This is a genomic window from Sorangium sp. So ce590 (genome assembly GCF_051521365.1).
GTDB lineage: Bacteria > Myxococcota_A > Polyangia > Polyangiales > Polyangiaceae > Sorangium.
Window position 1 is genome coordinate 1,153,433 of sequence record NZ_CP150346.1, and the last position, 57,671, is coordinate 1,211,103.

A 57,671-nucleotide genomic window follows, 5' to 3' on the forward strand; every position below is an offset into this window, starting at 1 on the left:
TGCGACGGCCCGGAGGCGGCGCGCAGCTATTACACCGATTACGCCGCGCAGACGCCGGCGGACTCGTTCATTCTCACGCTCGGCTGCGGCAAGTACCGCATTCGCAACCAGGACCACGGCACGCACCTCGGCTTGCCGCGGCTGCTCGACATGGGGCAGTGCAACGACGCTTACGGCGCCATCCGCGTGGCCGGCGCGCTCGCCCAGGCGTTCGGCTGCGGGGTGAACGATCTGCCCCTCACGCTGGTGATCTCGTGGCTCGAGCAGAAGGCCGTGGCGGTGCTCCTCACGCTGCTCAGCCTGGGCGTGAAGGGCATCGTGCTCGGGCCGCGCCTGCCGGCCTTCATCTCGCCGAACGTGCTGCGGCTGCTGCAGCAGCGCTACGACCTCCGGCTCACCAGCCGGCACTCGATGGCCCCGCTGCAGCTGCACCGGGCTCCTGCGAGCGCCTGAGCGCAAGCGCCTGAGCGCCCGCGCGCAAGCGCCGCGGTCGCCGTCTCGACGCGGCGCCGCCCGTGGCCTAGCCTCCTCGATGCCGTGAACAGCACACCCCATCGAACCACCGCCGCCCTGGCCCGCATCACCGCCCGCGCGGCCCTCCTCGGGGGCGCCGTGGCGCTCCTCGGCTGCGAGGCGCTCCTCGGCATCGAGGACGTGTCGCTCGACCCGGGCGCGGGCGCGGGGGGCAGCGGCGGCGCAGGCGCGTCGTCGTCATCCGCCTCGTCCACCGACTCGACCTCGACGCACGGCGGGGGGGCCGCCGACGGGGGCGGAGGGCAAGGGGGCCAGACCCAGGGCGACTTCACGTTCGCCATCCAGTCGACCGGGGTCAACGTCCCGTACAACGGCATCAACCACGTCGACGTCGCGATCACCCGGATCGCCGGCTTCGACGGGCCCGTCGAGGTCGACGTGCAGGCGCCGCCTCCGGGCCTCGTCGCGGCGGCGATCACCATCCCGCCGGGCAGCAGCGCGGGCAGGCTGGAGGTCGGCGCCTCCGGCGCGCTCACGCTGGGCACCGCGTTCGACCTCGATCTCATCGCGACCTCCGGCGGGACCGTGCGCACCGACTCCGTGCGCGCCGTGGTCACGGGCAAGCCCGGCACGCTCGATGAGAGCTTCGGTCAGGCGGGCATCGCCGCCTGGAACCTCGGATCCGACGGCGGGGGGCTCTACGACATCCGGCAGACGGCGCAGGGGAAGATCCTGACCGCCGGCAACGGCATCGACGGCCTCGGCGGGGCCAGGCTCAAGGGCTTCCGCCTGCTCGGCGACGGCGCGGCCGACGCGTCCTTCGCGGGCGGCAGCGTGGCCGACGCCTTCTGTGGGTGCACGAAACCCCAGTATATTCGCGGGATTACGCGCCTCCTGAACGGCGCCGTCTTCCTCGTCGGCCACGCCAGCGGGAAGACCGCAAACGACATCGCCTTCCTCCGCTACCGCGACGACGGGACCCGGGACGGCGTCGACTCGGGCAACACGGGCAAGGACCAGATCGATCTCGGCGGCGACGAGTCTGTGGCGGCCATGGATCTGTCGCCCTCGGAGCGGCTCCTCGTGACCGGCGAGCGCGACGGCGAGCTCTTCGTCGCGGCCATCAACCCCACGTACGGCTACCTCGATCGCGACTTCGGCACGACCGGATGGACCGCGCCGTTCACGGGCAGCGCGAGCGCGGGCACGGCGCTCGTTGCGCGCGCGGGCGGCTCGACGCTTGTGGCCGGCTGGGTGGAGGCGGACGGCGATCGCGACATCGTGCTGCTGGAGCTCACGTCGGACGGCGCGATCGGCGGCCTGGGGCAACAACGGATCACGAGGGCCGGCGATCAGGAGCCGGTCGCCATGGCCGTCCAGTCCGACGGTCGCATCCTCGTGGGCGCCCGGAGCGCCGAGGCGGGATCGACCGACTTCCTCGTTGTGCGCTTCGAGCCGGACGGCACGTTCGACACGACCTTCGGGGAGGACGGGTACGCGCTCGCCGGGCTCCCGGGCGGCGTCGCGGTCGACATGGCGCTCCAGGTCGACGGCCGCATCGTGGTCGCCGGCAACGTGGGTGAGCGTGCGACCCGCCAGCCCACGCTCGTGCGCTTCTTGCCCGACGGCGCGCTCGATCCGACGTTCGGCGACAAGGGGGTGCAGGCGCTCTTCCTCGGCGAGGAGAACGCCGTTCAGTCGATGACGGTCGCTGGAGACGGCAAGCTGCTCGTGGCCGGCACGCGGCAGACATACCCCACGTACGGTCTTGTGGCGCGGCTCTGGAACTGAGCGCAGGCGCGTCGTCGCGGCGGCTGCCTGTCGGGCGCGACGGACGCGGCGCCGACAGGCAGCTTCGGATCAGAACGGCGACCCGTCCACGCGCGTGCCGGGCGAGCAGTCGCTCGCGGAGAGCGCGGTGTGCAGCGCGAAGAGCTCCTCGCTGCCCGGCTCGTTCGCGAGGATCTCGTTGAGGATCACGGCGGCTGCGTCCGGCGTCGGATCGACGGGAGTCGTCGTGTCCACGGGGATCAGGAAGTCGCGCACGACCCCCATGTGCTGCATCTGGCTGGCGCCGCTGTCGTCCGCGAGGGCGGGGCTGAGCTCCTCGATCGGCGCGTAGACGCGGGTGTCCGCCACGAGGCCGCTGGCGAAGCTGCTCTCGCCGATCACGACGGCGGTCTCGTGCGCATCGAGGTCGCCGTCGACGAGCACCCAGTCGTACGGCCTGCTCCTGCCGGCGTTTGTGTCCGTGTCGCCGTTCCTGTCGGCGGGGTAGGGGCCGGACGTGACGACGACCTCCGACAGGGTCGAGAGGCACGGCTCGCTCCGGTTGTCGGTGTTGAAGTCGCCGCCGATGACCAGGTAATCGCCCTCGGGCAGGCTCTCGCGGATGATCGTGACGAGCTGCCGCGCCTCGGCCTGGCGCTCGCTCGAGCCGGCGGTCAGGAAGTGGACGCTGACGGCCCAGAGGTCGATCGGGCCGGGGATGTCGATGCGGGCCCAGGCGAAGTCCCGGTTGGGCGCCGAGCCGTCCTCCCACTCGCCGGCCTCGAGGATCGGATAGCGGCTCACGATCCCGTTCGGGATCTGCGCGCCTTCTTCGCGGTAGTAGCTGAAGGTGCTGTCGAACGTGGCGTCCACGAAGGCGCGGAGCGCGTCCGCGCTGTCGTCGCCGTAGTTGAGCTCCTGGAGCAGGACGATATCCGGTCCGACGCCCTGGATGATGCGCTGTCCGTGGCCGGGGTCGTAGCTCTGACGCGTGCCGCTCGTGAGGTTCGCGGCCATGAGCCGGACGCGCACGGGGGGCGTCTCCTCGCCGCCGCCGGAGCCGCCGCCGCCGCCGCCGCCGCCGGAGCCGCCGCCGCCGCCGCCGCCGGTGCCGCCGTCGCCGCCGGAGCCGCCGTCGCCGCCGGAGCCGCCGGAGCCGCCAGTACCGCCGTCGCCGCCACTGCCAGTCTCGCCGCCTGAGCCGCCTCGGCCACCGGAGCCGCCCTGGCCATCGGAGCCGCCCTGGCCACCGGAGCCACCCCCACCGCCGGCGCCGCCTGTGCCACCCCCATCGCCCTCACCACCGGCGCCTCCCCCGCCGCTGGCATCCCCGCCGCCGCCACCCAGCCCGCCGGCGCCCGCGGTGCCGCCATCCCCGCCGGACGAGGTCGACGACGTGAGATCTTCTTCTTCCACTGGCGGCGAATCGGCTCCGCAGGCGGCTCCGGCGAGCGCGGACAGGAGCAGGAGCAGGTGCCCCACGGTCAAGGATGACGACACACGCATCTCGTAGCACCGGACCTTTCTTGGTTTCCTTTTTATGAGAGCACGAACGCGGGCGCGGCAGGTACCCTGATCGCCGGCGAGGCCCCGAGCTACGGGACGTGTAGCCCTCTTGTCGAAGACGAGCACCGAACACGCGCACGCGCCTTGGGGACGGAACGCGGGCGCCGCACAATGGCTGGCCCACCCTGACGCCCCGCCTGAGCAGCCTCGCCACCCTCCTGAGCAGCCTCGCCATCCTCCTGAGCAGCCTCGCCACCCTCCTGAGCAGCCTCGCCACCCTCCTGAGCAGCCTCGCCACCCTCTCTACCCGCGTCGCGTCGCAAACCGGGATTTCCTGGCCGGATCTCTGAAACGCGGAGCCAGCCGCGATCGCAGGGCCCGCGCCGGTTACGACGCAGGCCCTGCGACCCCGGCGCTGGCTCAGTGCGATCCCGTGTACTTGAACTCGAGGATCGCTCCCGGGTTCTCCAGGGCCGTCGTGGCGCCGCCGTTCGGTGAGCTCGCGTTCCCGGCGGTGTCCGTGATGATGTAGAGTGTCTTGCGGTCCGGGCTCATCGCGAGATCGCGGTAGCGGTTGGTGCTCTGGAAGTGGACGACGGGCTCGCCGACCACGGATTTCCCGTTCGCGCTCAGCTTCACCTGGTACAGCGCGCCCTTCTTGAGGGCGGTCATCAGGAGAGTGTTCCCCCACCCGGGGATGCCGTGCCCGGAGGGGTAGTAGTGGAGCGAGGAGGGCGCGATCGTCGGCCAGCAGATGTACTGGAGGAACCCGCACGCCGGGTCGAAGAAGTCGTAATCGTTGTCGACGGTGAAGAAGGTGAGGAGCGGCTCCTTGAAATACGGGTGGCTGAAGGCGCTCTCCAGCTGCCGCGGGACGGAGGGAGGGGGCACGTAGTCGTTCCACGCGAGCGACTCGCAGGACGCCGGGCTCGAGGCCGACCAGTTGTCGTACGTGTAGGCCTGGTCGTCCCGATAGCCCGCGACGTGGGGCCAGCCGTAGTTCTTGCCGGGCTTGATGAGGTTCAGCTCGTCGTCGCTCTTCGGCCCATGCTCGTTCGCATACAGCTTGCCATCGCGGCCGAACGTGAGGCCCTGCGGGTTGCGGTGGCCGTACGAATAGACATGGCTGCGGACCCCGCCGATCCACGGGTTGTCGTGCGGGATCGAGCCGTCGACGTTCAATCGCAGGACCTTGCCGACGTACGTCGACCAGTCCTGCGCCGCGACCTCGGCCGCCGTGGGCAGCGCCTGCGCGCGGATCGGGAGGCACTTCCTGGCGAACTGGTTGTTCCCCTGATCCCCCACCGTGTAATAGAGCTTCCGATCGGGGCCGAACAGGAGCCGCGCGGAGTTGTGATCGTCGCTCCCCGGCAGGCCCGTGATGACGTCGAAGGGGCTCCCGAGGGTCTCGGTCGCCGGGTCGTACGTGTAGCGGCGGATCTTCGTCCTGCGGTCCACCGCTGGACCTGGATCGACGTCATAGGTGAAGGAGACATACACGTAATCCTTCCCCTTGCCCTTCAGCAGATCCGGGTGCAGGGCCAGGGCCAGCAGCCCGTCCTGGCCACCCGACTGGAACACCTCCGAGAGGGTGATCGCGGTCGTCCGCGCGCCGTCCTCCGGCCTCACGCGCACGACGCGCTTTCCGACGCGCTCGGTCAACCAGAGATAGCCATCCGGTCCCCAGACGATCCGCATCGGAAACGAGAGATCCCGTGTGATCTCGCGCGAAACGAACGACGCTTCCTCATCCGCGCAGTCCTCCTCGTCATCGCCAGGATCCCCGGAGACGATGGCCTGGCCGTGCGATTCGAGCGGATCGTCCGGGAGATCCGCGTGGCCGCATCCGGCGAGCGTCCACGAAGCCGTGGTGAGCAAACCAACTTGAATCAGGAAAACAGCTGGGCCGCGTGCGATAAATAGCGACATACAACTACCTCACTGTTTCTTTTCAAGTGACGGTGCTGATCGAATCCAGCCGCGTCAGGGCGCGGCGGACGTGCTGGGCAAGCCTCGGCGTGAAACCGGGGACCGCATCGCGTCCGGTAAGTCGTCCCCCGGTCAGAGTAAGGTCTTTACTATAGCAAGCGCAGAGCTCGCCTGCACCATCAAGGTTGACTTACGGCGTCATGAGCTGCCGAGTTGCCAAGGAGCCCGAGAAGAGAACCCTTCTGGGGCCTGCTGGCGTGCTTGGCGCCCTGGCGGTCTTCCTGTCCGGATCGCTGTCTCAGGACGGGTGAACGTCGCGACGTGGCGTGTCGCGCAGCCCCGCGGGGATGCCGGAGCGCGGCGTGCTTACTTGGCGGGCGCCGGCGCCGAGGAGACGCCGAGCTTTTCGATCGAGCGCGGGGTCCCGAACCCGGGGCCGCCGAGCGCCGTCTCGATCTGCTGATACACACCCTCGCGCCCCGCGGAGCGCGCGGCGTCGAGGAGGACGTCATTGCGGTAGAGCGTCACCGTCAGCCCCGCCACGACCGACAGCGCGAGCATCAGGCGCTGCGCCCGGCCCGTGTCGCGCGCGCGAGGCGCCGCGGCGGTCACCTCGGTCACGTCGCGCTGCAGCAACATCGGCGCCCGTAGATCCGGCGCCCGCAGCTCCGGCACCCCCGGCGGCGCGGTGGGCCGAGACGCCGCGAGCATCGCCGCCGGCGGCGCCTGCACCTCGGTCCGCGTCACGAGGTGCTGCGGCGAGCTGTCCAGCGCCTCGAGCGTCATCGTGCCCGCGAGCGGCATCGTGGACGGCAGGCTCGACACCACCGGCGTCGGATGATCCGACTCCATGTTCCGCGACGCAGGAACGGCCGGGGGCGGCGGGCGCGGCGGGTCCCGACGCGACGTGCTCGGCGGACCCTGGACCCGCGCCGACTCGGCCGGGGTCGGGTCGATGCCCGCCACGACGCCGAGCGGCTGCCAGGCGGCCATCCCGGGCCGCCATATCTTCGTCGTCTCGTCGATGAGGTCGAGCCGAAACAGATCGTCGAGCTTCTCCAACGTGAGCACCTTGATGTCGTCCGGCGTGACCGCGACGTGCCAGAGCGTCTCGCGATCATCGGTCACAGGAACGGGCGGCGCTGGGCGCCTGGCGGGAACGGGCGGCGCTGGGCGCCTGGCCGGAAGGGGCGGCGGTTTCATACAAAATCCTCCCTTGCGCGCACGAGGATGCCACGGCACGAGCGCACCTGTACACACCGACATGAGGCAGGGCGCGCTTTCGAGACGGTGCGGATTTTTGCAATGAATGAGGTGCGATCCGTGGCGCTGGCAGGATCCTCGCCATGTCGGTATTCTCGCCGCCGATGGGGGCGGAGCATGGAGACATTCATGAGCACAGCGAATGAGGCAGTCGCGGCCAGCAACAGCGCTGGAGCCTCCGGCTTCCGGCGCTGGGTCCGGCTGGTGCCGGCGCTCCTCCTCGTCGCGAGCGCGACGTTCGTGGCGGCATATTACGTTCCGCTTCGCCGCGCTCACGTGCTCCTGCTCGAGGAGCAGCGAAAGTCGAACGAGAAGGGCAAAGACCTCGAACAGACGCTGAGCCAGGTGCGCGGAGAGCTCCAGGCAAAGACGGCGCAGGTCGAGAAGCTCGAAGCGGAGCGGCAGCAGACCGAGGACGCGAAGAAATCGGGCCTGGAGCGGGTCGAGCAGCTCAAGACCGAGCTCGCAGCGAAGCTCGACAAGCAGATCAAGAAGGGGGTCGCGGCGCTCGCCGTCGCGGACGGACAGGCGTTCGTCGTGCTCCCGGAGACCGCGGTGTTCCTTCCGTACAAAGTCGACGTGAGTCCGCAGGGCCGAGCCCTCTTGTGCCAAGTCGCGAGCTCCGTCGCGGCGGTCGGCCCGGCGCCGATCCGCGTCGGCGCGGTCAGCGGTTCTCCGGACCTCGTGCCGCCCGTCCTGCAGCGCGACTATCCGACGCCGTGGGCGCTCTCCGCGGCCCGGGCGGCGAGCGTCGCGCAGGCGCTCCAGGAGGCGTGCGCGGTGCCAGGAGCCCGGCTGTCCGCGGTCGGTCACGCCGAGCACGACCCCGCCGGCGCCGCGCTCGGAGAGACGAAGCTGCCCGCGGAGCGGGTCGAGATCTCCATCGCGCTGCCGGGCGGGCCGCGCGACGTGAAGTGACGGCCGCGGGGGGGCCCGGCGCGCAACGTCTCCCGCGTCGTCAGCGATTCAGCGAGGGTCGCGCAGCGCCTCCGCCCGGCGCACCGCCGCGCGCCGCAGCGCGTCCGGGTCGACGTTGCGGGCGCCGGCGGCCGAGCAGCGGAGCACCCGCTGGAACGCCGCCCGCGCCTGCGCCCGCTCGCCCCGCGCCAGCAGCGCCTCCCCGAGCAAGAACCACCCCTCCAGGTGCTCCGGATCCGCGTTGAGCAGCGCCGACAGCACCTGCTCGGCCTCCGCGGCGCGCCCGGCGCTCAGCAGCCTGGCCGCCGCCTCCGCGCGTCGATCCTGCGCGACCGCGGCGCCGGGCGGCTGCGCGACCGCGGCGCCGGGCGGCTGCGCGACCGCGGCGCCGGGCGGCTGCGCGAGCGCCGGGACGCCGCCGACCGCCGTGCCCCCTCGCGCCGAGACAGGCCCGCTCTCCTCCTCGACCTGCGCGACGGGCGCCCTCGGGCTCGCCGGCTCCGGCCCGACATCGCCCTCCGGCAGCCGCAGCCAGCCCGGCGCAGGACCCCGCCGGAGCTCCGGGGGCAGCGGCAAGATGCCCTCCGCCGGCGAGAGGATGACGTGGCCGTCAGGAACGAGCTCCGCGGCGAGCCGACCGAGCAGGCGCGGCACCTGCTCGCGATCGAAATAGATGAGGACGTTGCGGCAGAAGATGACGTCGAACGGCCCCGCCCCGAGCGCCGGCTGCGCGTCGGTCAGCGACGCCACCTCGAAGCGCACGCGCCGCCGCAGCGCCTCGGGCACCCGCTCGGCCCACGCCGCCGGCAAGGGCGCGCCCACCGACCGCCGCTGCGGCAAGAGGCCGCTCCGCGCCACGGCGATCGCGACCGGGTTGACGTCGGTGCCCAGCACCGCCGCGTCCACCCCCGCCGCCTGCGCGCTCTGGGCGGCGCTGTACGCCTCCTCGCCCGTCGAGCAGCCGGCGCACCAGATGCGCAGCGGGCCCGGCCGCCTCGCCGCGAGGCCGACCAGCGCGCGCTGCAGGCGGCCGAACTGCTCCGGGTGCCGGTAAGCCGCCGTGTGCCCGATCGTCGCGGCGTCGAGCAGCATCGCGAGCAGGGCCGCCTCCCCGGCCTGGCCCACGCGCTCGACGTACTCCGCCTCGCCCTGCCCGGCCCGCTGAGCGCGCTCCCGGACGTGCAGGTAGAGCGTCTCGGGCCACCGCGAGGGCACGTGGCCAAGCCGCGGCGACAGGACGCGCGCGAGGGCGCGCTCCAGCGAGCGATCATCCTTCACCGAGCACCCACCTCCGCGCGAGCGCGACGAAATCCACGACGCGGATCGGCCGCACGCGCGGCGACGAGAGCAGCGCCGCCCGCGGCATGCCCGGCGCGCTGCACTCCGAGGGCTCCTGCGCGAAGCAGAGGCCCCCGCCGTCCGAGAGCCCCGGCAGCGCGCGGACGCCGTCGTCGCCGAGGCCCGACAGCACGAGCGCGGCGACCCGCCGGGCGAGCGGCACCGCCGACGCGAACAGGACCTCCGCCGAGGGCCTGTGGCCGCTCACGGGCAGGTCGCCCGTCAGCTGGATCCGCTCGCGCGCGTCGATGGCCATGTGAAACCCCGACGGCGCGAGCAGGAACCCCGGCGAGAGCGCGTCCCCGGCCCGCGCCGGCCGCGCCCGCGCGCCCAGCCCGCGGAGCGCCCGCGAGAGGTCCCGCTCCCGCCGATCCGGCAGGTGCTGCACGATCAGCACCGGCACATCGAGGGGCCCGAGCCCCCGCGCCAGCGCCTCCAGCGCGGGGATCGCCCCGGTCGAGCCCGCGACAAGGATCACCCGCCCGCCCCGCGCCGCCGCCGGCCGCCGGGCCGCGCGCAGCACCGCGGCGCGCAGCCGCGCCCGGGCCGGGGCGCCGGCGAGCTCGCGCTTCTCGACGGTGGCGCCTGCGCCCTGCGCCAGCGCCTCGCGGACCGCCGCCGAGCCGCGCGGGAGCGAGCTGACCACGATCACGCCGGCGCGGGCGGCGAGGGGCCGGATCACGGACAGGCCGTCGAGCTCGGGCATGAGCAGATCCACGAGCACCACGTCGGCGATCGCGACCGCCGGCAAGGACAGGAGCTCGGCCCCGGTCCGCGCCCGGCCCACAACGCGGATCCCCGCGTCCTCCTCCAGGATCGCCTCGAGCAGGGCCGCGGCGATGTCCGAGTCGTCGGCGATCACGACCCGCGTGGTCACGCGCCTCCGAGGCTCTCCGCGATGATCCGGCGCAGCTCCTCCTCGACGAACCGCTGCTTCGACAGCACCGCCCGCACGCCGAGCCCGCGCAGCGCGGCGACGTTCTGCGCGTGCGTCGCGGTCGTCTGCGTGGTCAGCACCACGACCGGCACCCGGGCGAGCGCGGGCGTGCGCCGGAGCTCCGCCACCATCTCGAGGCCGTTCATGTACGGCATCTCGATGTCGGTCAGCACCACGTCCGGCGGCGTCGCCCGCGCCCGCGCGAGCCCCTCCCGCCCGTCGCTCGCCTCCTCCACGCGCAGGCCGAGCGCCCGCAGGATGCCGCAGAGCAGCTCCCGCGCGACAGGGGCGTCCTCCACGACGAGCGCGAGCGGCTCGCGCTTCGGCTCGGGGGCCGCGGCGAAGGGCGCCTCCCGGGGCGCCTGCCGCGCGCACGCGAACACCCGCTCGACGTCGAGGAGCAGCATCGCCTCGCCGTCCGCCGTCGGCGCCACGCCGCGCACGAGCGGCGAGCTCCACGGCAGCTCCTCCGACCGCACGAGGGCGCAGAGCCGCGGGTTCTCGTAGCCGTCCACGCTCACCGCGAACAGGCCCGCGGCGTGGTGCAGCACGAGCGCCGCGTCCCCCGGCTCGGGCGGGCCCCCGTCGCCGAGCACCGCCCCGAGCGCGTAGACCGGCACGAGCTCCGCGCTCGGGCCGCTGGTCAGGCGCACGCGCGGCCCGTCCGAGGTGTGCAGCAGCTCGTCGAGCAGCATCACCGAGTGCACGGCGTGCGTCGGCACCGCGCACCGGAACCGCCCGCAGGAGACGGGGACCACCTCCTCGCCATGGAGGTTCTTCGGCACCACGAGCAAGATCGTCGTCCCGAGCCCGGGCCTCGAGTCGACCCGGACCTGCCCGCCCAGCGCGCCGATCTCCCGGGCCACGACGTCGAGCCCGACGCCCCGGCCCGAGATCGCGCCGACGCTGCGGCTCGTCGTGAGCCCGTGCGCGAACAGGTACGGGATCAGCGCGGCGTCGTCGAGGGACGCGGCGGCGGGGTCGGCGACGCCCGCCTCCGCGAGCACCTCGCGCAGGCGCGCGAAGTCGACCCCGCCGCCGTCGTCCTTCACCTCGACCCGCACGGCGGCGTCGGTCTGGACCACGGTCACCGCCACCGTCCCGCGCGCGGGCTTGCCGCGGCGGGCGCGGACGTCCGCCGGCTCGATGCCGTGATCGACGGCGTTGCGCACGAGGTGCAGGAGCGCCGGCTCCAGGCGGCGCTCCACCGCCGCGTCGAGGAGCCCCGTCCCCTCGACCCGCGCCTCGACGTCCTTGCCCAGCATGCGCGCCGCGCTCCGGGCGGCGAGCGACACCTGGTTCAGGAGGCGCTCGGTGCGCACCACCGACGCCGCGCGGACCACCTCGTCGAGCTCGCCGAGCGCGCGCCCAGAGGCGAACTCGTTGCTCGACCAGTCCGCCCGCACGGCGCCGAGCAGGCGCTCGATCTCCGCGCCGTAGCCGAGCGTCTTCGTGATGCGCTCGGCGACCCGGTCCGCCGCCGCCCCCCGGGGGTCGATCTCCACGAGCAGCGCGCGGAGCATGCGCTGGGCCTCGCGGAGCCTCCGCTGGAGGACCTCCCGCTCGCCGTGGAGCCGCTGCAGCTCGTGCAAGCGCGCCCCGACCGCCTCCGCGTCGAGGACCGCGGGCGGGGCGGCCTGGTCCGGCGGCGCGGCCGGGTCCAGCCGCGGCGGCAGGGCGCTCTCGGTCATGGGGGCCGCGGGTACCCCGGTGGGCGAGCGCCCGCTCGTGAGCTCCGCGTGCGCCGCGCGGAGGGTCTCCTTCACGACGTCGAGGTCCGGCGCGGCCTCCTCGCCGGCGCTCGCCGACAGGAGCCCGAGCGCCTCCAGCGCGCCGAGGACGCTGTCGCCGGTGAGCTGCGTGGGGCGCCCGCCGCCCCGCACCGCGTCGATGACGGTCTCGGCCAGCTCGGCGAGGTCGCCGCACGCGGCGAGCTCCAGCATGTGCGCCTCGCCCTTCAGCGTGTGCAGGAGCCGGCGCAGGACCGGCAGGTTGCCGCTCTGGCCCTGCTCGTAGCCGAGCCAGAGGTCCGTCGCCTGGGCCACGCGGTCCGGCATGGCCCGGTGGAACGTGGCGACGAGGTCAGCCCGGCTCCTCATCCGCGTCCGCCTCTGCGATGGCCGGCTTCTCGCGCTTCGCACCGGCCGCCTTGACCCGGAAGGCCCTCGCCGTCGCCTTGAGCGCGTGCGACAGCTGGAGCAGCGACTCGGCCGAGCGCGTCGCGTCCGCGCTGCTCGTCAGGGTGTCGTTCACCGCCCCGACGATATCGACGATCGCGGTCTTCACCTGCGCCGTCCCCTCGCGCTGGTGGCCCACGGCGTCCGAGATCTTCGCGGCGGCCGCGGCCGTGTCACGGGCCAGCTTGATGCCGTCCTCGGTCGCGAGCACGGACGCGTGGGAGGCCGCGTGCATGTCCGCCACGAGCTTGCGGATGTCGCGCACCGAGTCCATCACGTGCTCGGACAGCCGGCGCATCTCGGCGGCCACGAGCGAGAACCCGCGCCCCACCTCGCCGGCCTTCGTGCCCTCGAGCGCCGCGTTCAGCGCGAGCAGGTCCGACTTGTCGGCGATGCTCTGGATCAGCGACAGGATCTCGCCGATGCGGTCCGAGTGGGAGCTGACGAGGCGCGTCTGCTCCGCGGTGTGCTGGACGCTGACGAGGCTCCGCTGCGCCATCTCGTGCACGGTCGTCGCGTCCTTCGCGATGTGATCCGCGCTGCCGGTCAGGGCCTCCACGGTCCTCCGGATCTCCTCGAGCGCCGCGTTCTGCTGGTTGGCGGTCGTCTCCTGCTCGCGCACCGACGAGAACATCCCGGCGGCGGCCGAGGCGACCTCCGACGAGGTGTTGCCGATGCGCGTGGCGAGCTCCTGGAGGCTCGTCACCATGGCCCGGAACGCGGCGAACAGCTCCCCGTCGCCGGTGATCTTGCAGGTGAAATCGCCGCCCGCGACCCGCGCCGCCGTCTCCTGGAGCTCGCGCAGCTGGGCGTTCATCCGCTCGAACGCGCTGGCCATGTCGCCGAGCTCGTCGTCGGAGATCCTGAGCGACAGCCGCGCCGAGACGTCGCCGCGGGCGATGCGGTCCGCCGCCTCCTTGATGTGCGCCATCGAGCGCGTCATGCGCGCCGAGATGACCCACGCCAGGCCCAGGCCGAGCAGCATGATCCCCGCCGACTGGAGGGCGATGGTCCGGCGCGAGTCGGCGCGGCGCTGGGCGATCCGGTCGCTGCGCAGCCCCACGGCGAGCGTCCCGAGCTGGCGATCGCCGTTCCGCGCGCGGATCGGGGCCTCGCTGACGACGACGCTGGCGTCGCCCTCGCCCTGCGCGCTCTCGGGCGCCTGCACCGCGCCGATCGCGGCGATGCGCTCTCCCTTGGCGTCGTAGACGGACACCCAGCTCACCAGGGGATCCGTCATCGCGGCCCGCAGGGTGTCCGGGAAGGTCTCCGGCGGCTGCTCGAGGTCCATGGCCACGCCGATGGGCTCCTTCAGCATCGTGGCGAGGATCCCGGCGCGCTCGCGCAGCTCGGCCTCGCTCGCCCGCGCCGTGCGGTCGGGGATCAGCCACAGATCGAGCGCCGACAGCACGATGGCCACCGACGCGACGAGGGCGGCGATCTTCCAGCGGATGGAGCGAAAGTTGAACATGGCGGCTGAGGGAGGATCGGTGAGGGACGCTGGAGGAGAGATCGTGCGTGGTGAACCGTGAGTCGTGAACCGTGAATCCTGAGAGAGACGACGCGCCGGGTCGGGCGGCCGACGTCGCGAGGGCGTCAGTCGACGATGCGGGCGAGCCGGAGGAACTGCGGGTCGAAGCGGAGGCCGATGGCGTTGGCGTGCTTCACGTTCAGCAGGAGCTCGGGCTTGGCGCCGGCCAGCCCCACGGCCACGGCGCAGCCGCGCTTCGTGTCGTCGCCGTCGCCGCATACGACGATGCGGACCACGGCGCCCTCGCGGGACGGGACGTCCGGGATGGCCGCGGCCAGCCCGCGCGCCACATAGACCACCTCGGCGCCGCCGGCGCGCAGCGCCTCCTGCAGCTGGGCCCTTCCGCTGTACGTCACGCGCAGGACGCTCGCCGGCCGGCTGGCCACGGTCGTCTTCGCGGCCAGCTTCGAGAGCACGGCCGCCATCGCGTTCGCGTCCTCCGCGCTCTCGCCCGACTCCCCGCCGACGACGGCGAGCACGGCCGGGCCCTTCCGGCTCGCGAACCCGCGCTCGTAGCCGATCGAGCGCAGGAGGATGGCGCCCCGCAGCTCGTACGGGACGGACGCGGCGGAGCGGCCCTCGGCGCTCGCGGTGGTGACGAGCAGGAGGGCCATCAGCATTCGAATCGAAGAGCTCGGAGACACCATGTTTCTCGGGTCAGCCTTGAACGACCTCGGACGGGTCCTCGATGGGCGCCGCATCAGGCGCCGGCGTCGCGGAGGCGGCGGGCGTCGATCACCCAGTGCAGCGCGCCGTCGATCTCGGCGAGCCCGACGACGTGGGGCATGGCCAGGAGCTCCGCGAGGAGCTCCGGCAGCGGCCACACGTGCTCCCGGTCGACCTCCACGAGCCTGGGGAACGCGCAGGCGATCGCCTGGGCGCCGCCGCCGGTCGACAGGCGCACGCTCCGCGTCGCCGGCTCGGGCGCCGCGCGCGCCGCGCGATGCGGGCCAGCGTTCCCCGGGTCGACGCTGCCCCAGAGACAGGCGCCGCGCTCTGGCGCGGGGCCGCCCTCGGCGAGGAGCACCTGCTGCGCTGGAAACGCGCATCGCAGCCCGGCGTGCAGCATGGCGACCACGGCCCCCACGTCAGCGCTCCTTGCCGGCGAGCCGCCGGACGAGGGCCGGCAGGCGATCGAGGTGGCGCTTCGAGAGGACCGCGTCCGCCTGGACCTCCATTTGCAGCTGCTCGAGCTCCTTCTCGGAGTGCCCGGACATCAGGATGACGCTGAGGTGCCCGAGCCGCTGGTTCTTCCGGAACAGGGTGAGCAGCCGGTCCCCGCGGATGGTGGGCATGAAGACGTCGAGGACGACGATGCGCGCCTGGTGCCGCACGATGGCCTGCGTCGCCCCGATGGGGGAGGGGAGCGCGATCACCTGGAAGCCGGCCGCGCCCAGCACGCGGCACACCTCTTCTCGGGCGATCTCGCTGTCGTCGATGACGAGCACGGGCGGGTTCGCCGGCACGCTCGACGGCGAGGACGCGCTCACCGAGGTCCCCGCCTCATCGACCGGATCGCTCGGCAGCCTGGGCTTCGTCGGGGGCGACCGGGAGCTCGGCTCGCTCATCGACTCGACCCGGCGGCCGGATCGCCGCGCGGCGCGACGGACGGCTGCGGCGCGCCCTCGGAAGCGTCGAGCAGATGGACCACGTCCAGAAAGGTTACTACCCCCTCGCTCGTGTCGACCACAGCTTTCGGCACGAGCTCGCCGAACACCTTGACCGCGGCCACACACCGCGTCTTGCCCGCGGGCAACCCCAGGTAGCCGCGCTGTGTGCGGCAGACGACGATGCGGAGCGGCGCGGCCGCCGGCTTGGCGAGCGGGGCCGATACGATCACGATGATCCTCCCCCGGTCCTGGAGGATGCCCATCACCCGCGGATCGGTGCGCGGCAGCGGCAGGGGCGTGCGCCACGCGATCACCTCTTCGACCTGCTGCGCCCTCAGGGCGAAGGTCACCGCGCCGAGCTCGAAGAGCAGGAGGTCGAGGACGGCCCTCTCGCGCGGCCCTTTGTCCGGGGCGTCGTCGCGCAGGTCGAGCAGCTCGTGAACCTGATTGAGCGCTTCGGACAAGGTGTTCTCCGGTTTATCACGAGGGCGAGGCGGCGTCAGTGAGCGACCTCGACAGAGGCGCCGACGTGGGGGCGGCCGGCGGCGAGGATCAACCGGCGCGCGTCGTAGGTCGGAGGAGGAACATTGTTGAAGGTGAGGTTCTTGCCGAACACCGAGACCCAGACGTGCTCCAGCGGCGAGAAGGAGACCGCCGCGTCGAGGTTGAACGCCGAGCGCGCGTACAGCCTGTCTCTCGGCGGCAGGTCGTCCGTGTCGCGGGCGGGCGCGTCCCGGGTGCCGTGGCTGTTCATGCCAGTCCGGAAGGTCGCCGCGAGGCCCGCCGTGAACCGGCTGGCGCTGTAGCTCAGGTGAGCTTTGACGAGGTGGATGGGGTAGTTGGCCCAGGCCTCGGCGTCCCAGCTGGTCAGGATGTGGATGGGGCTCTGCGCGCCGAACGGCCTCGTCACGCTGTACCACACGTCCCCCGCGAACCCGCCGCCGAGCTCTCCGAGCACGCCGAGCTCGCCGCCGAGGGCGTGGACGTCGGTGGTGCTGTTCGCGAAGCTGCCCCACCAGCCTCCGCTGGAGGGGTGTCTCGGGTTATTGACCACGTGCTCCTTGAAGTCGTCCGGCCGCACGAGGTCCCACGACACCCAGCCCAGGGTGTCCCTGTAGCGCTCGTAGAAGACGGCGACGTCGAGGACGAGGCGCTCGTCGAGCAGGCCCACGAGGTAGTCGAGCTCCACGAGGTGGGAGGACTCCGGCTTCAGCGCGGGCAGCGGCGCCATCGGCTCGTCCTCGAAGGCGGCGTTGAACTGCTCGAGCCAGTTGAAGTAGGCGGCGTCCGGGAAGCGGAACCCCTTCTGGTAAGACAGCTTGACGTTCTGCGTGTCGCTGATCGCATAGGCGGCCGCGACCCGGTAGGAGGGGCTGACCACCGGCGCGACCTCGCGGGAGCCGTTCCTCAGGACCAGCTCGCCGAAGCGCGCGTGATCGAAGCGCAGGCCCGCGGAGACCGTGAGAGCGCGGAAGGTGGCGGTGCTCTCGGCGAAGGCGGCGAGCTCGGTCCACGAGAAGCGCTCCGGCGACTCGTAGGCGGCGCCGTGGATCCGCCCCCATCGGGACCTGTGACCGTCGAAGCGCTTGTGGCTCGCCGAGGCGCCGAGGGCGAGCTGGGTGTTCCGGATCGCCGTGGTCTTGTAGACGAGCTTGACGTCGCTGTGCTCCTCGCCGAGGCCCCCGGTCGACACGACCCCTTCGCCGGAGCCCGGTCCGGAGACCTTCTCCACCTCGTGGATGACCCAGTCGGCCGGGACGAGGGTGGTCTCGAAGGTCGAGAAGGTCGGGATCAGCTCGACCCTGTGCTCCTCGGACAGGCGGACGTGGAGCTCCGGCGTGACAGCGAGGCTCCGCTGCCGCACATGGCCGGTGTTGCTGTCGGCCCACTGGGCGATGATCTGGTCGACGGTCCTCGTCCGGTTCGGGACGTTGCTCATGATCGATGTCTGCGCGTAGTCGAGCCGCAGATCGACGCTGACGAGGCTGCGCTCGGAGCCGTAGCGGAAGCGGCCGAATCCCTTGTAGCTCGGCTCGCCGAGGGCGTTGACGCGCGTGTGGTGCAGGAAGGGAGACGTCGTGACGCCGGCGTAGGCGCCGCCGTAGACCTCCGCCGTGTCCGGCCGGGGGGCCGCGGGCTTCTCCCCCTCGTTGCCGGCGGTTCCGAAGTAGAGGAAGTAATCGGCGTTGTGCTTCTCGCTGAGCAGGCCGCCATAGCTGGCCTCCAGGGTGCGCGTGTCGCCGGAGGCATAGGACGCCTTGCCCCAGAGCCCCGGGCGGGTGATCCCCGTGGGCCTGAGGACGTTGACGAAGCCGCTGATCGCGCCGGAGCCGTGGACGATGGCGCCGGGGCCGAGGATCACCTCCACCTTCTCGATGTCCCCGGTGAGCGGCACGGCCAGCGTGCTCCCGATGGCGCCGAAATGGGCGCGCATGTTCGTGTTCACGCCGTCGTGCATCACGAGCGTCTTGGCGTTGTTGTCGATGAGCACCCCGCGCACGCCGATGAGGCGCGAGGTGCGCTCGTGCTCGCCGATCACGACGCCGGGCTGGTGGGCCTGCAGGAGGTCGTCGAGCGAGCGGACGCCATAGAGCTTCAGCGTGCGCGCGTCGTAGAGGCGCGCCTGCCCTGTCGACGATTTGCTCTCGGTCTCGAAGAAGCCGGCCGAGGAGACCTTCACGCTGAGCAGCTCCTCGAGATCGAGCGAGAGGAACCGCCCCTCACCGCCGGCATCGCCTCCGGCCGGCGCCCCGCGCGCGGGCTCCTGCGCCCGCGAGGCGCCGGTCACCCCCATCGGAGCGAGGAGCGAGCAGAGGAGCAGAGCCGACCTTCGCATAGAATCCCCCCATCGTTCGAACACCGGGCAAGAGCGCGCAGGGATGGTCTCGGGCGAGCCTGCGTGCCGGTCGCCTGGTGTCCTCTGAAGGTCGCCTGGACCGCCGGCGACCTGCTGCGCGCGGCGGTGCGTGGGTGTAGGGAGCGCGCGCTGCCCGGTATTTCCCCCACGACGGTTACCGTGGTTTGCGCGCTGTCTTGCTATGTTGTGCGAACGTCCAGGATGCTACACGAACGCGCGGATCCGTCAACGGCGTGTCAGCGCCCGGCGACCCAGTAATGAAAGGCGTGGAATCCGGAGCCACGCCGCAGGGTTATCGCGATCGGGGTCGGCCCGGAGAGGCGCGCGGCGGGGAGGGGGAGCGCGCGCTCGACCCAGGCTCCGGCCGGCACATCGACGGTCCCGGCCTCCTCGCCTGCCACGGAGACCGCGAGCTCGGCGCCGTCGTCCGAGGCGACCCGGAGCACGAGGCGCGCCTCGGTGGGGGGCGCGGCGAGGTGGGCGACGAAGCGGTCGGCGGTCCGGTGGTACCGGCCGCCGTCGGCGATCTCGGCGCGGGTGGGGTCGAGCTCTCCGGGCGCGTCGCTCTCGGGGGCGGCGAGCGAGAGCGCCACGTTGCGCTGGTCGGCGAGCGGCTCGAGCTCGTAGGCATGCGCCCACTCGGACTCGAGGTCCGAGACGTCGAGCTCGTCGAGGATCTTCTCGCCGGGCACGGACCGCACCGGCAGCGCCCCGGAGCCGAGGAGGTCCCAGCGCGCCTCGTAGGCGACCATCGTGGTGCCGCCGAGGATGGACTGATCCTCGACGGTGGCGTCGATGAGCTCGCGGCCGAGCACCGGCGCGCAGGCCATCCAGTGCGGGTAGACGATGAAGTGCGTCGGCCGGCGCTCCGGGGGCAGCGTCTCGTAGTGCTCGAACCTGGAGCCGGCGCCCGCCACCCAGTAGCGCGCCTCGCCCTCGGTCGTCAGGCCGACGACGTCGAAGGTGCTGCGGCCGCCGAGGTAGGCGAGCGCGCCGGTGTCGTTGACGCCGATCCTGGCGTCCGAGGGCAGGTGGAGCGCGGCCCAGCGGCCGAGCCAGACCTGCTGCCGATCGATGGCGCGCGCCGAGTTGGCGAGGTCGTCGATGGCCCACGGGAGCCGCGCGGCCAGGGCGCCGGCGAACGCGCCGGCGACGAGGGGCGTGACGTGGTGGAGCGAGGGCCGGAGGCGCTGGGCGGCGTCGCCGAGCTCGCGCGCGAGGCACGCGGCCATGACGATCCACGCCGGGGCGAAGGGCCAGACATAGCGCACGCGATTCCAGAGGAAGCTCAGGTACGTGCAGGGCAGCAGCGCGCCGAGCGCGAGGACGGCCACGACCGCGGCGTGGACGGGCCGGCCCCGCCGGTGCGCCGCCACGGCGAGCGCGACGGCGCCGAGGGCGATGACGACGGCGGAGCCCTCGGGGAGGAAGACGGTGGTCCACCGGCCGCCGTCGATCACGTCGGTCACGAGCAGCCGGACGTTCTCGAGGACGGCGGCCCGGAGCGTCGGTCCGTCGTAGTTGGGGTTGCCGAGCAGCCACTTGACGGTGGTCGTCGACGAGGTCGAGTGGCCCGCGAACAGCTGGTTCAAGGCGGGGACGACGAGCGGGCCGAGGAGCGGCGCGAGGACGAGGAGGCGCCCGTCGAGGAGGCGGAGGGCGCGGCGGCCATGGGAGGGCGGCGGGAGGGGTGCGGCGGGAGGGGCGGGAGGGGGGCGGCGCGCCGCCGCGACGGCGAGCGCGAGCGCGGCGATCAGGGAGGCCAGGGCGCCCTCGGGGCGGAGCAGGGGCGCGGCGAAGCCGGCGAGCGCGAGGGCGCGGGCGGCGGAGGCGGGGGGCGGCTGGGCGGGGCCGGAGGGCGGCGCGGGCTGTGCGCCGTCCGCGGCGGGCTCCGGCGGATCCGGCTCGCAGAGGGCGGCGGCCAGGCGGGCGGTGCGGGTGAGGATCCAGGCGAAGGCGACCGTCTCCATGCCGCTCCAGGCGAACCAGGCGAACGCCGCGAACCCGGCGCACATCGCGCCGGCGCCGGCGGCCGCCGCGGGGCCGGCCAGGGGGCGCGCGAGGCGCGCGGTCTCGACGGCGAGGGCGGCGTGGAACACGAGCCCGAGCGCCCAGATCGCATAGACGAGCGAGAGATCCCGCAGGCCGAGCGCGTGGAAGGGGGCGAGCAGCACGGGCCAGAGCAGGCTCGTGGCGCCGGTCGAGTACCCGTCGCCGGCGACGAAGCTGAAGAAGCCGCCCTCGGCGAGCCGCCGGGCGTACTGCATGTGGATGAACGCATCGTCGAGCGGCAGGGCCGGGCGCCCCGCCTGCTCGAGGACCGCCCGGATGCACACCGCGCCGAGCGCGCCGCTCGCCGCGAGCGCGGGCGCGTAGGGGAGGGCGCGCGCGGCGAGGGCGCGCAGCGGGGAGGGGGCTTGGGGCGCCGCCATGGGGCCCGACGAATACCACCGCGCCCCGCCCGGAGGGCCTCGATTTCCCGCGCGTGCGCGGCCGTCATTTGGTAGAGCGCCGGGGCTCCATGGTCTTCCAGCCGCGCCCGAACCACCCCTACGCCGACGCGCCCCGCTTCCCCGACGGGGACGACGTTTCCATCGACGAGCTGCTCCCGGGCACCGGCCCCGTCGAGATCGAGATCGGCCCCGGCCGCGGCGGCTTCCTGTTCGAGCGCGCGGCGGCGAGCCCCGAGGCGCGGCTGCTCGGGCTGGAGATCCGCCTGAAGTGGTCGGCGATCGTCGACGAGCGCCTGAGGAAGGTCGGGCTGGGCGGCCGCGTGCGGGCGCTGAACGCCGACGCGCGCGAGGCGCTCGCGCGGCTCCGGCCTGACGCGTCGATCGCGCGCTTTTACCTGCACTTTCCGGATCCGTGGTGGAAGAAGCGCCACGAGAAGCGCCTCGTGATGGGCCCGGCGTTGCTCGACAGCATCGCGCGCCTGCTGGTGGACGGCGGCGAGCTCTTCGTGCAGACCGACGTCGAGGAGCGCGCCGCGCTCTACGCCGAGCAGATCGGCGCGCACCCGGCGTTCGAGCCGGCGGGCGACGCGCCCGGCTCGCCGCACCTCGGCGAGAACCCGTACGGCGCGAGGAGCCCGCGCGAGCACCACGCCATCGCCGATGGGCTGCCGGTGGGCCGGCTGCTCTACCGGCGGCGGCCGCGCGAAGCTGGGGCCGGGGCGCCGCCGGGCGGCGGATAGGCCCTCTCGGACACCGTACTCTCCTGAGAATTTTTACTGGAGGGGACCGCTCGCATCCCGGTCTCTCTCGCCTGCTGGATACTGCGGTGGTGGGCCGTCCGTCACCCCATCGTGTGCGGCCATCTCTTTTTCGAAAGAAGCCTCCTGTCGCACTGGCGATCTCGATCTCCTCAAGCCGGAGCCCGCGGAGATCCTCAAGCTACACGGCGGGAGCATGCGAGGCAGGGTCGGAGACGACGCGCGCGGGGGGGAGGGAGAGCCCCGCGCGCGGTACCGACCACGCGAGGATGGGGTCTACAGAACGGATACGTGCGTCCCGTGTCGTCACCGGGGCCGACCTCGGTGCCGCCGCCTCCGCCCACGATGAACGCCTGGGTGCTCCGCCGCGCCTCGCCGACGCTCGTGGCCATCTACGTCTTCCTCCGGCCGCCCCTGGCCGCCGAGCCAGCAGCCGGCCGGCAGCGGCTCCATCAAGACATGAGCCTCCGAGCCCACAAGTCGCGCGCGACTCGCGCCCTCGTCGCAAGGCCCGAGCAGGCCGAGATTGCGGGCGATCGCGCCCGAGAGGTAAGGCGCTTGACAGCCGAAACCGGGTACGTGACGATGCGGTCGAGGTCAGCGACGACGCGTTAACGCACTCACGCCGGGGGGAACGGCAGCGCTCCCACGCAGGCGCTCAGGGGAGGTGAAGGGATGGGGACCGAGCAGCCGTCGCCCGGGCTCGTGCTCGTTGCCGACGACGTACTCGTGAACCTCGAGGTGCTCTCACGCACGCTTGAGTCGGCAGGGATCGAGGTCAGCATTGCGACCGACGGCCCCATGGTGCTCGAACGCCTGGAATACGAGACGCCCGACCTCATCCTGCTCGACGTCACCATGCCGGGCATGACGGGCTTCGACGTCTGCGAGCGGCTGAAATCGAGCCCGGCGACCGCCGATATCCCCGTCATCTTCACCACCGCGCACGTCGCGATGTCGGACAAGCTGCGCGGGTTTCGCCTCGGCGCGGTCGACTACGTGACCAAGCCGTTCGAGCGCGACGAGCTCCTCGCGCGCGTGAAGACGCAGCTGGCGCTCCGGCGCGCCCTGACGTCGCTGGCCAGGAAGAACGCCGAGCTCGAGAACGAGATCGAGGTGCGCGCCGCCGCACAGACGGAGTTCGTCCGCCTGGCCGACGAGCTCGAGCGGCGGGTGGAGGAGCGGACTGAGGCGCTCGCCCGGGCGGTCGCGGAGCTCGAGCGAGCCAAGGAGTCGCTCGAAGAGACGGTGGCGCGGCGCACCCGCGAGCTGCAGCGCGCGAACGAGCGGCTCGAGCGCGAGCTCACCGAGCGAGCGGCGCTCGAGGAGGCCCGCTCCGCGCTCCAGGCGCAGATCATCGCGGCGCAGGCGGTGCGGCTGGCCGAGCTGTCGACGCCCATCATCCCCATCAGCGACCAGGTCCTGGTCATGCCCCTCATCGGCATGGTCGACGAGGAGCGCGCGCAGGGCATGGTCGACGCGGCGACGATGGGGGTGAGCGCGCGCAGGGCGGCGGTCATGATCCTCGACATCACCGGCGTGTCGCGGGTCGACGCGCGCGTGGCCGAGGCGCTTGTGAGGGCGGCTCGAGCGGTGCGCTTGCTCGGCGCGCGGGTCGTGATCACCGGCATCCGCCCCGAGGTCGCGCGGGAGCTTGTGGCGCTCGGCGCCGAGATGACCGAGATGGTGACGCAGAGCACGCTCCAGGGCGGCATCGCCTACGCCATGAGCAAGACCCGCTCGCCGCCGCGCCGCGCGGCCAACTCCGCGGCGCGCGGGTGATGCGGCTCCGGTGGGCGTCTGAGACCGGTTGAACCATACTCCGCGTCGAGGAGCAGGTGCGTACATGGACTTCGACGTCGACTTCGCGATCGTGGGCTCCGGCTTCGGGGGCAGCGTCTCGGCGCTGCGCCTCGCCGAGAAGGGCTACAAGGTCACGGTGCTCGAGTGCGGCAAGCGGTGGCGCAAGGAGGATTTTCCGAAAACCAACTGGAATGTCCGGAAGTTCCTCTGGGCGCCCAGGCTGCTGTGTCACGGAATCCAGCGGCTGACCCTGCTCCGCGACACGCTCATCCTCTCGGGCGCGGGCGTGGGCGGCGGCTCGCTCGTCTACGCCAACACCCTCCTCGTGCCACCGCCCGAGGCCTTCACCAGCCCGGGTTGGCCCGCCGGCACGAGCTGGCGCGACGAGCTGATGCCCTTCTACGAGACCGCGAAGCGCATGCTCGGTGTGACCGCGAACCCGAAGCTCTGGCCGGCGGACCATCAGCTCCGGCAGATCGCCGGCGAGATGGGCCGCGCGGACACGTTCCACGTCACCAACGTGGCCGTGCTCTTCGCGAAGGAGGGCGAGCAGGAGGGGCAGCGCGTGCCCGATCCGTTCTTCGGCGGCGAGGGGCCGGAGCGCGCCACGTGCGTCCACTGCGGCGGCTGCATGGTGGGCTGTCGCTTCGGCGCCAAGAACACGCTCGATCTCAACTACCTTTACCTGGCCGAGAAGAAGGGTTGCACCATCCAGCCCGAGACCATGGTCACCGCCATCGACGCGCTCCCGGGTGGCGGCTACGAGCTCACGCTGGAGCGCTCCACCGCGGTGTTCGGCAAGCGGCGACGCACGCTCCGGGCGCGCGGGGTGGTGCTCAGCGCCGGCGTGCTGGGCACGGTGAAGCTCCTGCTCGAGGCGAGGGCCGAGGGCCGTTTACCGCACCTCTCACGGCAGCTCGGCAACTACGTGCGCACCAACAGCGAGGTCATCCTCGCGGTGACCGCCAGGGACGGCCGGGTCGACTACTCCCGTGGCATCGCGATCGCGAGCGGCATCTACCCGGACGCGCGCACGCACATCGAGCCGGTGCGCTACCCGGCCGGCTCCGACGTGATGGGCGCGCTGGGCACCGTGCTCACCGACGACGGGCCGGGGCTGCCGCGCTGGCTGCGCTGGCTCGGCCGGCGGCTGCTCCACCCCATCGATCTGATCTTCGGGCTCCTGCCGTTCAAGTTCGCGAGGCGCTCCACGATCCTCCTCGTGATGCAGACGGTGGACAACTACATGCAGCTCGTCTGGAAGCGCGGCGGCATGACAACGCACAGGCCGCCCGACCAGCCGAAGCCCCCGGCGTACATCCCCATCGCCAACGAGGTCGGCAGGCGGCTCGGCGTGCTGATGAACGGCACCCCGCGCAGCGCCATCAACGAGGCCGTGCTCAACGTCCCGACCACCGCGCACATCCTCGGCGGCTGCGCCATCGCCGACAGCCCGGAGCGCGGGGTGATCGACCAGCGCAACCAGGTGTTCGGCCACGAGGACCTGTATGTGGTCGACGGCTCGATGGTGCCCTCGAACCTGGGCGTGAACCCGTCGCTCACCATCACCGCCATGGCCGAACGGGCGATGAGCAAGATGCCTCTCCGGCGCGACAACCCCGCCTTCACCGGGGCGCCGACGGGGCTCGATGCGGCGGCGTCCACAGAGCACGTCCACCTCTGAGCAGGCCTACCCACCTCTGAGCAGGCCTACCCACCTCTGAGCAGGCCTACCCACCTCTGAGCAGGCCTACCCACCTCTGAGCAGGCCTACCCACCCCTGAGCAGGCCTACGGCAGCTCCGCCAGGGAGCCCTTCTTGTTCCTCGGTGCGATCCAACCCATGGGCCGCATGGGACTCATGCATCAGGTGCATGGTGCATGTCATCGCCTCGAATAACGTGAACAGCGGCGGATGAAGAGAGCCGCCAAGGCGTCGAGCACGCCAAGAGGGTCAAAAAGCTCTCTTCTTGGCGCCCGTGGCGTCTTGGCGGCTCAAACGCTCCTCGCAGAAGCACCGCTATGCTCGATGTAAGGAACGCACCGCCAGCAAGGCTTCCGCTGAAGTGAGGTCGAGCCCGATACTGGATTACATCCTGCTACCTGAGGCGCAGGTTCTGCGACAGCAGCAGTGTTCGGTCGCATGACAAAGGACGTCGGCGTGTCATCCTGCCTCACCGGGGCAAAATTGCCTCACCGCGGCATTGTAAAATTCCAGCGGAACTTTTCAAGTAATGAGGAGGATGCTTCTGTGAGAGTTCGAGCCTGCATCACCGGGTTGCTCCTCGTCGCCGGCTGCACCGGCGAGCTCGGCGGAACGACGGATGGCGGCAGGGATTGGGGCCCGGTGGCGCTCCCGCCGCCCGTCAACATTCCTCCGGTCAACATCGATTGCACCCACGTCGGGAGCGGCAGGGACTACCAGGTCGGCCCCGGCAAGGAGTTCGAGGCGATCGGCGACGTGCCGCTCGAGTCGCTCGTCGCCGGCGACACGGTGCGCGTCTTCTGGCGCGCCGAAGGGTACCACGAGAAGATCATGCTCGGCGGCCAGGGGACCGCCGAGCAGCCGATCCGGCTCTGCGGCGTCTCGGGGCCGAACGGCGAGCTGCCGGTGATCGACGGCGAGGACGCCACCACCCGGCCCGAGCTTGATTTCCCCTTCGACGGCCACCAGGTGAGGGGGCTCATCGTCGTCGGGCACAAGCACGACGACCCGTACGATCTCGAGCCGAGCCACATCACGATCGAGGGGATCGAGATCAAGAACGCTTCGACCCCCTTCCGCTTCACCGACAAGGCGGGGTCGACGGCGTCCTACGCGCGCAACGCGGCAGGCGTCTTCGTGGAGCGCGGCGACCACGTGACCGTCCGCGGCTGCGAGGTGCACGAGAACGCCAACGGCCTCTTCATCGGCACGGCCGGCGGGGACATCCTCACCACGAACGTGCTCATCGAGTCGAACTACATCCACGACAACGGCAGCCTCTCGGATTACAACGAGCACAACGTCTACAACGAGGCGTCGAACGTCATCTATCAGTTCAACCGCTTCGGCCCCACGCGCGGCGGCAACGGCAACAACATCAAGGAGCGCTCGGCCGGCGTCGTGATCCGGTACAACTGGATCGAGGACGGCGCCCACCTGATCGACCTCGTCGACGCGCAGGAGGCGACCGACTCGGTCGCGATGCCGTCGTTCCACGAGACCTTCATCTACGGCAACGTGCTCCTGCGCACCGGCTACGGCCCGTCGATGATCCACTATGGCGGGGACAGCGGGCAGACCGAGTACTACCGGAAGGGCACGCTCCGCTTCTTCGCCAACACCGTCTTCGTCAAGAACGAGACGTACCGGGATTACGAGCGCTCTGCGGTGTTCGAGGCCTCGACCAACGACGAGCGGATCGACGCGCGCAACAACGTGTTCGCCAGCAGCCACGAGCCGACGTCCCTCCGCGCGGTCACCTTCCTCGGGGACCGCGACGACGTGGCGTCCGGGGTCCTCCTCCTCGCCGGGAACTGGGTGAGGCAGGGGTGGACCGCGTTCGACCCCGTGCCGGGCCCGAGGCTGCTCGGGCGGGTGGACGGCCTGGACAGCTCGATCTTCGGCGTCGACCCGGCGTTCGCCTCGGCGGCATCCCACGATTTCATCCCGGCCACGGGCGCGCCGCTCATCGGCGCCGGCGCGGCGCTCGACGGCCTCCCCCCGGTCGACCACCAGTACTCGCTGCACCAGCAGGCCGAGCCGCGCAACGACGGCCCGACGCTCACCATCGGCGCGTTCGCGCAGTAGCCGGCCGAGCGCGCTCGAGCTCATCGCCCCGGCCGCGTCGCGCGCGACCGGGGCGCGCTCGGAGGCCGGCGGCGAAGAGCGCCCAGTCGCGCAGGCGGCTGGCCCGGGGGGAGAGCACGGGCGCAGGATCGGACGGGAAGGTCACCGCAATGTCACGGGTCGGGGAGAGGTGAGCCGTCCGCTCGCCGGCACCACGACAGCGTCGCCGGCGCCTTCACCGGGCGCGCGGCGTCCGCCGAGCGTGCAGGCTCAGATCCACTTCTGCGTGGCGGGATCCCAGCGCTTCCACGCCCCGCGGACGTCCCGGTAGATCTCGCTCTCCCCGCGGAGGGTGCGGAACCGCTCGCTCCCGACCTCCAGCGCGCCGCTGTTCTCCGCGTGATCGGTCAGCGCCTCGGCGGCGTCGATGCTCCGCATGTCGGCGACGAGCTCTTCCCCGTTCGCCTCGATCACCACATAGCCGTGGGCATAGCTGTTGGCGTGAGCGAGGTGGGGGTTCACCTTCGTCTCGGTCGACATGAGCAGACTGTCGATGCCGGCGGCGAGCAGCGTGGCCCCCGGGATCGTGCTCAGCACCGGATCGCCGGCCAGCTGGCTCAGCAGGATCTCGCGGAAGGACGCCGACGAGACCGCGCCGCCCACGAACTCGACGATCTTCTTCGAGGGATCGCCGCTGAGGCCCGCCGTCCCCGCGTAGAAGGCGTGGATGTCGCCGGTGATCGCCACGACGCCGCCCAGCTCGGCGAGCCGCTCGAGGAGCTCATTCCGCTTGCTGGGGAACCCGTCCCAGGTATCAGCGTTCATGATGAAGCGACGCTTGAACTGCTCGGGGACGTTGTAGGGGCCGAGATCGACTGCGAGCGGGAGGAGGCAGAGCGCGTTGCCCCAGACCTTCCAGGTCGCCCTCGAGCGTTCCATGGTGTCGAGGAACCAGGACTCCTGCGCGGCGCCCATCATGTCCTCGCTCGCGCCCTGCGTCTCCTTGTAGCGGATGGCAGCGTAGACATCGAAGGTGTCCTTGATCGTGAGGTAGCGAGCCCCGATCGAGCCGTGGGCGCTGAACTTGCCGAGATCCACGTACGCGATGCCCCGGTCGAAGAAGTTCGCATCCATGGGGCCGATGAGCGGGATCTGCATGTCCTCCGGCAGGCCCTCGTTCACGCCGGCGACGATCTGGTTGATGACGAGGACGCTGATCTTCCCCGTCACCTCGGCGGCGTCGTAACCGGCGGCCTCCGCGGCCCCCTTGAGGACCGAGGCGTAGATGCCCGCGGCGTACGTCTCGATGTTGTCCACGTACGGCATGGCGAGCTCGGGGACCTCCCCGAGCTCGGCCACGAGCTTTCCATGATCGAGCACCACCGTGCCGGGGAAGGCGCCCTCGGGGATGAGGTGATCCGGCCGGTAGCTGCGCAGATCCGTCATCACCAGGTGGACGTGCTGGCCGAACACGAAGTCGCGGTAGATGCGGAAATTGTCCGGGAGCGAGGCGCCGGGGTCCTGCTCGACGTCGTCGCCGTAATCGACCGGCTGGTACTCGAACCAGGCCTGGCTGGCGGCCTTGCGGCGCTCCACGTCGGTCTCGTCCTTCCGGTCGTCGAAGTAGGTGGCCGTCGCGCCGAACGCGTCGTTCGAGAACTCGTGATCATCCCACGTGGCGATCATCGGGAAGCTCTCGTGGACCTCCTGGAGGCTCGCGTCGGAGCGATAGGTCCTGTAGAGCTCCCGGTAGTTGCTGAGCGACCTGGCCGCGTGAAAGGCGGTATCGCCCTCGCCGAGGGCGATGGCGCCGGCCGCGTCGGTGAAGACGACGCGGCGCCCGCCGGTGCTCTGGAAGCCGGGATCGCCGGTCGTCTCGTAGATGTAGTCGCCGAGGTGGACGAAGAAGTCGAGCTCCTCCCGGGCGAGCGCCAGGTAGGTATTGTAGAACCGTCCGATGTAATCCTGGCACGACACGTAGGCGAACCGGACCTTGACGTCGGCCCCCTCGGCCGGCGCGGTCTTGGTGCGCCCCACGCGAGACACGTAGCCCGTGTCGCCCTTCACGTAGACGAAGCGGTAGTAGTAGACCGCGCCCGCCGACAGGCCGCGGACCTTCACCTTGACGCAGTGATCGTGCCTCGCGAGCGCCTTCACCTTCGCCTGCCCGGCGTCGAGCGCCACCCGCTGCGTGAAGCCGGCGTCGGTCGCGACCTCGACCTCGAGCTCCAGATCCTCCTCGCCGTCCTGCACGCGGGCCCAGAGGACGACGCTGCCGGGGCGCGGGTCGCCGGAGGCGATCGACTGGGGGAAGTACGCCGAGCCGTCGGTGAGCTCGCGCTCGGGCTCGGCGCCGAGCGGATTGACGATCTCGGGGTCGCCGCCGCAGGCCGGGACGACCAGCGCCCCCGCGGTGACGAGGGTCGCTCGAAGGAAATCTCTGCGGTTCAGCATCGGGCATTCAGGGAATCCTGGAACTTTCTCCGGTGTCAACCTCCTTGTGGAGCTCGCCGTGCGAACCGCCACGCGCGAGCGCGTGACGAGGACCTCGACGGGCAGGCGCCGATCCGAGCGCCGTTCGACGCGCGCGGGCAGGCGGTCGACGAGGGCATCCTCCGCGAGCTCTGCCTTCGCGATCGCGCGCCGCACGCGCGCGCGAGATGGGTGAGATGATGAAGCGAGCGCAGGTCTGTCAAGATCCTCGACGGCCGGCAAAACAGCTGTAAATGTGAACAAGCCAGCTGGTCTGAATCATAGTCAGCGTCGGAGGTCCGATGCTGGCGCAGCGCGTCTCAGCGGCCGGGCGTGGAACGCCCGCCCGGCCGGTGGCGCCCACAAGGGGGCAGATGTCGATTGACGTGGGTGAGCGTGGCGCGATGTGCTCGCGCATCTCGTCCGAGAACATCATTGCCCCATAAAGGATCGATGAGCTACGCTGTGCGCTTAGTATGGTGCGTCGCCGGGACATCACCAGCGATCGTCAGTCCGAGGCGCGGCCTGGGCCCAGCATCCATGAGCGCCTGGGCATCGAGCAGCGCGCCCCGAGCTCCTCGCAGCGACCTGCGCCGCCGTCCGTGCCCGGGCGTTCCAGCCCGCCCAGCGAGCCGTCGCCTACTTCCCGGCCGCCTCCGTCGCGCAAGGTGCGGACGATCGACGTCCTGGTTCAAGGCGCGACCGTGGAGCTCTTTCACTTTTACGGAGTCGCCATCGCGCCGGCCGACACCGGAGATAGCCGCGAGGAAGCGCGCCTTCACGGCGATCCCGCGAGCATGGTCGAGTTCTCGGCGCGCGGCTTCTCCGGCGTGCTGGCCCTGTCCGCGCACCCTGGCGTGTTTCGCTCCATGACCGAGGTGCCGCCCATGGTCGACGGCGTCGGCGACTGGATGCGCGAGGTGGCCAATCAGCTCATGGGCAAGGTGAAGAGCCGCCTCGCCCGGTTCCAGATAGCGCTCCACGCCGAGCTGCCGCAGCTGCGCCACCCGAGCGACGTGGAGCGCCGGACCCGGAGCTGCAAGCAGCAGTTCTGCTACTCTTTCAGGACGTTGAAGGGTGAGGTGCTCGTCACGTTGAGCGGCGACTTCGACGAGAGCTCCCTTGTGTTCTCGAACGCGTCCCCGCTCCCCCTCGACGGCAAAATCATCCTCTTCTGAGCGGCGGGCGCCCGCTTCGGATACGGGCCCATCTCGGCGCTTTCGGTGCTCAGCGCACTGGAGTGCGCTTGCGCGCCGAAAACGCCGAGCTGGACCCGTCTCCTGTGCGGGCGACCGCCGCTCGGAGGCGCATGCACAGGAGGACGGCCGAGGTTGGCGTAGGAGCGTGGGGCGCAGCGAAGCGGATAAAGCAAGAGACGCCAGGATGTCAGAGGGACCAGAGATTTGTCGTCCTGGCGGCGGGACGGTCGACTCCTTCCCATTCGGACTCGACTCTAGAATACCGAACAGGTTGAATGGCTGCGAGAAAGAGAGATTTTGAACCACTGAGGCACGGAGGGCGCAGAGGAGAGAAATGAACGTGCCATCCCCCTGCCTCTCCTCTGTGTCCTCTGCGACTCCGTGGTTCATTCTCGGTCTTCTAGCGAATCGGTGTTCTAGGCCTCAAACAAGCGCTTGGCGACCCTCGAAATGGGCCGAACCGCCGTCTCGAATCGCCGAGCGGATCCGTCCTGCCGGAGAGCCGGGATTCGGTGATCGTCGCTGCGGCTGGTCAAGGATCCCTCGTTTCGTGGTTCGAGGTTGTGGGTTCGCGGTCGGGCTGCCCGTGCCTCAGTGCGTCGGGCAGCCCCGGCCGTCAGAGCGCATCAAGGAAGCGGAAGAAGATGGGCAGCTCGGGACGCCAGGCAAGGAGCCGATAGACGAGAGTTCGACCGGTATGGAGGATCTGCGCCGGAACGAGAATGAAACGCTGCACGAAGGAGCGGAATTCCATGCGCAGAACGCGCTCTCGATCGGCTTGGTGTGCTTCGTGCCATCGCGGCGCCGTGGGCATGAGCAAAGAGAACCAAGCCTTGAGCGACCACGCGAGCGACGCGATCACCATATAGGCCCAGTTCGACTCGAGCGTGTTCAGCGGGGCGCGCAACGCCGGGACGCCGCTCTTCAATTGCGCGAGCAGATTTTCCTGGTTGCAGCGGCAGTTGGCCTCGCGGACGACCTGCTCGCACGTCATCTCGCGATCGTTGGTCACGTAGAAAAAGTAGCGGAAGGTCTGTCCCAGGTACCGCTGGCCCCTTTCCTCAACGATCGTCTTGCGAAGCACGACGAAGCGGTACGATCGCGCCGCCTTGGTGGGTCGATGCTCGAATTCCGCCAACTCCTCACGCTCGAGGCGCATATTACGATACTCGCGCTCACGGACGATCTGCTCCTTGATGCGTGGTTGCTTCGCGCGCCGCTTGCTCTCCTCGAAGAGGGTGTCGGCCTTGCGAACGAGCTCTTGATAATCGCTCACATCGTCACCTTCAGCGCGTGCCACCATCGGCTTGTAGGCATCGTACCCGAACACGAAGCGTACGCCGTCGTCGTGCCAACGGTCGAAGTACGCGGCCTGCGAGAAGGCCGTGTCGCCGCGCAGCAGGATGTCCGTCCAGCCGGCGCGACGGCAGAGCGTGATCGCGCGCGCGAAGAATTCGGGCGCTCTCTCCTCGGAAGGTCGGTTCCCGCTGCGGTTGACGACGAACAGCGGCTCCCCGGTGTTCGCCAGCGAGACCACAAGCGGGTGGTAGCCCCATATTCCGTTGTACGCGATGTCCATGCCCTGCTTGCACTCACCGCTGGTGGCGACGAGCGAGCCGTCCGCGTCGATTCGCGCCGTCTGCTCGAAGAACGCCTGCGACTGCCTCTGCCAGACGCCGACGCGCACGTCGTTCACGACGTCCATCAGGCCCTGGATCTGCTCGGCCCCGAAGCGCCTGCAGAAGTCGCCCGCAGTGGTGGGATCCGGGATCGTACGCGCACCGAGCGCATCGAGGAACGCCCTGTCGTTGCGGCGCACCTCGATGTCATCGAGCACCGCTCCGCCGCACAGGAAATTATAGGCAATGTTGAGAACATGGTCGGCCTCGCTGTACGGGCGCCGGCGCTTCAAGATCGGCAGCCTCGTGTCGAGCGCGGTCACCAGCCCGACCTTCCAGGCCAGTTGATGAATGGCCCCGAGCCCGCCACAGGGGATGGCGTGAACCCGGTCGGACGCCTCGTAACGAATCGTGCGTGCAGCGAACTCGGGACCCGTTCCACGCGGCTCGCGTCCGCCCTCGACGGGCTTCAGTCGGCGCGCGATCTTTCTCGCTTCACTTTCGGCCCAATTTCGTCGATCCTTCACCTGAAAAGCCTCCGGGTGTTTTGTGTCAAGCTTCAGCAACTCGACGAACACCCGGGCTTTTCATTTTGATCCCGCTACGAAGCGATTTCGACGCGCTTGATCGAGGTCTAGGCGCCGCCGCCGCCGCCGCCGGTGCCCGCGCCGCCGCCGCCGGTGCCCGCGCCGCCGCCGCCGGTGCCCGTGGCGCCGCCACCGCCATCACCGCCGCCGGTGCCCGCGGCGCCGCCACCGCCATCACCGCCGCCGGTGCTCGTGGCGCCGCCGCCGCCGGTGCCCGTGGCGCCGCCGGTGCCGGTGGTGCTGCCGCTGCCCGTGGGGGGGGCGGCGGGGGGGGTTGAAAGCAGCCGTTGAAGAAGACGACCTGGCCCGGGTCGCAGGGGTCCGAGTCCCAGCAACCCACAAGCATCGCCGCGGAAAGGGCGCCAAGGACAACGACCAAGGCCCCACGGCAGCTGGACAGCAACAGGCGAGACGACTGGATGTCCATCGTTCGTTCCTCTCTCGACAGGCTCACGGCGGCACCACCTTTCCGTCGCGGATGCGCGCGATCACCTTGACCGTGGGGTTGACGTCGCTGGCGGCCATGTACCCGATGCCGCCAGCCTCCTCACCCACGGCGCGGAGGACGGCGCTCGAATTCGGTACCTTGCGCGGCGGCCGCTCGCCGCCGCGGATCTTTCGATCGATCCAGTAGCGGGCGACGCCCTCGGGATCGAGGCCCAGCACCGCCATGTCGAAGCGCTGCCGCATCGAGGAGTCCTCGGGGAGGTTCACCGGCATCGCCGACCTGCCGTACCACTCCGTACGCGTCGTCTGGAAGAGCGGGCGGAGCGTGTCGCGCCCCGCCGCGCGCGCGGGGTTGGCCTGGTTGACAACGATGACGATCTCGTCCTCCTCCGCGAACGACGAAGCCGACGGGGTCATGCCGAGGAGGGCCAGGAGGAGCAGAAGGGATAAACGCTTCATGATGGCGTTGAACCTCTCTCAGAAGGCCAGGATGAGACGAGCGAGCGCGTTCGTGGTGTGGAAGTCCAGCACCGGGAACTCCGGCACCTTGTTCTCCTCACGCATGACGGTCATGATCGTGCGCAGCACCTGGGTCCGAAGTGTGACGTCCGGGGTGATGTAGAAGTTCAGACCGCCGCCGACCTGGAACATGGTGTCGTGCCCGGAGAACGGCGCGTGCACGGTGGCGCCGATGACGAACGGCTCCATGTCCAGGAAATCCAGCCGGTGCGCCGCCACGGCATACGCGGAGGTCTTCCAGGCGTTCGGCGCGAAGAACCCGAATCCCCCCTGGCGTTTCCCTTCGTCGAAGACCGCGCGGACGACCGCCGCCTCCGCGCGCAGGCGCGTCTTCCCGACGTCGAGCGAGACGTCTCCGGCGCCGACGTACTCCTGGAGCGACCACGTCGAGTGGATGGTCGGAGTGAACTCGCCGAGCTTTGTATCGGAGACCCAGTCGCGGGACCTGCTCGCGATGAACGACGCCCCGAGCTTCAACGTCAGCTTGCCGGGGTCCTCGTAGCTGGCGTGCAGGCGGCCGCCGTACCCGCGGTTGTCGTCGAAGGCGAACGGCGCGTTCTCGGTGCGCCCGTTGCTCACGTACGCGTTGTACCCGAGCTCCCACGGGCCCGTGAACATGTTGCCGTAGACCATGACCCCGGTCTGCCGCGTGGGAAACAGGCGCGATGTGATGAAGTAAGGGACGGCGGCCGTGATGAGCACCGGGCTCCCATGGTCGACGTTGTAGATGCCGATCGGGGTGAAGAACTGGCCGACGCGCACCTTGAAGAGGTTGAAGCGCGTCCAGTCGACGTGCGCGCGCTCGATCGACACAAGCCCGCCATAGGTGGTCGGCGAGCCCATCGCGATCGCCGTCGAGTCGAAGGTCCCGTACGGCTGTGTGGTCGTCCGCGCCGCCAGGTCGGGCGGCAGCGGCCCCGTCACCGGGACCGGGGCGCCGCCGGGCGAGGTCGTGAACCGCAGCTCCCCGAGAAAGCGAAAGTGATCGCCCGGCTGCGCGTCGAGGTAGAGGTTCATGTTCCCGACGACGAAGTTCAGCGCGTTCGCCTGCGGGAGGGCGGCCGCGAGGCCCGAGTTCTCCGGGACCTACGTGCGCTGGACGCCGACGTCGATGAATCCGTAGAGCTGGAGGAGCTCCCTGTTGTCATCGTCCTCCGGCGAGACCTGCGCGTGCTCGAGCGTCGCGAGGCGCTTCTCGAGCTCCGCCGATCTCTTCTCCGCCGCGTCGAGCCGCGCGGCGAAGGAAGCCTCTCCGGTCGCGGCGGGCGCCGCGGCGGCCACCCCGGTTGCGGGCGCAGCGACGGCCGCTCCGGTTGCGGGCGCAGCGACGGCCGCTCCGGTGGCGGGCGCAGCGGCGGGCTCCGGGGCGACGCCGGCGGCAGGGCTCTGCGCGTGCGCGAGAGATGCCGTGGAGAGCACTCCTGCGATGGCAGCGCCCGATGCGCGCGCGAGGCACCCTGCTCGCGCTCGCCGCTGAGAACTCCGACCCATGTTCATTGCTCTCTCCCTGTTCGAAGAGCTTTCGTTGCTGTACAGGCCGACGCCGCGCGCGCTCTTGCAGACTCGCGACCTTCGCGCGTAGCATACGCACCCTCGATGCCACGTGATGGAGCAACTCGATCCGCCACGAACGGGCGCACCACAGCAAGTGAAACGTCGCAACAGGAAAGAGCCTGAATCAGCGAAACACACATGGTGCGCCAGGGCGCGCACATGACAGCCGCGTCCGCCTGCCTCCCTGGTCGTTTGCTCTCTTTATCTCTTCCGGGGCTCCAGGAGAGCGAGGCGCGGGATCCAGTCGTCCTCGTGGGGCGCCTTGCGGTAGAGCGTACGAGGGCGAGCGGTCGTCGTGCCGCGCGGGCCACTCCGGGGAGACGGAGGCATGCCGACATTGCGTAAAGCTTCGATTCGTCTGAAGCTGTGGTCGCTCGCTGGCGTCCCGGTCGTGGGCGCCCTGCTGCTCGCGGCGATGATCGTCGGCGATGCGCGGCAGCAGGCGGTCAGGGCGGCGGCGATCGGCTCGATAGAGGACCTCGCGCAGCTCTCGTCGATCATGGCGCAGCCGCTGCACGCGCTCCAGAAGGAGCGGGCGTGGACCGCGCTGGTCGAGGGGCTCGAGGTCCGGCCGCCCGACGCGAGGGACGCCGAGGCCGCGCGGGGCGCAGCGCGGCCGTTCCAGCGCGCCGCGGCGCTCGCGCGCGCGAGCGGCCAGCTCACGGCCGTGCGGGCGGCGACCGACGAGAGCCTCGCCCACCTCGACGCGTTCCTGGCCGAGCGCGACCTCTCCCGGCTGCCGCCCCGGCTCGCCCGCGATCTCGCCGACGCGCGCGCCCACGTCGCCGAGCTCGGCCCGTTCCGGAGCGGGGCCGACGCGAAGGCGGTGTCGCTCGACAGCGTGCTGAAGGTCTTCGGCGGCATCAACGTGAGCCTGATCCGGGCCAACGCGGGGCTCTCCGAGCTGAGCGACGAGGGCGAGCTGCTGCGCAGGATCCAGTCGCTCGTCGCCGTGCACGAGTTCGCCGAGCGCGCCAGCCGCCAGCACGCGCTGCTCGCCCACGCCTTCGCGTCCACGCAGTTCGAGCCGGGCGCCTTCAAGACGCTCGTGACGCTGATGACGGAGGAGCAGCTCTATCGCGAGGTGTTCATGGCCAACGCGTCGGACCCGGCGCGGGCGCTCTACGACTCAGCGCGCGCGGCGCGCCGAGGAGCTGCGCGCCGCCGCGATCGCGTCGACGGACGAGGACCTGGCGATCGACCACGACGCGTGGTTCGACGCGCAGCAAGGGCGCGTCGACCGGCTCGCCGCGATCGAGCACGAGGCGATCGCCGGCATGCGGCGCGCCGCCTCGGCCAGGGTCGCGGACACGCGGAGGACGGTGACCAACGGCGTCGCGGTCTCGGCGTTCGTGCTCATCGTGTCGGTCGCGCTCGCGTTCGTCCTCGTGCGGGGCCTGTCCCGGTCGCTCGAGGTCCTCGGCGAGGCCGCGGCCCACGTCCGGCAGACGCGCGACTACACGACGCGCGCCCGCAAGACCGCCGACGACGAGTTCGGCGCGCTCACGGACGCCTTCAACGAGATGCTGGCGGGCATCCAGGCGCGCGACGAGGCCCTGGAAGCCACCGGCAGAACCTCGAGGCCACCGTCGCCCAGCGGACCTGCGAGCTCGAGAATCGCAACCGGGAGATGCGCCTCGTGCTCGACAACGTCGATCAGGCCCTCGTGACGATCCACCGCGACGGCACGATGGATCCCGTGCACTCCGCCGCCTTCGAGCGCCTCTTCGGGGTGCCGGCGGTCGACGAGCACTTCGCCGATCGCATCGCCGGCCACGACCCCCGGGCCCGCGCGTTCCTCAGGATGGGGTGGGAGGCCGCCTGCGACGACTTCCTCCCGCTCGAGGTCGTCCTCGACCAGCTGCCGAAGATCCTGCACCGCGAGGGCCGCCACCTCACGCTCGGCTTCAAGCCGATCCTGACCTCGGAGGGCCAGTTCAGCGGCGCGCTGATGGTGATCACGGACGTCACGGCCACGATGGACTCGGTGCGGGAGTCCGAGCGACAGCGCGAGTACATCCAGGTGTTCGAGCGCGCGGTGAAGGACCGGCTCGGCCTGCTCGGGTTCGTCAGCGACACGAGCAAGCTCGTCGACGCGGTGAGCTCGCGGAGCATCGGCGAGGTGGATCACGTGATGCGCCTCGTGCACACGATCAAGGGCAACGCCGGGCTCTGGGACGTGACGAGCGTGGCGAAGGTGGCGCACGAGATCGAGAGCTTCGTCGTCGAGGAGCGCTCGCTGCCCCCCGACGAGCAGCTCGACGCGCTGAAGGACGCCTGGTCCGCGTTCGTCGCGCGGGTAGGCGGCCTGCTCGCCTCGACGGCGCAGGCCTCGCGCGTGGACGTCGACCACGAGGAGATCGAGGCCTTGCTCGCGATGGTGCGCCAGCGCCGCGACCCCGCCGATGTGGAGCGGGCCATCGGGGCCCTCCGCGACGAGCGGACGGAGACGCGGTTCAGCCGCATGAAGGACCAGGCCGAGACCCTGGCGCGGAAGCTCGGCAAGCCGAAGCCCGACGTGGACATCGACGACGGGGGCGTCCGGCTCCCCGCGCCGCGCTTCGCTGCCATGTGGCAGGCGCTGGGGCACATCGTCCGCAACGTGATGGACCACGGGATCGAGCGGCCGGAGGTGCGCGAGGCGGCCGGCAAGCCGCCGCGGGGTACGCTCACGCTCCGCTCGCGCGCGACAGCGGACGAGGTCGTCATCGAGGTCGGCGACGACGGCGCGGGCATCGACTTCGAGCGCGTGCGCGAGAAGGCGGCGGCCGTCGGGTTGCCGAGCGCCACGCGGCGGGACCTCGAGGCCGCGCTGTTCTCTCCCGGCTTCAGCACCGCCGAGCAGGTCACCGACGTCTCGGGCCGCGGCGTCGGCCTCGGCGTCGCGCTCCACGAGTGCCGGCGGCTCGCCGGCCGCGTGGAGACCGAGACGGAGCGCGGCAAGGGGACGACCTTCCGCTTCCGGTTCCCCCGGGAGCTCGGCGAGGCCGCCGCCTCGCCGCTGCCGGCGTCGAGCCGGCGCGGCGCGCTCCTCGCCGGCCCTCCGCGCGGCGGATCGAGCCCGGGACCTTTGACGAGCGCGGGCCACCCGGATCGGGTAACACCGTGACCCCATCGACCCTGCAGAGCGAGAGATCGAGGAGAGGCGAATGAACTCCGAGAGCTGGCACCGCATCTACGAGGAGCTTGCGGCCTCGTGCGTCCACCTGTTTCGCGACAACGGCGTCGAGCTCCGGCCGCTGGAGAAGGCGGAGTCGGAGGCGACGCCGGGCAACGCGGTGGTCTCCTTCATCGGCTTCACGGGGGATCACCTCCGCGGCAGCTTGACGATCGTCGCCCCGGTGGCGCTCATCACGCGCTGCCACCCGCTGCGAGAGCGGCGCGCGCTCGGCGAGGACATGGTGTGCGACTGGGCGAGCGAGCTCGCCAACCAGCTCCTCGGGCGGGTGAAGAACCGCCTGCGCCACCTCGGGCTGATCATCGTGCTCTCGACGCCGAGCGCCGCGATCGGCGAGCACCTGCGCGCCCGGGAGGAGCAGAACGAGGGCTTCCGGCGGCTCGTGTTCGACGCGGGACCCGACCGGCTCGCCGTGCTCTTCGACGCGATGGCCCTCGACACGGGGCTGGAGCTCGAGGAGGTCGACATGCCCGATCCGCAGCGCGAAGGTGAAGTTCTGCTGTTCTGAGCCGCGGGCCCCGCGCGCCGAAGGAGACACGACAGATGGCCAAGAAGATTCTTCTCGTCGAGGACTCGAACACGGTCCGCCAGCAGGTCGGCATCCTCCTGTCGGCGGCGGGCTACAGCACCGTGGAGGCGGACAACGGCCGGGACGCGGTCGCCGCGGTCACCGCCCACAAGGGCGATCTGGCGATGATCATCGCGGACGTGAACATGCCCGTGATGAACGGCATCGACATGCTCCAGAGTCTACGGGACAAGAACCTCGCGTCCGACATACCGGTCCTCATGCTCACCACCGAGGGGCAGCCCGAGCTCATCGAGAAGGCCCGGAAGGCCGGCGCCAAGGGCTGGATCATCAAGCCGTTCAAGCCGGACCTCTTGCTCGCCGCGGTGAGGAAGCTCGCCGGCGAGCCGTGATCGCTACTGGGCCGATCCGTACCTCCAGCACAACCTCATTGCGAGGAGCGGCGTCGCCGTGTTCAAGAGCATCTCGAGCCCTGGGACTCGCGGCGCGTCGCGCCCTGCTCGACGATGAGCGGACTCGAGATCTTCTGGAGTCGCGTCCGCGCCCACGCCGATGCGACCCCACCCGGGGTGGTGGTTCGCGAGCTCACGACGCTGGACTTTTATTCCCCGATCCGTATTCTGTCCGCACAGGCCACTCGTGTCCAGGGCGTCTTGGCGCGCGGGGGCGTGGAACGGTGAGCGATACGGCTTCTTCGGGTGGAAGAAGCGGGGTTGGGGGACCCTTCCCGCGATGATCGATCTGTCTGGTTATACCCTGTCCGAGAGGGTCTACGAGGGCGCCGAGAGCGTGCTGTACCGCGGCCGCCGGGACGATGACGGCACGCCGGTCGCGGTGAAGGTAACAAGGTCTGATTTCCCGACGGCCAGGGATCTGGCGCGGTTGCGGCGCGAGCTCGCCATCCTGCGGGACGCGGGCGAGGTGCCCGGCGTCGTCAAGGCGTATGCCCTCGAGAAGTGCGGCAGGGGCCTCGCGCTCGTCATGGAGGACCTCGGCCCCTCCTCGCTGCAGACCGTGCTGAGGACGCGCAGGCTCGACGTGGGGACAGCGCTCCGCATCGCGATCGCGCTCTCGGGCACGCTCGACGCGCTCCACGGACTCCGGATCATTCACAAGGACATCAAGCCGCACAATATCCTGATCGACGAGGCGACGTACAGCCCGCGGCTCGTCGACTTCGGTATCGCGGCGCGCCTGTCGCGGGAGACGCCGAGGACGGCCCCGCCGGACGCCCTCGAAGGCACCCTCTCGTACATCGCCCCCGAGCAGACCGGCCGCATGAACCGGATCGTGGATCTGCGCGCCGATCTCTACTCGTTCGGCGTCACGCTGTACGAGATGGTGACAGGGGTCCTCCCGTTCGCGGGGCTCGACCCGACGGCGCTCATCCACAGTCACATGGCGCGCACACCGACCCCGCCGGACGAGCGGGCGCCGGAGGTGCCCGGCGCGCTCTCGCGGGTGATCATGAAGCTCCTGGCCAAGACGCCGGAGGAGCGATACCAGAGCGCCCGCGGGCTCAAATCGGACCTCGAGGAGTGCCTCCGGCGGTGGCAGGCGACAGGCCGGATCGAGCCGTTTCCGCTGGGGCAGCGCGACATGCCGCTCGATCTCCGCGTCCCGCAGCTGCTCTATGGCCGGGAGCACGAGGTGAAAGCGCTCCTGTCCGCGTTCAACCGGGCCCGCCACGGCGCGGCCGGGCTCGTGCTCGTCTCCGGCTACTCCGGCGTCGGCAAATCCGCGCTGGTGAACGAGATCCACAGGCCGATCGCCCGTCATGGCGGCTATTTCGCGAAGGGGAAGTTCGATCCAATCCACCGAGGTATCCCGCTCGCGCCCATCGCCCAGGCCTTCCGTGAGCTGATCCGGCAGATCCTGACCGAGTCGGCGGGCGCCGTCGAGGCGTGGAAGGGCAAGCTGCTCGGGGCGGTCGGCGCGAACGGGCAGCTGCTCGTGGAGCTCATCCCGGAGCTCGAGCTGCTCATCGGGCCTCAGGCGGAGGTGCCGGCGCTCGGGCCGAGCGAGGCCAGGAACCGCTTTGATCTGCTGGTGCAGCGCTTCGTGCAGGTCTTCGCCTCCCCGACGCGCCCGCTGGCGATCTTCCTCGATGATCTGCAGTGGGCCGATCCGGCGTCGCTCAGGCTCGTCGAGCGCCTCCTGACCGACGTCGAGTGCAAATACCTCCTGCTCGTCGGCGCTTACCGCGACAACGAGGTGGACGCCGCCCACCCGCTGCTCGCGGTGCTGGGCGAGCTCCGCGAGGCGGGCGTGGAGATCGCCGAGCTCGAGCTCCGGGCGCTCGACCTGCCCACGGTCACGCGGATCGTCGCCGATACGCTGAGCGCGCAGCCGCACGATGTCGCGCCGCTCGCGGCGCTCGTGTTCGAGAAGACCGAGGGCAACCCGTTCTTCCTGAGCCAGCTCCTCGGCGCGCTCCACGACGCGCGGGCGCTGTGGTTCGACGCATCGCTGGAGGCGTGGGCGTGGGACGTGGCGCGCGTCCGGGAGGCGATGGTCAGCGACAACGTGGTCGATCTGATGCTCGACATGCTGCACCGGCTCCCGGAGGCCACGCGGCGCGCGCTGGAGCTCGCCGCGTGCCTCGGCCACGCGTTCGAGCTGACCACGCTGGCGACCATCCATCAGAGAGCGCCCGTCGCGACGGCCGCCGACCTGTGGGATGCGCTGCGCGGCGGCCTGATCGTGCCGCTCGACAGCGACTATCGCTTCTTCGACGGCGGCGCCGGCGCCGAGCCCTCGGCGGTCCCTTGCGAGCTCAACGTATCGTATCGATTCCTGCACGACCGGGTGCGCCAGGCGGCCTACTCGCTGGTCGAGCCGGCGCGCAGGGAGGCGGTCCACCTGGAGATCGGCCGGCTCTTGTGGGCGCGGGTCGGTGAGACGCCGCCCGACGACCACCTGCTCGATGTCGTCCGCCACCTGAACCTCGGCGCGCGGGGCATGCGCGAGGAGGCCGAGCGGGTGGCCGTCGCCCGGCTCAACCTGCGGGCCGGCAGGGCGGCCAAGGCGAGGACGGCCTATGCCGCGGGCGCAGACTACTTCGGCGCGGGGCTCGAGCTCCTGGGAGACGCGGGCTGGGTGCGCCACGACGCGCTCTGCTTCGCGCTCAGCCGCGAGAACGCGGAGTGCGTGTACCTGAGCGGCGCGCCGGAGCGGGCCGAGGAGCTCTTCACAGCCCTCTTGCCTCGAGCGCGATCGAGCGCGGAGCAGGCGCAGATCCACAACCTGCGCGTGGTGCTCTACTCGACGCTGGGGAAGTACGTCGACGCGGTGCAGCTGGGCCGCGAGGGCCTCCGCCTCCTCGGCTTCACCCTGCCGGACAGCGAGGCGGAGCGACAGGCGTGCGTCGAGGCCGAGCTCTCGGCGGTGGACAAGAACCTCGCGGGCAGGCGCATCGAGGATCTGATCGACGCACCGGTGATGGACGACCCGGAGCGCAAGGCGCTGCTGCAGCTCCTGTGCGACCTGACCATGCCGGTCTTCTTCGCCAGGCCGGAGCTCTACCAGGCGATCGTCCTCAAGCAGGTCAACATCTCCCTGAAGCACGGGAGCTCGGACGTGTCCGCGTTCGCGTACCTCGTCTACGGGTTCATGCTCGCGACCATGCAGGGGCGGCCCGCGGACGGCCACGCGTTCGGCCGGCTCGCCCTCGCGCTGAATGACAAGCTCCGGAACGCCAGCCTGGCCGGCAAGGTGAACGCCGCGTTCTGCGGCTACTCCTACCTGTCCGAGCCCCTGCGCGACGCGATGCCCTATTATCTGAGGGCGCGCCAGGAGGCGCTGGAGTCAGGCGATTTCGTCTATCTCGGCATCGCCTGGTACGCGATGGTCAACGTGAAGCTCGGCGCGGGCTACCAGCTCGAGGAGCTGCGCGAGGAGGTGGATCGGGGCTTCCTCGTGGCCCGGCGGCTCAAGGACGCGACCGCGACGGCGGTGCTGCTCGTCGTGAGGCAGGCGATCGCGGCCCTGCAGGGCCGGACGCGGGCCCGCGACAGCTTGAGCGACGCCGACTTCGACGAGGACCAGTTCCTCGCGGGCCTGAACGCGAGCGAGCAGGGCGCGGCCGTCTTCTTGCACGCGATGTCCAAGCTGCAGCTTCGGTATCTCCACGGCGATCACGAGGGGGCCGCGGCGATGGTCGATGACGCCGAGGCGAAGAGCGTGGGCATGTTCGGCATGTACCACACGACCCGGCTGCCCTTTTATGCAGGCCTCTCGCTCCTCGCGCTGCCCGCCGCCGCGCCCGACGAGGCGGAGCGCCGCGCGCAGACCGTTGCCCGCCACAGGGAGCGGATCGCGGGCCTCGCGGCGAGCGCGCCCATGAACTTCCTGCACCAGCTCCTGCTCCTCCAGGCCGAGGAGGCGCGCATCGCCGGCGAGCAGCTCGAGGCCATGCGCCTTTACGACCGGTCGATCGAGCTGGCCCGGGAGAACGGGTTCCCGCATGACGAGGCGCTCGCGAACGAGCTGTGCGCGAAGATGCACCTCCGCGCGGGCAGGGCGAAGGTGGCGCGCGCGTACATGATCGACGCGTACCTCGGCTATCAGCACTGGGGAGCGACGGCCAAGGCGGACGCGCTCGCGCGGGACCACGCCGGGCTGCTGCCGTCGTCCGGCGACGGCGTGAAGGTCTCGTCGATCCCCTCCAGCGTCTCGGGCGCTGCGGCCGGGAGGACGATCCTGGGCCGGACGACCGTCGGCAACCTGCGCGACGCGGCGCTGATCGTCCGGGCCGCGCAGGGCATCGCCGGCGAGACGGAGCTCGAGCGGGTGATCGAGCGCCTTGTGACGCTCGTGCTCGAGAACGCGGGCGCGCAGCGGGGGGCGTTGCTCCTGGAGCGCGACGGGCGGCTCTTCGTCGAGGCGACCTTCGGCGTGGAGCCCGAGGCGCTCGTGCTCGGCCCGAGCGAGCCGCTCGACGCGCGCGCCGATGTGCCGCACGCGGTGGCGCTGTTCGTGGCCCGCATCCGCGAGCCGCTGGTCGTCGACGACGCCGGCGCCGATGCCCGGTTCTCCGGCGATCCCTGCGTCGTCGCGCGCGGCACGAGGTCGGTCCTCTGCCTGCCCATGCTCCACCAGACGCGCCTGAGCGGCATCCTTTACCTCGAGAACAACGCCACCTGCGGTGCGTTCAACTCGAGCCGCGTGGAGCTGCTCGGGCTCTTGTCGTCCCAGGCTGCCATCTCCATTGAGAACGCGCTGCTCCTCGCGAGCACACGGGCGGCGAACGACGAGGTCCAGCGCGTCAACGGGCGGCTCGAGGCCGACGTCGCCCAGCGCACCGAGGAGCTCCGGCGCTCCAACGCGGAGCTCGGCGCGGCCAACGAGCGCCTGCAGATCGAGCTCGCGCAGCGCGAGGAGGCGGAGCGGGAGCGGACCGCGCTGCAGCGGCAGATGCTGGACACGCAGCGGGCCATGGTGGCGGAGCTCTCCACGCCGCTCATCCCGATCACCGACCGGATCATGGTGATGCCGCTCATTGGCACGATGCACGCCGAGCGGGCGGCGCAGGTGCTCGAGGTCGCGCTCGATGGGGCCCAGCGCTACCAGGCGAAGGTCGTGATACTGGACATCACCGGGATGAAGCATATCGACACCCACATCGCGGGGACCCTCCTGGGGACCGCGAGGGCGCTGCGCCTGCTCGGCACCGAGGCCGTGCTCACCGGCATACGCGCCGAGGTGGCCCAGGCGATGGTGCGCCTGGACATCGAGATGAGCTCGATCGTCACCATGGGCACCCTCCAGAGCGGCATTGCCTATGCGCTCCGCCGCTGCGGGCCATCGCAATCACCTGGGCTCGGGGCGCAGCCGCCCTCCGCCGGGCGCGCCGCGCCCGGCGCGCGCGCTGGAGAGATCGCGAGCACGGCGGCGGCGCTCGGCCATGCGGGGCGCACGACGGCGCAGCGGCGCTCGTAACCCGCGCGGGGAGCGCTCCGCGAGATCACCCCTCCCGGGCGCAGGGCGATCCCGCGGATCGCCCCTCCCGGCCGCAGGGCGATCGCGCGGATCGCCCCCGCGCCCCCTGGATCTCGGCGAAATGGCCGCGGAGCCACCGCGGCCGGGTCGGGCGCCCTGTTCTGCCCGCGTGGAATGCCGCGTGCAATGACGCCTCGACCAGCGTGCGCACATCCAGGGCGCACCGCAACGCCGAGGAGGGCATCATGGCTCGAAGAATCGCGGTGGGGGGTCTGTCGCTGGCGCTGGGGTGGACCCTGATGATGGGGGGGTGTCTGGTCGCTGACGACGAGACCGCGTTGACCGAGGCCAGCGTCGAGGATTCGGATGCTGTCCTCGTCTCCAGCGTCTCCGAGGGGGACTACGTCATCCGCTCGGCCGCGACAAACAAATGCCTCGACGTGCCCTCGTCCAGCACCGCCGACGGCACGCGGATGCAGCAGTGGACCTGCAACGGGACCAACGCGCAAAAGTTCCACGTCTCCCCGACGACCGACGGCTACTGGAAGATCGTCAACGTCAACAGCAACAAGGCCCTCGACGTGCGCGACGTGAGCACCGCGCAGAACGCCGTCATCCAGCAATGGAGTTACAACGGCGGCGCCAATCAGCAGTGGAAGCTCGTCAATCGCGGGGGCACCCAGTTCAGCATCCACGCGCGCCACACCGACCAGGCCGTGGACCTCGCGTGGGGCAACGCCGCCGACGGGACGGACATCCTCCAGTACCCCTACGGGGGCACCGCCAACCAGCGCTGGGTCCTCGACAAGGTGAGCGGCGGTCCGTCCCCCGGCGCCCGCACGCTCAAGATCATCAACAACTGCTCGGCGCCGATCTGGGTCGCCCACTCCACCAACGTGCAGGGCGCGCAGAACGTCAAGCTCACCCGGGGCGCCGCGTACACCTACGACGTGCCCGAAGGCGGCATCAGCGCGACCCGCTTCTGGCCGAAGACAGGCTGTGACGAGGGCGGCCGCAACTGCACAACGGGCGACAGCGTCGCGCCTTGCCCGGCCGGCGGCTGCCAGCCGCCCTTCGAGTCGAAGTTCGAGGCCACCTTCGCGGCCAAGGGGAGCACGGCGCAGACCTGGTACAACCTCAGCCAGGTGGACGGCTACACGCTGCCCTTCAAGGTCGTCCCCAGGGGCGTCGGCGCCGAGCAGGGCAGCTGCATCACCTCGGACTGCTCCGGGCTGTCGCTTGCGCAGTGCCCCGGCGACGAGGATCTCGGCAACGGCCACTTCCCCGCGTACGCGCACCAGGATCTCCGGGTGCGCGACAGGAACGGCGTCGTGGTCGGCTGCATGGCGCCCTGCAAGAAGTGGAACTATCCGGCGCCCTGGGGCCTGGGCCAGCCGGAGAGCGCCGATCCCGGGCTGCACCTCTGCTGCCCGACGCCCATCGATCCGGCCACGGGCCAGTGCACCGCCGAGAGAGCGTGCATGACCTCGGACGCGTGCCGGAACACCGCGGACCCGCGGAGCGTGGAGCACACGGACTACGTGATCCGGATGCACCAGATGTGCCCCACCGCCTACAGCTATGCTTACGACGACGCCGCCGGTCTCCACGCCTGCTCGTCGGAGACGAGCTTCGAGGTCACCTTCTGCCCGTGATCCGCGCCTCGCCGGAGCGGGGGTGAGCTCCCTCGCTCCGGCGGCTCGGGGCCGCCGGGCCGGCTCCCCGGGCAGCGGCCGCGCGCGACGCGCGTCAGGCAGGGCCTACTTGCAGGCCGCCGGACCGAAGCAGACCGCGGGATCCTCGGCGAAGCGACGGAAGTTGTCCGCCTCGGGGTGGCCCGGGAACGGGACATAATAGTAGACGGGCTTGCTGTCGAAGTCGGCCCCGTCGTAGTAGGTCTGCCACGTCAGCACGTAGGCGACGCCGGCGCTCTTCGCCAGGTCGAGCAGGTGCTCGTTGTACCAGTCCTCGGTGAGCGCTCCCTGCCCCGCGTCGGGGAAGAGGCCCGTCACCTCGGTCGGGGAGAGCGCGACGGCGGACGCCGAGCTCAGGCCGTAGTTGGCCAGAAACTCCGTTTGCAGGCCCTGATCGAACAGGGTCTCGTACCACCGGCTCACGTGGTCCGCCGAATAGAGCGTGAGCGACTGGCCCGCCGCGAGCTTGCTGACCCGGTGCAGGAGGTGCAGCCGGTAGGTGCCCGTCTCGCTGAGCGCGTGCGGCTTGCCCTTGGCCTCGCCGATCGCCGCGACGGCGCTCGCCATCGCCTTCATGTCCTCGAGGTCGGCCGGGGACGCCGCCCGCTCGTACGGGTAATAGAGATCGATGCCGAGGACGTCGATGAGGTCGTCTCCCGGGTACGCCTCGAGGTAGTACTCCTCCAGCATCTCGGAGGGCGGCTGGCCGTCGTGGGCGACGATCGCCTGCTGGGGCGGGCTCTCGTACGTCGCGCCGAGCTCGGAGAGCTCCTCGAGGAGGCGCGCTCGGAGCATGTCGCGCGAGAGGCTCTCTGGATCTCTGACCTTCGCCTCGGCGGGCGTCACCGAGCTGTCGCTCAGCTTTCGCAGCTTGTCGGTCGAGTACGCGAAGATCACGTTCTCCATCCCCGGCTCGCTCCGGATGGCCTCGGCGAACGTGCGGTACGCGGCGCGGTAGGCGTCGGGGCCGGTGACGGCCTGGTCGTCGCCGAGCAGGCCCTGGCAGTTCCAGTACGGCTGACCCCACCAGAACCACCCGCCTGTGTGCTCGTGGAACGGCCTGAGGACGACCGGCTTGCCCTCGAGCCCGTGCTCGCGGAAGAACTGGGCCACGTACTTCGCGTGGGCCACGAGCCAGTCGCGCGCCGAGATCCCGGCGTGGGTCCCCTGCTCGATCGGCACGTCGTTGGCGATCTTGCAGATGCACTTCAGGTTCTCGGGGATGTCCGCGCTGGAGCTCAGGGCTCCCGAGTAATACGTCTCGGCGTAAAACGGGGTGCCGCCGCCCTGGGCGTGGATCGGGACGCTCTGGCCGTCGACCGTGATCGTGGCGAGCGGCGTCGCGATGTCGGTCGCGAAGTCGGAGCTCGCGATGTCGTAGTTGCACGGGGGCGTGTGCCAGTCGATGGCCACCATGCCGCCCGGCTGTTCCAGCGCGTGCACCGCGCCGGCCGCGGTGACGTCGCGTCGATTCCAGGCGACCGGGTCGAAGACCATCGCGTCGAGGGAGAGGCCGAGCAGCCCGGGGTTCTCGCCCACGGTGGCGCCGGCGTCCGACGCCCACGCCCGCTCGCCGCGGCTGGCCGGGCCCGCGATGGTCGAGAACCAGTCGTTTGTCGACACGAACTCCATCGCGCCCGGATCGTAGAGCCCCCACAGGATGCTGTTCTCGTATCCGAACCGGAACTTGCCGGCTCGGGACGAGGTCCAGAGGTCCTCGAGGAGCTTGCCCCGTGGCGTGTCCGGAAACTCCGGGTCGTCGCCGGGCGGGTCGTCGCCGGGCGGGTCGTCGCCGGGCGGGTTGTCGCCCGGCGGGTCGTCCCCCGGCGGGTCGTCCCCCGGCGGGGTGCCGTCGTTCGACGACCCGCAGGCGGCTGCCAAGCACAGAAGGAACGCGGCGCAGATGCGTGGACTGAACTGGTTAAGATTCATCGGTTCTTCCCTGCAAAGAGCACAAGTGGCAGGGCAAGAATAAACCGCTGAATCGGTTCAGTGTCAACGGCCACGTCCGGGGCTGGGCGAGCGCGGCATGGTGCTCAGCGCCGACATCACGGGGCCACCTCCACGGGCCTGTTCACGCCCCGAAGAGGACCGCGCCGCGCGAGCCGCCTCGTGGGTCGTCGCTGCGCTCGCCGCTCAGGCTCCGGAGAAGGGTAACGACTCCGCTCGAGCGGCCGTCAGCGATCCGGCGGGTGAGCGTGGGCGAGCGCGATCGACCGGCAGCCGATCAGACGCTGCCGCTCACCTTCGCCGTGCGGGTGTTCCCGTCGAGCGACGACTCGATCATGTACTGCGCTCCCTGGTAGGAGATGCTCCCGTCCTCGCCCAGGTTTCCGCCGCGCAGCACGTTGGCGGCGCTCTCGTAGAGAAGAAAGGAGGCGTGGCCGGTGGGCAGCGCGCTGGACAGCATCCAGGTGCCCTCCGCGCCGCTCGCGTCGATCACGAGGTGCTGCTGAGCGCCGGACGCGTCAATCAGCACGCCGAGCGTCGAGCCGCTCCGGTCGCGCGACGTGGCGCGGAAGTTGAGCGGAGCAGCGGTGGCGAGCAACTGGGTGGAGGCGACTGGCTTCTGGGGTATGGACATGGCGGTGTTGAACAGCTCCGTTGATGGCCGTTGCGTGCGGCCCAGGTGATGTATTTCTCCGGGATGGTCCTGCGGCCGAGCGCCCGTGGAGCAGGCGCTCACGGGAGCGCACCGGCGATCGAGCTCTTCGGCTGCCACACGAGCCCGTTGTACTTCCGGGGAGAGCCCGAGCGGTCGAGCCGCTGGAACGTCTCACCCGTCCTGAGGTGCCGCTGCCTGTCGCGATCGAAGGGGCCACGCTGGCCGCTCGCCGGCTCGTACGTGACATCGCTCCTCCCGTGCACCTCGAACCGCCAGCAGAGCCGTTGCTCCACGCCGTCCACCACCCGTGACAACCCCTCTTTCATGGTCTGTACCTCTCTGCGCTCAGCACGCGAGCTCGCGGCGCGGAAGCGGCGGGCGCGGCGGGACCGGCGAGCGCGGCCTTCCCGTCCGACCCTCGAACAGCGCGAGCGCCTCCCCGAAGTCGGCCTCGACCTCCGCCACCATCCACGCCTCGTCGTGCTCCGAGAGCGGCGGCGCGTCCCCGGCGGAGCGGAGCGCGAACAGCGCGCTCAGGAGAAAGCGAGCCCACGAGCGCACGTCGTCAGCGGCATCGGGGAGCGCTCCCTGGGTCTCGATCAGCTCGGCGAAGCCGTCGCAGCGGCGGGCCAGGCTCCACCTCGCGCTCTTCGAGAGGCCAGCGAAGGGGCCGGCGAGGCAGAGCGCCAGCGCGCGCAGGTCGGCCGGCATCCGCTCCGCGCGCGATGGCGCGTCCGGAGCGAGGCTGTCACCCAGCGCCGCGCTGCTCGGCGCGGTGGTGATGCTGGGTGTGGACGCGTGGCTCATCTCGACGTTCTCCGAAGGTGGAAGGCACAAAACGCACGTGTGCCCCACGGCTGTGCAAAAGTTGCCTCGAACGTCGCATGACGGCCGTGCCTGCCGGGTCTGGTCGATGGGCCAGACGGCATCGCCGACAACTTCACTGCGTGTGCGCAAATGTATAGCAGAAAGAAGCGCCGGCGCACCACGCTTATCGGTGAAGCGCGCGCCGATTTCGCCGGTGTGACGCTTTTTCTCGTGTTCGTTCTCGTGTTCGCGCCGATTTCGCGCGGTGTTCGCGCCTTCCCGCCAATTTTGCAGCGTTTTCGCGCGGTATTTGCGCCTTCGCGCGGTGTTCGCGCCTTCGCGCCGTGCTCCTCGGGCGTCACGAGAAACGTCTCTTCCACGCAGGGGCGCTCATCCCTCGACACCCGCGGTCCCGGTGTCCAGCCGGGCGACCTGGCGCTCCTCCGGCATCTGGAGAGTGTGGAGTGAGCGATCAGGACAGCAACGAGCTCCACGGTTCGCTTGTACATCGATTGCGGGCCGGCACGCGGTCAGCGGATGGTCATGCGCCGACAAGTCCGGAGCCGCGTTTCTCGCGCACGAGCGTCCGCCTGCCGCTCGATCCGTCCGTGCGGCGAGCCCGCAACAAGCGAGTTCATCGAACGGAAACAAATCTATGCTGCCCGGTGCAACGTCGCTCCTGCCCGCCATTGACGTTGCTGACGTCGCTGACGTCGCCGGCGTCGCGTGTGTCGCCTCCTCGGAGCGGCCAGCGCGCGAGGGCCGCTGTTTCACGGGAGTTCACGACGATTCGACGGTTGGCCGCCATCGGCGGCGGTTCGTCCTTGACGCACTTGCGCGCTGAGTGCAGTATGGCCCAGCAAGCTGGTTCGAGCGTGCGTCGAAGCATCTATCGCGCTCGGGCTTCTGGTGCTCTCGGCGTCGTCACACGGCGAGCACGCGGCGCGCGCCGCGAGGCCAGGGTGGCCTGCTCGTGACGTGAGCCGCGCGATCACCTCGAGGTGCACGGATGCAGATCCGCGTAGGTTACGAGCTGGTCTACGAATTCCCACAACCCACGCCGGTGATCCTGACGCTCAGTATCCACTACTCGCGCGTGTCGGATCTGGTGCGGCCCGATCATATGATCACCAATCCGCCGATCCCGGTCCGGTCCTACCGGGACGCGTTCGGCAACTGGTGCAGCCGGATCGTCGCGCCGGCGGGGCAGCTGAGGGTCTCCGCCGACGCGGTGGTGAACGACACGGGCGCGCCGGACCGCATCGTGACATCGGCCGCGCAGCACCCGGTCGATGCGCTGCCGGAGGAGACGCTGGTGTTCCTGCTGGGCAGCCGGTACTGCGAGACGGATCGCCTGTCAGAGGCGGCATGGGGCCTGTTCGGCCAGTCGGCCACCGGCTGGGGCCGCGTGCAGGCCATCTGCGATTTCGTTCACCGGCACATCGCCTTCGGGTACGAGTTCGCGAGCCCCACAAAGACGGCGTGGGAGGTGTTCAACGATCGAAAGGGCGTCTGTCGAGATTTCGCGCACCTCGCGATCGCGCTCTGCCGTTGCATGAACATTCCGGCCCGGTATTGCACGGGCTACCTGGGCGACATCGGCGTGCCTCCGCCCCACGGGCCGATGGACTTCTCCGGCTGGTTCGAGGCCTATCTCGGCGGCGAGTGGCATACGTTCGACGCGCGCAACAACGTGCCTCGCATCGGGCGCGTGCTGATCGCCCGCGGGCGCGACGCCGCCGACGTGGCGATCACCACGACCTTCGGCGAGAATACATTGAAGAGCTTCCGCGTATGGACGGATGAGATCGTCGGCTCGCTCGCCTGATCCTGCCGGGTATGTACAGCATGGACGACAGGGAGGTACGGCGGCGGAGTGAAGGCGTCCGGACCACGCGGATGTGATGAAGCATCGCCGGTGAGGCCGACGGCGCGTATGCCGGTTCGGGGGCAGCGTGGTAGTCTGCGCTGCCATGGACAATGCACTGACGGACGGCATCGACGGGGAAGACTGGGGACGACTGCACGTCACGCGTGCCTGCTGCGGCGCAGGCGTTTGCAGGAACTTCGCGCCTGAGCTCCTGGGCGAGGTCGAGCCCGCGCACTGGGGAGCCATGGACGGCGACGTGAAGCGCCGCGGCCCCGCCGTGCTGGAGGGCACCTACGACGAGGGGTCGTTCACGGGCATCCTGCGCCAGCCGCGGAGCCAGGCCGATCTCGAGGCGGCGCGCACGGCGGTGGCCGCCTGCCCGGTCCACGCCCTGCGCCTCAAGCCGCCCGCCGCGCGCCCTCGCCCCGGCGCGCTCGGCGCCCCCTTCAGCACCTGGCCGCGCCGCGTCGAGGAGGACGTCTGGGCCCTCGGTCATCCCTCGACCGGAAACATCGGCGCCACGACCTACTTCATCGAGCGCCCCGGCGGCAACGTGCTCGTCGACCTGCCCAAGCCGAACGAGGCCATCTTCCGTTTCCTCGAGGAGCACGGCGGCGTGCGGTGGATCTTCCTCACCCACCGTGACCACACCGCGCATCACGCCGAGTTCGCGGCCCGCTTCCCCGGCTGTCGCCGCATCCTCGGCTTCGCGGACGTGAGCGCGAGCGGCGGCGAGTACAGCGCGATCACCACCGACGTGGAGATCCAGCTCCCCGATCGCCCCGAGCCCATGACCCTCGAGGGCGCGCCGCTCACCGACGCCGAGCTCGCCGGCGCCGAGCTCGCCGTGCTCTCCCAGCCCGGCCACACCGCGGGATCGATGTGCCTGCTCTACCGCGGCCGCTTCCTGTTCACCGGCGACCACCTCGCCTATTCGCGCCGCCTCGGCCAGATCGTGGCGTTCCGGCTCCAGTGCTGGGACGACTGGGAGCGCCAGAGCGGCTCCGTGCGCCGCCTTGTCGCCCTGGCGGAGGCGGGCCACCTCGGCTTCGCGTGGCTCCTGCCCGGCCATGGCGAGTGGCACCGCTTCGAGGGCGACGGCGGCGCTCCCGCGACGGCGGCCGAGCTGCGGCGCACGCTCGCCTGGATGGAGCGGCAGGCGCCTGGCAACTTGCCGCTCGCCCGGTTCATCCCGTGGGTGCAGAGCCGCACGCGGCCCCGCACCCGCCTCGCCCGCGCGATGCGCGCGATCAGCGGCGAGGGCCCGGGGAGCGAGGCGTGGGTGCTGCCGCGCGCCGTCCGCCCGTACCTGCCCGATTACCGGCCGGAGAAGGTGGCCCCAGCGCTGGTCCGCGCTTCCGTGGTCGCGACGAGCGCGCTCGGCGCAGCAGCGTCCGCCGTCTGGCTCGCCGCGCGTGCGGCGGGGGCGGTCCTGAAGAGATGGGCGTGAAGCGGGCCCGGGGGAGCGCGAGCTCCCCGTTCAGCCGCTCGCGCTCCCCTGAGCGTCCTGGCGCAGCAGATACCGTGTGTCGGGGTTCTCCCGGCGCCAGATCACGTTATCCATGAAGTAGTGGTGAATGTTCACGAACACGTAGGCGGCCGCGAAGTACGGCGTCGGGCCCAGGCCGGCCAGCGTCTCATCGTCGCTCGCGCCCAGCACCAGCGCGCCGTCGAGGAGCGCGGGCGCGCCGCGGAACACGACCCATCCGAGGCCGACGGCGGACGCGGCCAGGAGGCCGAGGCGCAGGCCGGTCGGCCTCCCGAACAGCGGCGGACCCTCGGCGTCGCGCGCCTCGTTCCGCTTCAGGAGCCAGACGAAGTACAGATACTGGATGGAGTGCAGCGCCGGGATCACGTACATCATGAGCCGGTCGAGGCTCGAGTACACGGTCCAGAGCCACACCGTGATGAGGAACCCCGAGAGCGGCCCGAGCGGCGGTAGCCGCCTCTCCGCTCGCCACCTTCGCGCGAGCACCCAGAGCAGCGCGAGCACGCTCAGCGCGAACGCCGCGCGGGTGACGGGCTCGAGGGCCGGCGGGTGCGCGAGCGACGTGTAGATCACGCCTTTCTCCTCGAGCTCCCTGCCCGGATCGGCCGGGCTCGCCCACGCATAGGCCCAGGCCGCGAAGCAGTGCGCGAGGACCACCTTGCGCTCCAGCGGGCTGAACCGGAACCCGCGCCGCGCCGACAGCACCGTCAGGACGCCGAACCCCTGCTTCACATAGTGCCATCCCACCAGGAGAAACATGAGCTGGATCATGAAGCCCATCGTCCGCGCGGAGCCGGTCGCGAGCGCGCAGGTCGCCCACGCGAGCAGCGCGAGCGGGACGAGGAGCCCGGCGACGATGTAGCGGGCCCGCTGCGCCGGGGCGAGCGCGCCGCCGAACGCGCGGCGCCGCGCGTCCTTGTAGAACAGGAGGTACGTGACCGCGAAGTGAGGATCGTTGATCACGGTCGCGGCGTGGAACGTCAAGAAGCCGAGCGCGAGCTCCGACGCGTCGAGCCCGACGGCCCTGCGGAGCAGCCACGCGAGCGGAAAGAGCGCGAGCGTCGCGCCCCCCACGAGCAGGAACTCGATGAGGCGGGCCCGAAAGCCCTCTCGGCGCGGCGCCGCGACCGGGACTGGCAGCGTCGCGCTCGCGCTGGTCATGCGCCGAGGCTACCACACAGGGGCGCATCCCATCCTTCATCCAAGCTCGTACGAGCGCTCCCCCGGCGCGTACGCGGGGGCCGGGCCCCGCGCTGCCGCTGCCCGCGCTCGCCCGCGGGGGATGGCGCCGCGCTCTGGAGGGGGACTGCCGTCATCGGCGCTTCAGCGCATACGCGATGCCGCCTTGCAAGGTCCCCTCCGTGACCAGGCCCCGCAGGTCGATGTCGAGCCCGATCAGCGTCCGCGCGATCGCGGGCCGGATGCCGGTGAGCACGACGTCGGCGCCGAGCAACCCGGCCGCGCGCGCGGCCTGCACCAGCATCTCGGCGACCGACACGTCGACCGCCTTGACGCCGGTGATATCGATGATCGCGATGCGGGCCGAGTGCCTCGCGACGCCCTGGAGCAGCGTCTCGATGATCCGGCTCGCCCGCGCGCTGTCGAAGAAGCCGATGAGCGGCATGACGAGGACGCCCTCGGCGATCGGCAGGAGCGGCGTGACGAGCTCCCGTATCGTGTCCTGCTGCGCCGCGATGAGCTCGTCCCACGCCGAGGTCTTCGCGCGCGGCGCCGTCCGCGCCCCGCGCGAAGACCTCGGCGCGGACGGCGAAGAGCCGCTCGCCCTCCCCGCGGCCGCGCGCCCGCAGCTCGGCCTCGACGACCTTGCCGTCTCGCGCCGCCTTCAGCTGCTCGGCGCGCGCGGCGAGCCCGGCGAGGTCGTCCGGATGAATCCGGGCCGCGAGCGCCTCGATGCCGCGCGTCGCGAGCTCCTCGTCGGTGCAACCGAGCGCGCGGGCGAGGGCGGCGTTGTGCGCGGTGAGCCGCATCTCGGTCATGTCGACGACGCACAGGATCGCCAGCGCCGCGTCGACGAGCCGCGAGAGCGGGCGCACGATCTGCCACCGGGCGAACCCGAGGAGCAGGATGGCGGTCATCGCGCCGACGAGCCCCGCGTATTCGAGGATATCGCGGCGCGCCGCGGCGAACGCGGCGTTCTCGGGGGCGAGGGAGAAGACGAGGACGAGCGTCCCGAGGCGCCGCCCGTCGTCGCGCACGACCGGGCGGGCGACGCGTAGCTCGTGCTCGAGGACCTGGTTCTCGGCGCCGCGCGTGGTGAAGACCGACAGGCCCTCTGGGAGCCTTCCGACCCTGGCGACGGGCTCGGCGGCGTCGCTGCCCCACGCGACGGCGCCGGTCAGCGCGCGGTTCGACCGGAGCTGCTCGAGGTCGCCCTGCGCCGTGTCGTGATCGCCGAAATCGAGCGGCGCGGTCAGGGCCCCCGAGAGCAGATCCGCCATCATCGAGGCGGCGCACGAAGAAAGCGGCATGGCCGGACGCCGTCGGAAGCTCCCCGGGGGAGCGCGGACAGGCGCGCGGAGATGCCTTTCAGCCCGAGACGGTACGTAGCTCATTTCAAGGTTGCAACAGGATTCTCTTTGCCTACGCCGGCCGTCGGTGTCGACTCGGGGCGCCTGTTTGTCTACCCATTGTCCACGGGCGCGCGCTGGCCGGTGCCTTCTCTGGCTCTACGGTCGATTCGTAGAGAGGGCGGATCTGTCAAGGGACATGAAGACAATGAACGACGAGAGCTGATGTGAATCGTAGAGGCGTGTGCAGCCAGGGCCGCGGCGGGCGCCCCTCGCGCCGCACAGGCGTCCTGCGCCGCGTGCCGGGCGCTCCCTCAGCCCGCCCTCTCCGCCTGTAGAGCGGGCAGCCACATGCGCACCGTCGTGCCTTGGCCGATCGCGCTCTCGATACGGATGCTGCCCTGGTGCTCCTCGATGAACCGGTGCGTCAGCGCCAGCCCGAGCCCGGTCCCTTGTCCGGGCGGCTTCGTCGTGAAGAACGGCTCGAAGATGCGGCCCAGGTCCTCGGCGCGGATGCCGCAGCCGGTGTCGCGCACGTCGATCTCCACACCGTGGATTTCCCCGCGCGGGAGCGGGCGAGCCCCGACGACGACGGCGCCGCCTCGACGGCTGGCGTCGAGGGCGTTGCCGATCACGTTGAGCAGGGCCGACTCGAGCTGCGATGTGTTGGCGAGCACCGCGGGCAGCGCCGGCGCGGTGCCGTTCGCCTGGAGCTCTACTCTGCGCTCGCGCGCCCGCGGCGTGGAGAGGTCGACCGCGCGGCGGAGCGCCTCGCGCACGTCGCACGGTTGCCGGCCGATCGGCTTGCCGCGCGCGTACTCGAGCAGCGCCGTCACGAGCTCCGAGCAGCGGTTCGCCTGCCGCTCGATGGTGCAGAGCGCCTTCAGGATCGCGGCCTCGTCGGGCAGGCCGTGCCCCTTCCGGTGCCGCCTGAGCAGGAGCTGCGCGTTCATCAGGACGACCGAGACGGGGTTGTTCATCTCGTGCGACAGCCCCGCGACCAGCGTGCCTATCGCCGCCATCTTGCCCGCCTGGAGGAGCTCCTCCTGCGCCTCCGAGAGCCGCTCGAGCGCGGCCGCGAGCTCGCGGTTCTTCGCGGCGAGCTCCAGATAGGCGCGGTGCAGCCGCTCGGCCGCGCGCACCCGCGCCCTGAGCTCCAGCGGGTCGAACGGCTTGCTCATGTACTCGTCGGCGCCGACCTCGAGCCCGCCCACGGCCTCCGCGCGGCTCGCCCTCGCCGTGAGCAGGAGGACCGGGATGTCGCGGAGCTCGGGATCCCCCTTGAGCCGCCGGACGAGCTCGAAGCCGTCCATCTCGGGCATCATCACGTCCGACACGATGACATCGGGCCTCGTCGTCCTTATCGACTCGAGCGCTTCCCGGCCGTTCGTCGCCAGCACGACCTCGTGCTCGGCCGACAGGATGCCTTCCAGGTAAGACGCCATGTCCGGGTTGTCCTCCGCGACGAGCACGCGCGACGCCTGCGCCTTCGCGAGGCCGCCTTCGCGGATCGCCCCCGCGACCCGCGGCGCGGGCGCG

Annotated in this window: 43 protein-coding genes and 2 pseudogenes (2 of these 45 running past the window's edge); 18 read left to right on the forward strand and 27 right to left on the reverse strand. The window is 71.0% G+C overall.

The features are described from left to right. Both hcp and WMF28_RS04270 read left to right on the forward strand, forming a co-directional pair. Positions 1-453: the final stretch of a hydroxylamine reductase gene (gene hcp, locus WMF28_RS04265; RefSeq protein ID WP_437604210.1), read on the forward strand. 846 nt of this gene lie to the left of the window's left edge; only the last 453 of its 1,299 coding nucleotides appear in the window; the start codon falls outside the window, past its left edge; the stop codon is at positions 451-453. An 84-nt stretch (positions 454-537) separates the two neighbouring features. Next, positions 538-2,265 (forward strand): delta-60 repeat domain-containing protein, encoded by a 1,728-nt coding sequence (locus tag WMF28_RS04270; RefSeq protein ID WP_437600759.1) that lies wholly within the window; start codon positions 538-540, stop codon positions 2,263-2,265. A gap of 69 nt (positions 2,266-2,334) precedes the next feature. On the opposite strand, the gene WMF28_RS04275 is transcribed toward WMF28_RS04270, so the two are convergent. The 3 genes from WMF28_RS04275 to WMF28_RS04285 all read right to left on the reverse strand — a co-directional run bounded on the left by WMF28_RS04275 (position 2,335) and on the right by WMF28_RS04285 (position 6,807). Beyond that, the gene (locus WMF28_RS04275) at positions 2,335-3,744 is read right to left on the reverse strand and encodes an endonuclease/exonuclease/phosphatase family protein (protein ID WP_437600760.1); all 1,410 of its coding nucleotides are present in this window, start codon (positions 3,742-3,744) and stop codon (positions 2,335-2,337) included. 426 nt (positions 3,745-4,170) lie between these two features. Then, positions 4,171-5,628: a glucose/sorbosone family PQQ-dependent dehydrogenase gene (locus tag WMF28_RS04280; protein WP_437600761.1), complete on the reverse strand. Its 1,458-nt coding sequence runs from the start codon at positions 5,626-5,628 to the stop codon at positions 4,171-4,173. Between the two features lie 417 nt (positions 5,629-6,045). Then, a complete protein-coding gene (locus WMF28_RS04285) occupies positions 6,046-6,807 on the reverse strand; it encodes a DUF4339 domain-containing protein (RefSeq protein WP_437600762.1) in 762 nt (253 codons plus the stop codon). A gap of 264 nt (positions 6,808-7,071) precedes the next feature. On the opposite strand from WMF28_RS04285, the gene WMF28_RS04290 reads away from it, so the two are divergent. Next, entirely contained in the window at positions 7,072-7,860 is a 789-nt protein-coding gene (locus WMF28_RS04290) for a hypothetical protein (protein WP_437600763.1), read from the forward strand. A gap of 48 nt (positions 7,861-7,908) precedes the next feature. On the opposite strand, the gene WMF28_RS04295 is transcribed toward WMF28_RS04290, so the two are convergent. The 10 genes from WMF28_RS04295 to WMF28_RS04340 form a co-directional block, all read right to left on the reverse strand. Then, entirely contained in the window at positions 7,909-9,138 is a 1,230-nt protein-coding gene (locus tag WMF28_RS04295) for a CheR family methyltransferase (protein WP_437600764.1), read from the reverse strand. Further along, complete coding sequence (locus tag WMF28_RS04300; protein ID WP_437600765.1) at positions 9,128-10,075, reverse strand: chemotaxis protein CheB; 948 nt, start codon at positions 10,073-10,075, stop codon at positions 9,128-9,130. The genes WMF28_RS04295 and WMF28_RS04300 overlap by 11 nt, the downstream gene beginning before the upstream one ends. Further along, a complete protein-coding gene (locus tag WMF28_RS04305; RefSeq protein WP_437600766.1) occupies positions 10,072-12,234 on the reverse strand; it encodes a hybrid sensor histidine kinase/response regulator in 2,163 nt (720 codons plus the stop codon). The genes WMF28_RS04300 and WMF28_RS04305 overlap by 4 nt, the downstream gene beginning before the upstream one ends. After that, positions 12,218-13,783, reverse strand: a complete 1,566-nt coding sequence (locus tag WMF28_RS04310; RefSeq protein ID WP_437600767.1) for a methyl-accepting chemotaxis protein — start codon at positions 13,781-13,783, stop codon at positions 12,218-12,220. Before WMF28_RS04310 ends, WMF28_RS04305 begins: the two co-directional genes overlap by 17 nt. 125 nt (positions 13,784-13,908) lie before the next feature. After that, positions 13,909-14,463 carry a YfiR family protein gene (locus WMF28_RS04315; RefSeq protein ID WP_437600768.1) on the reverse strand — a complete coding sequence of 185 codons (555 nt, stop codon included), beginning with the start codon at positions 14,461-14,463 and terminating at the stop codon, positions 13,909-13,911. An 80-nt stretch (positions 14,464-14,543) separates the two neighbouring features. Beyond that, on the reverse strand, positions 14,544-14,930 hold the full coding sequence (locus WMF28_RS04320) for a hypothetical protein (protein ID WP_437600769.1): 387 nt from the start codon (positions 14,928-14,930) through the stop codon (positions 14,544-14,546). Between the two features lies 1 nt (position 14,931). Further along, positions 14,932-15,411, reverse strand: a complete 480-nt coding sequence (locus WMF28_RS04325) for a response regulator (RefSeq protein ID WP_437600770.1) — start codon at positions 15,409-15,411, stop codon at positions 14,932-14,934. Further along, positions 15,408-15,917, reverse strand: a complete 510-nt coding sequence (locus WMF28_RS04330) for a chemotaxis protein CheW (RefSeq protein WP_437600771.1) — start codon at positions 15,915-15,917, stop codon at positions 15,408-15,410. The genes WMF28_RS04325 and WMF28_RS04330 overlap by 4 nt, the downstream gene beginning before the upstream one ends. Positions 15,918-15,952: 35 nt before the next feature. Next, positions 15,953-18,289 (reverse strand): TonB-dependent receptor plug domain-containing protein, encoded by a 2,337-nt coding sequence (locus tag WMF28_RS04335; RefSeq protein WP_437600772.1) that lies wholly within the window; start codon positions 18,287-18,289, stop codon positions 15,953-15,955. Positions 18,290-18,546: 257 nt separating this feature from the next. After that, a complete protein-coding gene (locus WMF28_RS04340; protein WP_437600773.1) occupies positions 18,547-20,742 on the reverse strand; it encodes a hypothetical protein in 2,196 nt (731 codons plus the stop codon). An 89-nt stretch (positions 20,743-20,831) separates the two neighbouring features. On the opposite strand from WMF28_RS04340, the gene trmB reads away from it, so the two are divergent. From trmB to WMF28_RS04360, 4 genes are all read left to right on the forward strand, one after another. Further along, on the forward strand, positions 20,832-21,503 hold the full coding sequence (trmB, locus tag WMF28_RS04345) for a tRNA (guanine(46)-N(7))-methyltransferase TrmB (RefSeq protein ID WP_437600774.1): 672 nt from the start codon (positions 20,832-20,834) through the stop codon (positions 21,501-21,503). Positions 21,504-22,196: 693 nt separating this feature from the next. After that, the gene (locus tag WMF28_RS04350) at positions 22,197-23,303 is read left to right on the forward strand and encodes a response regulator (RefSeq protein ID WP_437600775.1); all 1,107 of its coding nucleotides are present in this window, start codon (positions 22,197-22,199) and stop codon (positions 23,301-23,303) included. 64 nt (positions 23,304-23,367) lie between these two features. Beyond that, positions 23,368-25,008, forward strand: coding sequence for a GMC oxidoreductase (locus tag WMF28_RS04355; RefSeq protein WP_437600776.1), 1,641 nt, complete (start codon positions 23,368-23,370; stop codon positions 25,006-25,008). A gap of 566 nt (positions 25,009-25,574) precedes the next feature. Continuing rightward, on the forward strand, positions 25,575-27,116 hold the full coding sequence (locus WMF28_RS04360; protein WP_437600777.1) for a right-handed parallel beta-helix repeat-containing protein: 1,542 nt from the start codon (positions 25,575-25,577) through the stop codon (positions 27,114-27,116). A 249-nt stretch (positions 27,117-27,365) separates the two neighbouring features. Here WMF28_RS04360 and WMF28_RS04365 read toward each other — a convergent pair whose 3' ends face one another. After that, on the reverse strand, positions 27,366-29,549 hold the full coding sequence (locus WMF28_RS04365) for an alkaline phosphatase D family protein (protein WP_437600778.1): 2,184 nt from the start codon (positions 29,547-29,549) through the stop codon (positions 27,366-27,368). Positions 29,550-30,043: 494 nt separating this feature from the next. On the opposite strand from WMF28_RS04365, the gene WMF28_RS04370 reads away from it, so the two are divergent. Continuing rightward, positions 30,044-30,745 (forward strand): chemotaxis protein CheX, encoded by a 702-nt coding sequence (locus WMF28_RS04370; RefSeq protein WP_437600779.1) that lies wholly within the window; start codon positions 30,044-30,046, stop codon positions 30,743-30,745. Between the two features lie 637 nt (positions 30,746-31,382). On the opposite strand, the gene WMF28_RS04375 is transcribed toward WMF28_RS04370, so the two are convergent. The 5 genes from WMF28_RS04375 to WMF28_RS04395 form a co-directional block, all read right to left on the reverse strand. After that, entirely contained in the window at positions 31,383-32,912 is a 1,530-nt protein-coding gene (locus tag WMF28_RS04375) for an IS1380 family transposase (RefSeq protein WP_437604211.1), read from the reverse strand. A 107-nt stretch (positions 32,913-33,019) separates the two neighbouring features. Then, positions 33,020-33,307, reverse strand: a complete 288-nt coding sequence (locus tag WMF28_RS04380) for a hypothetical protein (protein ID WP_437600780.1) — start codon at positions 33,305-33,307, stop codon at positions 33,020-33,022. A 115-nt stretch (positions 33,308-33,422) separates the two neighbouring features. Next, on the reverse strand, positions 33,423-33,878 hold the full coding sequence (locus WMF28_RS04385) for a hypothetical protein (RefSeq protein ID WP_437600781.1): 456 nt from the start codon (positions 33,876-33,878) through the stop codon (positions 33,423-33,425). 18 nt (positions 33,879-33,896) lie between these two features. Next, a complete protein-coding gene (locus WMF28_RS04390) occupies positions 33,897-34,955 on the reverse strand; it encodes a hypothetical protein (protein WP_437600782.1) in 1,059 nt (352 codons plus the stop codon). A 69-nt stretch (positions 34,956-35,024) separates the two neighbouring features. After that, complete coding sequence (locus tag WMF28_RS04395; protein ID WP_437600783.1) at positions 35,025-35,357, reverse strand: hypothetical protein; 333 nt, start codon at positions 35,355-35,357, stop codon at positions 35,025-35,027. A gap of 634 nt (positions 35,358-35,991) precedes the next feature. Here WMF28_RS04395 and WMF28_RS04400 point away from each other — a divergent pair. The 7 genes and pseudogenes from WMF28_RS04400 to WMF28_RS04430 all read left to right on the forward strand — a co-directional run. Next, positions 35,992-36,612, forward strand: a pseudogene (locus WMF28_RS04400) (nitrate- and nitrite sensing domain-containing protein); the annotation flags it as partial. A 157-nt stretch (positions 36,613-36,769) separates the two neighbouring features. Continuing rightward, positions 36,770-37,162: a HAMP domain-containing protein gene (locus WMF28_RS04405; protein WP_437604212.1), complete on the forward strand. Its 393-nt coding sequence runs from the start codon at positions 36,770-36,772 to the stop codon at positions 37,160-37,162. Between the two features lie 464 nt (positions 37,163-37,626). After that, positions 37,627-38,601, forward strand: coding sequence for an ATP-binding protein (locus WMF28_RS04410; RefSeq protein ID WP_437604213.1), 975 nt, complete (start codon positions 37,627-37,629; stop codon positions 38,599-38,601). A gap of 40 nt (positions 38,602-38,641) precedes the next feature. Then, a complete protein-coding gene (locus tag WMF28_RS04415; protein WP_437600784.1) occupies positions 38,642-39,178 on the forward strand; it encodes a chemotaxis protein CheX in 537 nt (178 codons plus the stop codon). Between the two features lie 35 nt (positions 39,179-39,213). Then, positions 39,214-39,591 carry a response regulator gene (locus tag WMF28_RS04420; protein ID WP_437600785.1) on the forward strand — a complete coding sequence of 126 codons (378 nt, stop codon included), beginning with the start codon at positions 39,214-39,216 and terminating at the stop codon, positions 39,589-39,591. A 340-nt stretch (positions 39,592-39,931) separates the two neighbouring features. Continuing rightward, entirely contained in the window at positions 39,932-45,139 is a 5,208-nt protein-coding gene (locus WMF28_RS04425) for an AAA family ATPase (RefSeq protein WP_437600786.1), read from the forward strand. A 245-nt stretch (positions 45,140-45,384) separates the two neighbouring features. Beyond that, positions 45,385-46,794: an RICIN domain-containing protein gene (locus tag WMF28_RS04430; protein ID WP_437600787.1), complete on the forward strand. Its 1,410-nt coding sequence runs from the start codon at positions 45,385-45,387 to the stop codon at positions 46,792-46,794. 105 nt (positions 46,795-46,899) lie between these two features. On the opposite strand, the gene WMF28_RS04435 is transcribed toward WMF28_RS04430, so the two are convergent. The 4 genes from WMF28_RS04435 to WMF28_RS04450 all read right to left on the reverse strand — a co-directional run bounded on the left by WMF28_RS04435 (position 46,900) and on the right by WMF28_RS04450 (position 50,245). After that, positions 46,900-48,765 carry a glycosyl hydrolase gene (locus WMF28_RS04435; protein ID WP_437600788.1) on the reverse strand — a complete coding sequence of 622 codons (1,866 nt, stop codon included), beginning with the start codon at positions 48,763-48,765 and terminating at the stop codon, positions 46,900-46,902. 295 nt (positions 48,766-49,060) lie between these two features. Continuing rightward, positions 49,061-49,417 carry a hypothetical protein gene (locus tag WMF28_RS04440; RefSeq protein WP_437600789.1) on the reverse strand — a complete coding sequence of 119 codons (357 nt, stop codon included), beginning with the start codon at positions 49,415-49,417 and terminating at the stop codon, positions 49,061-49,063. 98 nt (positions 49,418-49,515) lie between these two features. Continuing rightward, the gene (locus WMF28_RS04445; RefSeq protein WP_437600790.1) at positions 49,516-49,764 is read right to left on the reverse strand and encodes a hypothetical protein; all 249 of its coding nucleotides are present in this window, start codon (positions 49,762-49,764) and stop codon (positions 49,516-49,518) included. A gap of 19 nt (positions 49,765-49,783) precedes the next feature. Beyond that, on the reverse strand, positions 49,784-50,245 hold the full coding sequence (locus WMF28_RS04450; protein ID WP_437600791.1) for a hypothetical protein: 462 nt from the start codon (positions 50,243-50,245) through the stop codon (positions 49,784-49,786). 150 nt (positions 50,246-50,395) lie between these two features. Here WMF28_RS04450 and WMF28_RS04455 point away from each other — a divergent pair, with 150 nt between their 5' ends. The 3 genes from WMF28_RS04455 (at position 50,396) to WMF28_RS04465 (ending at position 53,565) form a co-directional block, all read left to right on the forward strand. After that, the gene (locus tag WMF28_RS04455; RefSeq protein ID WP_437600792.1) at positions 50,396-50,713 is read left to right on the forward strand and encodes a hypothetical protein; all 318 of its coding nucleotides are present in this window, start codon (positions 50,396-50,398) and stop codon (positions 50,711-50,713) included. A 541-nt stretch (positions 50,714-51,254) separates the two neighbouring features. Next, complete coding sequence (locus WMF28_RS04460) at positions 51,255-52,073, forward strand: transglutaminase domain-containing protein (RefSeq protein ID WP_437600793.1); 819 nt, start codon at positions 51,255-51,257, stop codon at positions 52,071-52,073. A 145-nt stretch (positions 52,074-52,218) separates the two neighbouring features. After that, on the forward strand, positions 52,219-53,565 hold the full coding sequence (locus WMF28_RS04465; protein ID WP_437600794.1) for an MBL fold metallo-hydrolase: 1,347 nt from the start codon (positions 52,219-52,221) through the stop codon (positions 53,563-53,565). Between the two features lie 30 nt (positions 53,566-53,595). Here the strand turns inward: WMF28_RS04465 and WMF28_RS04470 are convergent, their stop codons facing one another. The 4 genes and pseudogenes from WMF28_RS04470 to WMF28_RS04485 all read right to left on the reverse strand — a co-directional run. Further along, complete coding sequence (locus WMF28_RS04470; protein ID WP_437600795.1) at positions 53,596-54,765, reverse strand: hypothetical protein; 1,170 nt, start codon at positions 54,763-54,765, stop codon at positions 53,596-53,598. Positions 54,766-54,916: 151 nt separating this feature from the next. After that, a complete protein-coding gene (locus WMF28_RS04475; RefSeq protein ID WP_437600796.1) occupies positions 54,917-55,228 on the reverse strand; it encodes an STAS domain-containing protein in 312 nt (103 codons plus the stop codon). Between the two features lie 145 nt (positions 55,229-55,373). Further along, positions 55,374-56,177 (reverse strand): annotated as a pseudogene (locus WMF28_RS04480) (hypothetical protein); the annotation flags it as partial. 269 nt (positions 56,178-56,446) lie between these two features. Further along, positions 56,447-57,671, reverse strand: partial view of an ATP-binding protein gene (locus WMF28_RS04485; protein WP_437600797.1) — the 3' portion only. The gene runs 1,340 nt beyond the window's last position; only the last 1,225 of its 2,565 coding nucleotides appear in the window; its start codon lies beyond the right edge, outside the window — the gene reads right to left on this strand; the stop codon is at positions 56,447-56,449.

Bases quoted from the DNA above. Each gene is read 5' to 3' on its own strand.
- WMF28_RS04290 (WP_437600763.1), top strand. From the start codon at position 7,072: ATGAGCACAGCGAATGAGGCAGTCGCGGCCAGCAACAGCGCTGGAGCC.
- WMF28_RS04305 (WP_437600766.1), bottom strand. From the start codon at position 12,234: ATGAGGAGCCGGGCTGACCTCGTCGCCACGTTCCACCGGGCCATGCCG.
- WMF28_RS04310 (WP_437600767.1), bottom strand. From the start codon at position 13,783: ATGTTCAACTTTCGCTCCATCCGCTGGAAGATCGCCGCCCTCGTCGCG.
- WMF28_RS04315 (WP_437600768.1), bottom strand. From the start codon at position 14,463: ATGCTGATGGCCCTCCTGCTCGTCACCACCGCGAGCGCCGAGGGCCGC.
- WMF28_RS04325 (WP_437600770.1), bottom strand. From the start codon at position 15,411: ATGAGCGAGCCGAGCTCCCGGTCGCCCCCGACGAAGCCCAGGCTGCCG.
- WMF28_RS04335 (WP_437600772.1), bottom strand. From the start codon at position 18,289: ATGCGAAGGTCGGCTCTGCTCCTCTGCTCGCTCCTCGCTCCGATGGGG.
- WMF28_RS04340 (WP_437600773.1), bottom strand. From the start codon at position 20,742: ATGGCGGCGCCCCAAGCCCCCTCCCCGCTGCGCGCCCTCGCCGCGCGC.
- trmB (WP_437600774.1), top strand. From the start codon at position 20,832: ATGGTCTTCCAGCCGCGCCCGAACCACCCCTACGCCGACGCGCCCCGC.
- WMF28_RS04350 (WP_437600775.1), top strand. From the start codon at position 22,197: ATGGGGACCGAGCAGCCGTCGCCCGGGCTCGTGCTCGTTGCCGACGAC.
- WMF28_RS04355 (WP_437600776.1), top strand. From the start codon at position 23,368: ATGGACTTCGACGTCGACTTCGCGATCGTGGGCTCCGGCTTCGGGGGC.
- WMF28_RS04365 (WP_437600778.1), bottom strand. From the start codon at position 29,549: ATGCTGAACCGCAGAGATTTCCTTCGAGCGACCCTCGTCACCGCGGGG.
- WMF28_RS04370 (WP_437600779.1), top strand. From the start codon at position 30,044: ATGGTGCGTCGCCGGGACATCACCAGCGATCGTCAGTCCGAGGCGCGG.
- WMF28_RS04385 (WP_437600781.1), bottom strand. From the start codon at position 33,878: ATGAAGCGTTTATCCCTTCTGCTCCTCCTGGCCCTCCTCGGCATGACC.
- WMF28_RS04390 (WP_437600782.1), bottom strand. From the start codon at position 34,955: ATGAACCTCTACCTCGACGCGCAGCCGGGCGATCACTTTCGCTTTCTC.
- WMF28_RS04405 (WP_437604212.1), top strand. From the start codon at position 36,770: ATGCGGCGCGCCGCCTCGGCCAGGGTCGCGGACACGCGGAGGACGGTG.
- WMF28_RS04410 (WP_437604213.1), top strand. From the start codon at position 37,627: ATGCGCCTCGTGCACACGATCAAGGGCAACGCCGGGCTCTGGGACGTG.
- WMF28_RS04415 (WP_437600784.1), top strand. From the start codon at position 38,642: ATGAACTCCGAGAGCTGGCACCGCATCTACGAGGAGCTTGCGGCCTCG.
- WMF28_RS04420 (WP_437600785.1), top strand. From the start codon at position 39,214: ATGGCCAAGAAGATTCTTCTCGTCGAGGACTCGAACACGGTCCGCCAG.
- WMF28_RS04425 (WP_437600786.1), top strand. From the start codon at position 39,932: ATGATCGATCTGTCTGGTTATACCCTGTCCGAGAGGGTCTACGAGGGC.
- WMF28_RS04430 (WP_437600787.1), top strand. From the start codon at position 45,385: ATGGCTCGAAGAATCGCGGTGGGGGGTCTGTCGCTGGCGCTGGGGTGG.
- WMF28_RS04435 (WP_437600788.1), bottom strand. From the start codon at position 48,765: ATGAATCTTAACCAGTTCAGTCCACGCATCTGCGCCGCGTTCCTTCTG.
- WMF28_RS04440 (WP_437600789.1), bottom strand. From the start codon at position 49,417: ATGTCCATACCCCAGAAGCCAGTCGCCTCCACCCAGTTGCTCGCCACC.
- WMF28_RS04445 (WP_437600790.1), bottom strand. From the start codon at position 49,764: ATGAAAGAGGGGTTGTCACGGGTGGTGGACGGCGTGGAGCAACGGCTC.
- WMF28_RS04450 (WP_437600791.1), bottom strand. From the start codon at position 50,245: ATGAGCCACGCGTCCACACCCAGCATCACCACCGCGCCGAGCAGCGCG.
- WMF28_RS04455 (WP_437600792.1), top strand. From the start codon at position 50,396: ATGTATAGCAGAAAGAAGCGCCGGCGCACCACGCTTATCGGTGAAGCG.
- WMF28_RS04460 (WP_437600793.1), top strand. From the start codon at position 51,255: ATGCAGATCCGCGTAGGTTACGAGCTGGTCTACGAATTCCCACAACCC.
- WMF28_RS04465 (WP_437600794.1), top strand. From the start codon at position 52,219: ATGGACAATGCACTGACGGACGGCATCGACGGGGAAGACTGGGGACGA.
- WMF28_RS04470 (WP_437600795.1), bottom strand. From the start codon at position 54,765: ATGACCAGCGCGAGCGCGACGCTGCCAGTCCCGGTCGCGGCGCCGCGC.
- WMF28_RS04475 (WP_437600796.1), bottom strand. From the start codon at position 55,228: ATGCCGCTCATCGGCTTCTTCGACAGCGCGCGGGCGAGCCGGATCATC.